Here is a 56513-nt window from a genome sequence, read left to right on the forward strand (position 1 = left end):
CCTCGGCCGCGTGTGGGGTCGGCACTGCTGGACTGCGGCGGCTCGCGGTGGTCGGTTTCTGGTCGGAGCTCATGGCCCGTGGTGCGGAGCTGGTGCCGGTCGGGCAGGTCCTCGGTAGGGTGCGCGGTCGGTGCTGCTGGACCGTGGTGGCTCGGGGGTGGTGGGTTCGGCGCGGGGCTTACGGCCGGCCTGGCGTCGGTCGGCAGGTGTTCGGTGGGGTGCGCGGGTGGCACCGCTCGGCTGGGGGGGGGCTCGGGTTGGGGCTCACCATCTGACTCGCGGGGCTGGGGCGTCCGTGAGGTGTGGGCAGGCGGCCTGGTGCCGGTCGGGCAGGTCCTCGGTCGGTGCTGCTGGACCGCGTGGTGGCTCGGGGGTGGTGGGTTCGGGGCGGAGGCACACGGGCGGCCTCGTGTCGGTCGGGCAGGTCCTCGGTCGGGTGCGCTGGCAGCACCGCTCGGCTGCGGCGGCTCGGGGCGGGGCTCAGCGCCTGACTCGCGGGGCTGGGGGCGTCCGGCAAAGGCGGCAGGCGGTCCGGGGGTGGAGAGCGCAGGGGTATGGTCAGGCCTCTACGTCCTCCGTGCCCGCCAGTCTGCCGAAGTCCCGGTCCGGGAGCGGCGGTGGTGTGGCCAGGTCGAGGCCGTAGTGGTGGTAGAGCTGGAGTTCCTGGTCGGGGGAGAGGTGGCGGCCCACGCCGAAGTCGGGGGCGTCCTTGATGAGGGTGCGGTCGTAGGGGACGTGCAGGGAGCCGTCGACCAGTTCGCTCGGCTCCAGGGGGACGAAGGCGTCCCGGGTGAAGAGGCCGGTGCGTATGGCGGCCCACTCCGGCACGCCCGTCGCGTCGTCGAGGTAGACCTCGTCGACGGTGCCGATCTTGGTGCCGTTGCGGTCGAACGCCTTGCGGCCGATCAGGTTGCGCGGATCGATGTCGGTCTGCACGTGCCCTCCACTTGGTCGCAACTCATCCGAAGCGGTCGTAAGCACTACGAAAGAGCACATCGGGGTGTGCGGCCACTCGAAGACCCGTGCGGTGTCCTCGCTGGTAGGCTTGCGAACGGCTGCTGACCCCGCGCGGGAGAGTCCTCCGGACACCATCGGAGGCGCCGAAGGAGCAAATCCTCCCCGGAATCTCTCAGGCTCACGTACCGCACGGACGAGGTCACTCTGGAAAGCAGGGCGGGTGTCGACGGCTTCCGCTCTCACCGACGGTGAAAGCCGGCGGCCTTCGGGCGGCCGGTGAAGCTCTCAGGTCGAGATGACAGAGGGGGAGGCCGTCGGGGTACCCGCGCCGGGGTACCCCTCGAAGGTCGCGTCAGACCAGGAGGCCTCCGCAATGACCGCCCACCGTATTCCGCTCGCAGAGCTCGAGCAGGGGATCCCGTTCGAGCAGCGTCACATCGGTCCGGATCATGAAGCCCGGGCCAAGATGCTCGCCCAGGTCGGCTACGGCTCGCTCGACGAGCTGACCGCCGCCGCGGTGCCCGACGTGATCAAGAACGCCGATGCGCTGGAACTGCCCGGTGCGCGCACCGAGGCCGAGGTACTGGCCGAGCTGCGGTCGCTGGCCGACCGCAACCAGGTGCTCGACTCCATGATCGGTCTCGGGTACTACGGCACCTTCACTCCGCCCGTCATCCTGCGCAACGTCATGGAGAACCCGGCCTGGTACACGGCCTACACGCCGTATCAGCCGGAGATCTCGCAGGGACGGCTCGAGGCTCTGCTCAACTTCCAGACCATGGTCGCCGAGCTCACCGGGCTGCCGACCTCCGGTGCCTCGCTGCTCGACGAGGGAACCGCGGCGGCCGAGGCCATGGCACTGTCCCGCCGCATGGGGAAGAACAAGAAGGGGCTCTTCCTCGTCGACGCCGACGTGCTGCCGCAGACCATCGCCGTGATCGAGACCCGGGCCGAACCGACGGGCCTCGAGATCGTGGTCGCCGACCTCAGCGACGGGATCCCGGCCGAGATCGCCGGGCGCGAGATCAACGGCGTGCTGGTCCAGTACCCCGGCGCCTCCGGGGTCGTACGGGACATCAAGCCGCTCATCGACCAGGCTCACGAGCTCGGCGCTCTCGTGACCGTCGCCGCCGATCTGCTCGCGCTGACCCTGCTGAAGTCGCCGGGTGCGCTCGGGGCGGACATCGCGGTCGGTACCACGCAGCGGTTCGGTGTGCCGATGGGCTTCGGCGGGCCGCACGCCGGATACATGGCCGTACAGGAGAAGTTCGCCAGGAGCCTGCCCGGGCGGCTCGTGGGCGTGTCCGTGGACGCCGACGGCAACAAGGCCTACCGGCTGGCGCTGCAGACGCGTGAGCAGCACATCCGCCGGGAGAAGGCGACCAGCAACATCTGCACCGCGCAGGTGCTGCTCGCGGTCATGGCCGGGATGTACGCCGTCTACCACGGGCCCGACGGGTTGAGGGGCATCGCGCGGCGGACGCACCGGTACGCCAACGTCCTCGCCGCGGGGCTGACGGCCGGTGGGGTCGAGGTCGTGCACGGGTCCTACTTCGACACGCTGACCGTGCGGGTGCCGGCCAGGGCCGCCGAGATCGTCTCCGCGGCGCGCCGGAACGGCGTCAACCTGCACCTCGTCGACGCCGACCACGTGTCCCTCGCGTGCGACGAGACCACCGCGCGGGCCCAGTTGGCTGCCGTGTGGAGCGCGTTCGGGGTCGAGGCCGACATCGAGGCGCTGGACGCGGCCACCGAGGAGGCACTGCCGGACGCTCTGCTGCGGGACGACGACTTCCTCACCCACCCCGTCTTCCACCAGTACCGCTCCGAGACCGCGATGCTGCGCTACCTGCGCCGGCTCGCCGACCGCGACTACGCGCTCGACCGCGGCATGATCCCGCTGGGCTCCTGCACCATGAAGCTCAACGCGACCACGGAGATGGAGCCGGTCACCTGGCCCGAGTTCGGGCAGCTGCACCCCTTCGCGCCCGCCGAGCAGGCGCAGGGGTATCTGACGCTGATCCGCGAGCTGGAGGAGAGGCTCGCGGAGGTCACCGGGTACGACAAGGTGTCCCTGCAGCCGAACGCGGGCTCGCAGGGCGAGCTGGCCGGGCTGCTCGCCGTACGCGGGTATCACCGGGCCAACGGGGACGACCAGCGGACCGTGTGTCTGATCCCGTCGTCCGCGCACGGGACCAATGCCGCCAGCGCCGTGATGGCGGGCATGAAGGTCGTCGTCGTGAAGACCGCCGGGGACGGCGAGATCGACGTCGAGGACCTGCGGGCCAAGATCGAGCAGCACCGGGACGAGCTGTCCGTGCTGATGATCACCTACCCCTCGACGCACGGTGTGTTCGAGGAGCACGTCGCCGACATCTGCGCCCAGGTGCACGAGGCCGGCGGTCAGGTGTACGTCGACGGGGCCAACCTCAACGCCCTGGTGGGGCTGGCCAAGCCGGGGCACTTCGGCGGTGACGTCTCGCACCTGAACCTGCACAAGACCTTCTGCATCCCGCACGGCGGCGGTGGCCCGGGCGTCGGTCCGGTCGGCGTACGGGCGCACCTGGCGCCGTATCTGCCGAACCACCCGATGCAGCCCGCGGCCGGCCCGGAGACCGGCGTGGGGCCGATCTCGGCCGCTCCCTGGGGCTCCGCGGGGATCCTGCCGATCTCGTGGGCGTACGTCCGGCTCATGGGCGGTGAGGGGCTCAAGCGGGCCACGCAGGTGGCGGTGCTCTCCGCCAACTACATCGCCAAGCGCCTTGAGCCGCACTACCCCGTGCTCTACACCGGCCCCGGCGGACTGGTGGCGCACGAGTGCATCATCGATCTGCGGCCGCTGACCAAGGCGACCGGGGTGAGCGTCGACGACGTGGCCAAGCGGCTCATCGACTACGGCTTCCACGCGCCGACCATGTCGTTCCCGGTGGCCGGGACGCTGATGATCGAGCCGACGGAGTCCGAGGACCTGACCGAGCTCGACCGGTTCTGCGAGGCGATGATCGCCATTCGCGGGGAGATCGAGAAGGTCGGGGCCGGGGAGTGGGACGCGGACGACAACCCGCTGCGGAACGCTCCGCACACCGCCGGTGCGCTGGGCGGCGCCTGGGAGCACGCGTACACGCGCGAGGAGGCCGTGTTCCCGGCCGGGGTGTCGGTGGCGGACAAGTACTGGCCGCCGGTGCGGCGGATCGACCAGGCGTTCGGTGACCGGAACCTGGTGTGTTCGTGCCCGCCGCTGGACGCGTACGACGACTGACCTGACGTGAAGAGGGCCCCGTCTCGGACGGGGCCCTTCTTCTTTGTGCCGGGGACTGTTCGCTCGGGGGAATGTGCCGGCTGCGCGGATCAGGCGGTGTGGACCCGGGGACGGCGGGCGCGGTCGGGTTCCGCCTCGCGGAGGACCTCTCGGGTGACGGGGGCGACTTCGCCCTGACCGAAGAGGAAGAACCGCAGGAAGTTGTGGAAGGGGTTGCCCTCGGTCCATTCGAAGTACATGTGGGGGATGCAGCCGGTGAGGTCGCGGACATGCAGGAGCAGGGCGGCCAGGGCGTTCGGGATGGAGGAGGACTCCAGGGTCAGGACGCGGTAGCGGCCGTGCAGGACCTCGCCGCGTACGGTGAGGCTCGCCTCGAACTCGGAGGGGTCCAGGACGGTGACCTCGACGAAGACGAAGTCCTCGCCGGGGAGGTCGTGGTCGGCACGGATCTGTTCGATCTTCTCGCGGTACTCGGCCTGGTCGCGCTGGTCGGGTTCGTTGGCGATGAAGCGGATCTTGCGGCTGGCGATGTCCCGGATGAAACGTTCCGCCATCGGGTCCAGCGTCACGCTGGTCACGCGGAGCTCGAAGGCGCGGGCCAGCCGGGAGAGCAGGGAGACGAGGATGATGCCGGCGATGAAGCAGGCGCCGATCTTGACGCCGTCGGGGCGTTCGATGACGTTCGCGACGGTGACGTAGAGAAACACCGCCGAGATGACCGCGAAGCCGATCGTCCAGCCCCGCTGGCCGGCCTTGCGGGCCGCGATGGTCACCGCGATCGCCGCTGAGCTGATGAGGACCAGGACGCCGGTGGCGTAGGCGCCGCCCTGGGCGTCGACGTCGGCGTCGAAGATCCAGGTGACCAGGAAGCCGATCAGGGTGAAGACGATGACCATGGGGCGCACGGCGCGGGCCCAGTGCGGGGCCATGCCGTAGCGGGGCAGGTAGCGGGGCATCAGGTTGAGCAGACCGGCCATCGCGGAGGCGCCGGCGAACCACAGGATGGCGATCGTGGAGACGTCGTAGACCGTCCCGAAGGCGCCGCCGAGGTATTCGTGGGCGAGGTAGGCGAGGGCGCGTCCGTTGGCGGGGCCGCCGGACTCGAAGTCCTTCTCCGGGATCAGGAGGGTGGTGATGAAGCTGGTGGCGATCAGGAAGACGCTCATGATCAGGGCGGCGGTGGTGAGCAGCTTCTTGGTGTCGCGGATCCGGCCGGCGGGACGCTCCTCGGTGTCACCGGGGTCGCCCTTGACGTGCGGCATGACGGCGACACCGGTCTCGAAGCCGGACAGGCCGAGTGCGAGTTTGGGGAAGACCAGCAGGGCCACGCCGACCATGGCGAAGACGTTGCCGTGCTCGGCGGTCAGCGCGCTGGACCAGTCGGCGACGACATGACCTGCGGTGATGACGTGCCACAGACCGACGACCACCACGACCACGTTGAGGGCGAGGTAGACGCCGACGAGGGCGACCGCGACGCCCACGGCCTCCAGGAAGCCCTTGAGGAAGACGGCGCCGAGCAGGGCGACCAGGACGAGGGTGATCGGCATCTGCTGGTTGTGCAGGGTGCTGGTGAGGTGGGGGTTCTCGACCAGGTGGGTGGAGGCGTCGGCGGCGGAGAGGGTGATGGTGATCAGGAAGTCGGTGGCGGCGAAGCCGAGCAGGGTCAGGACGAAGAGTTTGCCCTGCCAGAAGGACAGGAGGCGTTCCAGCATGGCGATGGAGCCCTCGCCGTGGGGGCTTTCCTCGGCCACGCGGCGGTAGACGGGCAGGGCGCCGGCCAGGGTGACGAGGACGAGGACGATGGTGGCGACGGGGGAGAGCAGACCGGCCGCCAGTGCGGCGATGCCGGGCTGGTAGCCGAGGGTGGAGAAGTAGTCGACGCCGGTCAGGCACATCACCCGGTACCAGGGCTGACCCCGGTGCGGGGGCTCGGGTTGGGCGTGCGGGCCCACGTGGCCGCCGCCCTTGCCCATGTCCGAGAGACCTTCCAGCATCCAGGAGCGCAGACGACTCGGGGGCGGGTGCTCGGTGGTGGCCATCGGGGGCGCTCCTAGGTACGGCTCAGTTCGGGGGTCCGGCCGCCCGTCCGACGGCGGGACCAGCGTAAGCGGAGAGTGACGCTCGGGCCCGTGGTGCAAGGCTGCGGGGGCATCAAACTTCCGTTAAGACTCGGCGTGGGGCATGCCGGACGCGAGGGACGGTCCAGTTGAGGGGGCTGTCTCGTCCCGGTTCGAACTGCTGGGGTGGGTCGGCCGAGGTGGACACGCAGCGTCATGTCGGGGCCGGGGCCGTGAACTCGCCGTCTCGCCGATGGGCACCCGACGTGGTGCTCTGACTGGGCGTGCCGGGCGACGACACCGATCTGCTTCGTAATGTTCGCCAGTGCTGACGAATGTTTCGGCGATTCAGAGGGTCAGGCGTCACGGGGCGCGACGGCATAGCCGTAGGAGGCTACCGCCGTCCTCGTGCACTGCGGACCGCCCTGTACGGAGTGAGTGTCCGGCGGGCGAGTCGATCGCCCTGTATCGCGCGGGAGCATTGTCCGGGCTTCCGAGTCCCGGGCCCGGACGCCCGGTCCGGCCGCCGTGCCCCCGCCCGGTGTGTGACCGTCACGTGGTCTCGGCGCCTCGGCGCCCTGTCGCCGGAGGGAGCCGGGCGGGGCGTCCCGCATCGCGGTCGCAGGGCGGGTGCTCGCACGGCAAGGGCTCCCCGTTCCCCGACGCGAGGCCCTCCGGGACGAGTTGGCGGGTCAATCCCCGAACATTCCCCGTGCACAGGGGGTTGCCACCGTTTAGTAGCTGTCTCTAGGGTGCGGCAGCAGCGAAGCTTTCTGGATCTACTCCGAAACTTTCGGACCTCAGGACGGACAAGGACGGCTCCGTCCCGTACCCAAGGAGCGCATCATGGGCGACCCGGCACTGTCCCGCCGTGGTTTTCTGGCGGCGTCCGCCGCGGCCGGTCTGGGCATGACGGCACTGACCGGTTGTGGCGGCGACTCGGACGGAGGTTCGTCCGACGGGACGACCACGGTGGAGTGGTGGAACATCTCCACCACCGAGCCGTCGAAGAGTGTCTGGGCGGCCCTCGCCAAGAAGTTCGAGGCCGCGAACCCCAAGATCAAGATAAAGATCGTCCAGCTGGAGAACGACGCCTACAAGTCGAAGATGACGGCGCTGACCGCTTCCGGGAAGCTCCCCGACATCTTCCACACCTGGGGCGGCGGCGTTCTCAAGCAGCAGGTCGACGCGGGCCTCGTCGAGGATCTGACCGACCGGACCAAGCCGTGGGCCGACGGCCTGCTGAAGGTCACCAAGGAGCCGTACATCTACGACGACAAGGTCTACGGCATTCCGTTCGACATGGGCATGATCGGCTTCTGGTACAACAAGAAGCTCTTCCAGCAGGCCGGTGTCAGCGAACCGCCCACCACCTGGGGCGGATTCCTCGAGGCCGTGAGCAAGCTGAAGGCGAAGAACATCACGCCCATCGCGCTCGCCGGCAAGGAGAAGTGGCCCGGCATGTACTACTGGGCCTACCTCGCGATGCGCACCGCGGGCATCGACGCGCTCCAGAAGGCCAGTGAGGACAAGGACTTCACCGGTGCCGGATTCGTCGAGGCCGGCCGGCACCTCAAGCAGCTCGTGGACCTCCAGCCCTTCCAGAAGGGGTTCCTCAACGCGGCCTACTCCACCCCGACCGGCCAGGCGGCCGCCGTGGGCAACGGCAAGGCGGCCATGGAACTCATGGGTCAGTGGGCCCCGTCCGTGGAGGCCGACGCCGGGAAGGGCCTCGGCAACGACCTCGGGTTCTTCCCGTTCCCCGCGGTCGAGGGAGGCAAGGGCGCCATCACCGAGGTGTTCGGCGGCGGCGGCGGACACGCCCTGCGCCGGGGCGCCCCACAGGCGGCCGTCGAGTTCCTGAAGTTCTTCGCCTCCGAGGCCACCGAACTGGAACTGGTCAAGAAGACCAGCATCCTTCCCGTGCTGCCGAACGCCGAGAAGGCCATGACCGACCCCAACCTCAAGCTCGTCCAGGCCCAGTTGAAGGCCGCCACCGGCTTCCAGCTCTATCTCGACCAGGCGTACGCCCCCGCCGTCGGCCAGGAGGTCAACGACAGCGTGGCCGCGCTGATCGCCGGCTCCAAGTCCCCCGAGCAGGTCGCCCAGTCGATCACGCAGACCGCGAAGGAAGAGCAGTAGCCCGCGATGACCTCCACGTTCCTCGCAGACAAGCGGAGCGGTCCGGGCACCGATCTCCCGCCCCCGGAATCGGTCAGGGCCCGGGGGCGGGGCCGCCGGCGCGTACTGCACTGGCTGACCGCGGTGGGCTTCCAACTGCCCGCCCTGGTGCTGTTCATCGGCATGGTCCTGCTGCCGATGCTGTTCGCGCTGTACGCCGCCTTCTTCCGCTGGGGCGGCTTCGGCATGCCCTCCGACTACGTCGGCACCGACAACTTCACCGACCTCTTCGACAACCCGATCTTCCTCGGCGACCTGTGGCGCTGCCTGGTCCTGGTGCTGCTCTCCCTCGCGCTCCAGCTGCCGTTCGCGCTCGCCATGGCGGTCCTGCTCAACCAGAAGCTCCGCGGCCGGGCCGTCTACCGGATGCTGTTCTTCGCGCCCTACGTCCTGTCCGAGGCGATCACGGGCGTGCTGTTCAGCATGGTCTTCGCCCCGGACGACGGACTCGCCGACCATGTCCTGGGCGCGGTCGGACTCGACGGCCTGGGCGGGCTGTGGTTCGCCGACCCGTCGTATGTCATGGCGACGCTCTTCCTCGTCATGACCTGGAAGTACTTCGGCTTCCACATGATGCTCTACCTGGCCGGACTCCAGTCCATCCCACGGGAGTTGACCGAGGCGGCGCTCATCGACGGCGCCGGCGCCTGGCAGCGGTTCCGCAACGTCACCCTGCCGTTGCTCGCGCCCACCCTGCGCATCAGCGTCTTCCTGTCCGTCATCGGGGCGATCCAGCTCTTCGACCTGGTCTGGGTGATCACCCAGGGCGGGCCCGACCACCACTCCGAGACGATGGCCGTGACCATGTTCCAGTACGGCTTCAAGCGCTACCAGGTCGGCTACGCCAGCGCGATCAGCGTGGTCATGTTCGGCATCTGCCTCGTCTTCGCCCTCGCCTACCAGCGGTTCGTGCTCCGCCGCGATCTCGAAGGGGCCACCACGACGATGAGGGGGGACGGCAAGTGACGCGCCGTACAGAGGGTGTGCGCACCCTGCCGCTGCACGTGATCCTCGTCGTCGTCGGCGCGGTGATGATCGTGCCGCTCGTGTATGCCGTCCTGTCCGGGTTCAAGTCCACCGACGAACTTTCCAGCAATCCCTTCGGTCTGCCCGAGCACTGGCTGACCAGCAACTACACCGACATCCTCGGCGGCGGCGACTTCTGGCGGCTGCTCGGCAGCAGCACCCTGATCGCGGTCGGTACGACGGTGCTGGTGGTCGCTCTGTCCGCGCTCGCCGCGTTCTCCTTCGCCCGGTTCGCCTTCCGCGGCCGGGAGGCGCTGTTCACGCTCTTCACGATGGGGCTGATGTTCCCCTTCGCGGTGGCGGTCCTCCCGCTGTTCCTGCTGCTGCGCTATCTGGGGCTGCTGGACAACCCGCTGGGCGTGATCCTGCCGCAGGCCGCCTTCGGACTGCCGATGACGATCATCATCCTGCGGGCCTTCTTCCGGGAGATCCCCGGCGAGCTGGAGGAGGCGGCCACCCTCGACGGGTGCACCTCCTTCGGGTTCTTCTGGCGGGTGCTGCTGCCCATGGCACGGCCCGCGCTCGGCACGGTCTCGGTGCTCGCCGTCGTCACCAGCTGGAACAACTTCATGCTGCCGCTGCTGGTGTTCACCGACAACACGTGGTGGACGCTGCCCATCGGGGTGCAGCAGTTCCAGGGCCAGTACTCCGCGGAGTACGCCCGTGTCTTCGCCTATCTCGTCCTGGCGATGGTGCCCGCCCTGGCCTTCTACTCGGTCGCCGAGCGCCAGCTCGTCGGCGGCCTCACCGCCGGTGCCACGAAGGGCTGACGGCGGCGTCTCGAAAAGTACGGCTCACCCACCCCGCACCCGCACGTGAGGAGTCGCCCCATGCGCAAAAACCGTCTGAGACTCGTCGGAGTCCTGGCCGCGGCCCTGGTCGTCACCGGCATCGGCGCACCCGCCCAGGCCCACGGGAAGCCGGCCACACTGGCCGACCTCGCCCAGCGCCACGGCCGCTACTTCGGCAGCGCCACCGACAACCCCGAGCTCGTCGACGAGCCGTACAAGAAGCTCCTCGGCAGCGAGTTCGACCAGATCACGCCGGGCAACGGCATGAAGTGGTACGCCACCGAACCCGAGCCGGGCGTCTTCGACTGGACCAACGGCGACGAGATCGTGAACCTCGCCCGCGCGAACCACCAGAAGGTGCGCGGTCACACCCTCGTGTGGCACAGCCAGTTGCCCGACTGGATCACCTCGCGCGAGTGGACGGCGGACGAGCTGAGGCCCGTACTGAAGAAGCACATCCAGACGGAGGTACGGCACTACCGGGGCAAGGTCTTCGCCTGGGATGTCGTCAACGAGGCCTTCAACGAGGACGGCACCTACCGCGAGTCCGTCTTCTACAAGACCCTCGGCCCCGGGTACATCGCCGACGCCCTGCGCTGGGCCCGCCAGGCCGACCCCAAGGTCAAGCTCTACCTCAACGACTACAACATCGAGGGGATCGGGGCGAAGAGCGACGCCTACTACGACCTGGCCAAGGAGCTGAAGGCGAAGGGCGTTCCGCTCGACGGGATCGGACTCCAGACCCATCTGGCGCTCCAGTACGGCTATCCGACCACCCTGGAGGACAACCTCCGCCGCTTCTCCAAGCTCGGCCTGGACACCGCGCTCACCGAGGTCGACATCCGCATGATCCTGCCCGCGACCGAGGAGAAGCTGGCCCAACAGGCCCAGTGGTACGCCGACTTGACCGACGCGTGCCTCGCGGTGCGACGGTGTGTCGGCATCACCGTCTGGGACTACACCGACAAGTACTCCTGGATCCCGGCGTTCTTCGAGGGCCAGGGAGCCGCGCTGCCCTGGGACGAGCAACTCCAGCCGAAGCCGGCGTACTACGCGATTCGGGCCGCGCTGAAGTAGGGCGCGAGGGAGAGGGGCGGGCCGGGGCGGCCGCGGCGGATTCACGTTGTCCTGCCGGGGCCGCCGGCTGGCTTGACCGACGGTCGAGGAGCGGCGGGAATCCTGATGGCCGGGTCCGGTCCGGCTGCCGGGCGCGCCATTCGCCCGTGCCGCCCGGGCGGCGGACGAGCGTTCTGGATCCTCAGGTAGTGGTCGGTGGTGCGGTGCTGGAGCGCACCACCAATTCCGTTCCCAGTTCCACGCGCGGGGAGTCCGGGCGTTGGTTGCGGGCCAGTTCGAGGACGGTGCGGACGGCCAGTTTGCCCATGTCGGCGAGGGGCTGGCGCACGGTCGTCAGCGGCGGGGCCGACCAGCGGACTTCCGGAAGATCGTCGAAACCCACCAGGCTCATGTCCTCCGGCACCCGCAGCCCACGCCTCCGCAGCGCCTCGATCGCGCCGAGGGCCATCTGGTCGCTGGCCGCGAACACCGCGGTGGGCGGCTCGGGCAGGTCGAGGAGCTTCTCGCAGCCCGCGAAGCCGGACTCCGGGTGGAAGTCGCCGGGCACGACCAGGGCCTCGTCGAAGGTGAGCCCGGCGCCTTCGAGGGCGGCGCGGTAGCCGTCGAGGCGGGCCCGCGAGCAGAGCAGCCGGGGCGGCCCGGCGATCAGGCCGATCCTGCGATGCCCGAGGGACAGCAGGTGTTCGGTGGCGGCGAGCCCTCCCGACCAGTTGGCCGCGCCGATGGTGGGGGCGTTCAGTGCGGGGGAGCCGGCCGGGTCGACGACCACCAGCGGGACGCCGAGCACGCGCAGTTCGTCGTGGAGGACCATGTCAAGCGCCGAGGTGACCAGGATGACCCCGTCGGAGGCGCGGGCGCGCAGGTTGCGCATCCACTCGCGCGCGTCGCCGGAGCGGCCGTGGATCGCGGAGACCACGGTGCCGACGCCCTCCGTGTGGGCGACCTCCTCGACACCACGGATGATCTCCACGGCCCAGGGGCTGTCGAGGTCGTTGAAGACCAGGTCGAGCAGGGCGGCGCGGGTGCCGGGTGCCGCGGGGCGCTTGCGGTAGCCGTACCGCTGGAGCAGTTCCTCGACCCGCGCGCGGGTGTGCGGGGACACGTCCGAGCGGCCGTTGACCACTCGGGACACCGTCGGCACCGAGACCCCGGCCTGCCGGGCGATCTCCGTGATGGTGACCCTGCTCCGGGGTCCGGCGTCGGCCTCGCCTGCTGTCACTTGCCCACCTCCGCGTCGGAGCCTCGAAAACGCCGGGCTCGAAACTTCCAGGAGTCTTCCGGAAAAGTGGGCCCATACACAAGGCGTCACAGGGAGTGATCGCCGACGGACATGCGTCGGGGCCGGTGCGCAGACAGTCGCTGCGAGCCGGCCCCTCAAGGTCCCCGGGCGGAACGGCGGGCCGCCGCCCGGTCGTGCTCAGGCGGCGGTGGCTGCCGCGAGTGGGCGGTGCGGGGCGATGACTCGACCGTCGGGCAGGAGCTCACCGGTGTCCTCGAAGAGCAGAACGCCGTTGCACAGCAGGCTCCAGCCCTGTTCCGGGTGGTGCGCCACGAGGCGGGCGGATTCCCGGTCGGCGGAGTCGGCGGTGGGACACGGTGGCTGGTGCTGGCACATTGGTGGGATCTTTCGCTGTGTTGTGGTCATGACGTCCCCCGTTGCGATAACTCAGTCGGAACCCAGTGTTGCCCTACGGGCGTCAATCCGCAGGGATTTCGCATCACCACTTCTTCACAGGTTGGAGACGCGTCACCCGGTCGGACGGTTCAGTCCAACTGCACTGTCCCTTCGGGTGGTTCAAGGGGGCCTGAAAGGGCTAGTCCACCTGGAGCGGGTCTCGCAATCGGCTCGTCCGAGCAATTCCCTGCTCGTACGAGCAAATGGTTACCGGGTGATCCCTGGGGATTGCGTACGACCTTAATGCCACCCGAAACGGAGTCGTACCCCGCTACCCGGAATCCGGGGCGGGGTACGAGGACGCCGGGCGGGGTGTCAGGCGGGCGAGCCGAGCAGCGGGGCCGGAGTCACCCGATGGGTCAGCACCGGAAGCAGTTCGGCGGCCCGGTGCGGGCGGTGCGCGGCGATACCGGGCGGGGCCGGTGCCAGTGGGACGAGCAGGTCGGTGGCGGCGAGGCGGCCCGTGGCGGCGTCCGCCGCGCAGTCGCCGTGCAGCCACAGCGCGAGCATGTACAGGCCCGGGATCGACAGCAGGCGCGGCTGGTAGGGCTGCTGCATCACCTCCGCCTGACGCAGCGCGCGCTCGGTGGACGCGATGTAGGGCCCCTCGAAGAAATGCGAGAACGCCCAGCCGTCCGGGGTCAGCATGGTCTCGGCCGCGGCCACCGAGCGTTCGCCGCAGCGGATCAGGAACCGCCATCCGGCCAGCCTGGTGGCGGTTCCGTCCAGGACGTGTACGGGCAGCGGGAGCTCGGGTGTGACGGGTCCCTGGGCGCGCAGCAGGGAAGGGGTCCGGGCCTCGCGGACCGCGGTGGGCGAGGCGAGTGCGGTGAGGACGGAGCGAAGTGCGGGTGCGGGAGCCGGAGGGACATGCAGCGGCATGGTGGGTCGCCTCTCATTCGACAGGCACGGTGGCACGAGGGCGGGGGCGGACGACGCTGTCAGCTCAGGGGGTCAGAGAGGCGTGGGCCGGGGTCCGGTGACGCAGGTGCGGGTGGGACTGCCGTACGTCACCTGACGGCAGGATCCAGGACCGCGGGTGCCAACCCTCTGCCTTGTTCGCGGAGTTTATACGACATGTGTTCAGTCGATGTTTCGTCTAGCCGTTTCCGCTGTATCGGGCAAGGGCGCATTCGGTCGGCGATACGCGAGAATCATCCCGATACCGCGGCTGCTTCGCGCCGGTGACCTCGGGGAATGTTCGGGAAGCGGTCGGCCAATTCTCGTCGGCGTTTTTCACGAGTTCTTCGGGGCACTCGAAACTGCTGACAGCCCCATGCCGAAGGAATGTGCCACCGGTCACATCCGACAGCGTAGCGGGCTCGGGGCCGCGGCGGGACGTTATCGATCGGTCCGACTGGGCATCATCCCACCTGACTCATGACGCAGCGAGGAGGGACCCTTCATGGGGGAGAAGGTCGTGGCAGGCCAGTTCGACCTGTCCGATCGCCAGCGCTACCGCGACAAGCTCCGCAGGTGCCTGACGGGGCTGGAGCGGCTTCTGGCGGAGCAGCGGTTCGATCGCCCCAAGAACCTGATGGGTCTGGAGATCGAATTGAATCTGGTCGGCACCGACGGTATGCCGAAAATGCTGAATGGAGAGGTACTGGAACGCATCGCAAGCCGAGATTTCCAAACAGAACTCGCCATGTTCAACCTGGAAGTCAACATAGCCCCACACCGGCTGGGCGGGCGGGTATTCGACCGGCTCGCGGAGGAACTCCGTACCTCGCTGGCATATGCCGACCGTAAAGCGGGCGAGCTCGACGCGGGAATCGTCATGATCGGCATCCTGCCGACCCTGGACCGGGACGACCTGGTCTCCTCCAACCTGTCCGACGTCGACCGCTACACCCTGCTCAACGACCAGATCGTGGCCGCCCGCGGCGAGGACTTCGTCCTGGACATCGACGGCGTGGAACGCCTCACCTGCACCTCGAAGTCCATCGCCCCGGAGGCCGCCTGCACCTCGGTGCAACTGCACCTCCAGGTCACCCCGGGGCGCTTCGCCGACGTGTGGAACGCCGCGCAAGCGGTGGCCGGCGTACAGATCGCCGTCGGCGCCAACTCGCCCTTCCTCTTCGGCCGCGAGCTGTGGCGCGAGTCCCGGCCGCCGCTCTTCCAGCAGTCCACGGACACCCGCCCGCCGGAACTCCAGACCCAGGGAGTGCGGCCGCGCACCTGGTTCGGGGAGCGGTGGATCTCCTCGGCGTACGACCTCTTCGAGGAGAACCTGCGCTACTTCCCGGCCCTGCTGCCGATCTGCGACGACGAGGACCCGCTGAAGGTGCTCGACGAGGGCGGGGTGCCCTCGCTCGCCGAACTCGTCCTGCACAACGGCACGGTGTACCGCTGGAACCGGCCCGTCTACGACATCGCCGACGGCGTCCCGCACCTGCGCGTCGAGAACCGTGTGCTGCCCGCGGGACCCACCATCACCGACGTCATCGCCAACGCGGCCTTCTACTACGGCCTCGTCCGCGCCCTCGCCGAGGAGTCGCGCCCGGTGTGGACCCGGATGCCCTTCGAGGCGGCAGCGGCCAACTTCGACGCGGCCTGCCGGCACGGCATCGACGCGCGCATGACCTGGCCCCGGCGCGGCCGGTACGGCGGCACGGTCGAGGTCGACGCGGTGAGCCTCGTACGGGACGAACTGCTGCCGCTGGCCGAGGCCGGGCTCGCGGCGTGGGGCGTCGAGCCCGCCGACCGGGACCTGTACCTCGGGGTGATCGAGGAGCGGTGCCGGCGCCGGGCCAACGGTGCCTCCTGGCAGGCGGCGACGTTCCACCGGGCACTGGAGGCGGGACTGTCGCGGGACGCGGCGCTGGCGGCCACGACACGGCGATACGGCGAGCTGATGCGCACGGGAGAGCCGGTGCACACCTGGCCGGTGGGGCTGCCGGAGCCGGCGCCGCTGGGATGAGGGGCGTCGGCGGGCGCCGGGTCAGCCGCCGCTGCCGCCCTGGGCGCCCGCGGCCACGATCGCCTTCAGGATCACCGTGTGGATCTGGGCCGGGTCGTTGACCTGCTGGCCGGAGCCGCCGGTGGCCTCGGCGAGCTGTTCGGCCTCCGCGCGGTCGGCATCGGGGCCCACCGCGATCACGATCAGGGGGACCGGGCGGGTGGGGCTGGAGAGCTTCTCCAGTTGGGAGAGCAACGCCCCGCGCGAAATGCTGCCGGGGTCCTGGTTGACCCCGTCGGTCAGCACCACCAGCGCGTTGAACTTCCCCTCGGCGTAGGAGGAGGTCGCCGCCTTGTACGCGGCGAGCGTGGTGTCGTACAGCCCCGTCGCGCCGCCAGGCACCGGCTCCAGGCCGCCGAACGCCGCCGACAGCCGCTCCCGCTGGGTGGTGCCCGCGGCCGTGCTGTCGCCCAGCCGGTCCGTCGGCACGAGGATCTTGTAGTCCTTGTCGCCGTCCAGCTCGGTGGAGAACTCCCACAGGCCGATCTCGTCCTCCTGGGTGAAGGTGGCGAGGGCCTGGAGGAGGGACGCCTTGGTGACGTCCATGCGGGAGCGGCCGGTGCCCGGCACGGGCTCCGACATGGAGGCGGAGGCGTCCACGACCGTGGTGATCCGCGCGCTCTGGACGGTGATCGTCCAGGTGCCGAGGGCCTCCTGGAGCGCGGTCGCGGAGGCGGGCTCACCGGCCGCCGCCGCGTACGGCTGGGGCGCCCGGCCGCCGGCCTTCGCGACCAGTGCGGAGGACACCCGGTCGTCGGAGGTCCTGAACCCCCGGTCCGTCAGCAGCTGTTCCTGCTCGGGCTTGCGCAGATACGTCATGAAGCGGATCGCCGCCCGGCTCTCGTCCGTGCTCAGCCGTGTCTCGTCGACCAGCGCGTACGGGTAGTCCAGCCGCGGCGAGCCGTCCTTGGGGTAGAAGAAGTCCAGATCGTCCCCGGACTCCGCCGAGGAGTTGTGCGCGAAGGCCGCCTGCTCGGACACGACCAGCGCCTGGTTGCGCTTCGGATTGCCCTGCTCGGTGCCCGAGGAGTCCCGCGGCAGCGTCTCGACGAGCTGGTCGTCGCTGTCGGAGATGCGCTGCGAGAGCGACTTCATCATCGCCGCGGCCTGCGTCGCCCCGCCCTTGACCTGGCCCGCCGCACTGCTGAGCTGGGTCAGGGCGAGCAGCCCGGACGCGCTGCGCGCGGGGTCGGCGGCGCCCAACTTCAGGGAGTCGTCCCGCAGGGTGGCGCCCGCCAGTTCGAGCCAGCCGTACGTCTTCTGCGGCCAGCCCAGCGACTTCGCGGCGGTCGGCACCATCGCCATCCCGACCGGACTGGAGGCCACGTTGCCCACGCGGGCCACCTTCGTCGCGCCCGCGTCCGCGGAGAGCTGCTCCAGCCACACGTCCGAGTCCGGCACCCACACCTGCGCCCCGGGGTCCTTGCCGGCCCCGAGTGTGTCCCTGACCTTGTACGACTCACGCGCGGTCACCGAGATGTCGAGGCAGCGCCCGTCGGAGGTGAGGTTCTCGTCGTGGGCCCGCCCGGCCGCGGCGCGCAGGGCGGGGGCCACGTCGGGGGAGGCGGCGACCTCGAGCCGTACCGCCTCGTCCCGGCAGGAGGAGCCGAAGGAGAGCAGACCGCCCTGGACGGCGGCGGCCGTACCGCCGGCGACGGCCAGGACGAGCACGGTCGCGAGGGCCACGGTGCGGCGGCGGGTGCGTGGACGGGGGTCGCTGCCGCCCGCCCCATACTGATCGGGCAAGCTGTGACGTCCCATGACGGTGGTGCCCTCCCCTGATCCTCGTGCCCGCACAGCCTTGGCGGCAGGAGGGAGGGAGGCACGCCCCCGTACGGCGTCCGTCCCCCCGACGGCCTTGCGCACGATCTTCGTAACTTCTTTCGAAGGACCCTAGCGGGGCGGGGATACGGATGAGGCTGGATTACTCAACTGGAGGCAGGTGTGCAGGCGGAGGAAGGGGCAGTGGCCGATTCTTTTCCGCAGATGGCGCTCTCACGGAAGTTCTTCCGTGACGAGACGCTGCTCGTTCTGGGGCTTTCGCTCGGTGCGAGCGGTGTGTCCGCGCTGATCAGTTTTGTCGGATCGGTCACCAAGCCAGGGGGTCTCAAGGACCAGGCGGCGACCCTCAACGCCTCGGCCGCGCCCGGCCGTCCCTGGCTGGATCTCGCCTGGCAGCTCTTCGGGATCGCGTCGGCCCTGGTGCCCGTGGCCCTGGTCGCGCACTTCCTCCTGCGGGAGGGGCAGAGCCTGCGGACGCTCGGCTTCGACCGCACCCGGCCCGGCCCCGACCTCGCCCGCGGGGCCGGGATCGCGGCGGTGATCGGCAGCACCGGAATCGCCTTCTACCTCGCCGCACGCGGCCTGGGCTTCAACCTCACCGTGGTGCCCGAGGCACTGCCCGACGTGTGGTGGAAGTACCCCGTGCTGATCCTGTCGGCGATGCAGAACGCGATCCTCGAAGAGGTGATCGTCGTCGGCTATCTGCTGCGCCGGCTGAACCAGTTGGGCTGGACCCCGGGCACCGCCCTGGTGGCCAGTTCCGTACTGCGCGGTAGCTACCACCTCTACCAGGGCATCGGCGGCTTCCTCGGCAACATGGTCATGGGCGCGGTGTTCGTCTACCTGTACCGGCGGTGGGGCAGGGTGGGCCCCCTGGTGGTGGCGCATTCCCTGCTCGACATCGGGGCGTTCGTGGGCTACGCGCTGCTCGCGGGGAAGGTGGGCTGGCTGCCGACCGCGTGATCAGGCGAGCAGCTCGCCCTCGATCACCGTGACCGCACGTCCGGTCAACAGGGTCCGCTCGCCGCGCAGCCCGGTGCGGACCCGGCCGGAGCGGGGCGAGGCCTGCAGTCCGGTGAGATCCGTACGGCCGAGCCGCTCCGCCCAGTAGGGCGCCAGGGCGGTGTGGGCGCTGCCGGTGACCGGGTCCTCGTCGATGCCGACGTTCGGGAAGAAGCAGCGGGAGACGAAGTCGTAGCCCAGGTCCGGGTTCTCGGCGCGGGCGGTGGCGATGATCCCGCGCTCGGAGTAGGCGGCCAGGGCCTTGAGGTCGGGGCGCAGGGCGTGGACGGTCTTCTCGTCGACCAGTTCGAGCAGCAGGTCACCGATGTTCGGACCGGTGTCGAAGGCCGTCAGCGGCTCGGCGCCCAGCGCCTCGGCGACCCCCTCGGGAAGCGCGACCGGCGTCAGCGGGGCGGTCGGGAAGTCCAGGGTGATCGAACCGTCCCCGCCGGGCGTGGCGACGAGGACACCGCTGCGGGTCGCGAACCGCACCGGGCCCCGGTGGGCGCCGGTGCCGTGCAGGACGTGGGCCGTGGCGAGCGTGGCGTGCCCGCACATGTTCACCTCGGTGGCGGGCGTGAACCACCGCAGCGCCCAGTCGGCCTCGCCGCCCGCGGGAAGCCGGTGGGCGAAGGCCGTCTCGGCGTGGTTGACCTCCAGGGCGATGCTCTGGAGCCGGTCGTCGTCCGGGAAAGCGTCGTCCAGGAGCAGGACCCCGGCCGGGTTGCCGGCGAAGGGGCGGTCGGTGAAGGCGTCGACGATTCGGATGCGCATGCGCCGACGGTACGGCGTGATCTCGCGGCCGGGACAAGGCCAATCGGAGGTCGCTGGACCGATTTCCCACCACCTGAAAGTGATCTGCGTCACAGACTGTCACAGCGTCCGCCCACCCGGTGTCTTGAGGCCGAACCCCTTGAGACGGGCGAACCCCTTGCGACGGAGGAGACACCATGAGCACCGAAGTCCTCGTGATCGGCGGCGGATACGCGGGCGTCATGGCGGCCAACCGCCTGACACAGCGCGACGACGTGACGGTGACCCTGATCAACCCGCGCCCGGACTTCGTCGAGCGGATCCGGCTGCACCAGCTGGTCGGCGGCTCCCACGACGCGGTGGTCCCGTACCGCAAGGTCCTCGCCGAGCGGGTGCGCCTGGTCGTCGGCACCGTGACCGAGATCGACGCGGCCGGGCGCGGCGTGACGCTGGCGACCGGCGACACGCTCGGCTACGACTACCTGGTCTACGCGGTGGGCAGCGGCAGCGCCGACCCCGACGTGCCGGGAGCGGCCGAGTTCGCCCACCCGATCGCCACCCTGGAGGACGCGAGGCGACTGCGGCCCGTCGTCGACGCCGCGCCCTCGACGGCACCGGTGACGGTGGTGGGAGCCGGCCCGGCCGGTATCGAGACCGCAGCCGAACTGGCGGAGGAGGGGCGCGCGGTGACCCTGGTCTGCGGTGGCGTGCTCGGCCCGTACCTGCACCCGCGGGGCCGGCTCTCGGTCACGCGGCGCCTGGCCCGGCTCGGGGTGACCGTCCTCGAAGGCCCCGGCACCCGGGTGACGGCCGTGGCTCGCGACGCCGTACGGCTCGACGACGATCGCGAGCTGCGGAGCGAGGTGACCATCTGGACCGCGGGATTCGGCGTGCCTGACCTTGCCGCGCGCAGCGGGCTGAGCACCGATGCCCTGGGGCGCCTGCGCACCGACGAGACCCTGACCAGCGTGGACGACGAGCGCATCGTCGCGGCCGGCGACTCGGCCGCGCCGTCGGACCTGCCGTACCGGATGGGCTGCCAGTCCGCGGTACAGCTGGGCCCGCAGGCCGCGCAGACCGTGCTCAGCCGGATCGCGGGCGAGCGGCCCGCCACCGTCGACGTGGGGTTCGCCGGCCAGTGCATCAGCCTGGGCCGACGCGTCGGCATCTTCCAGCTCGCGCGCAAGGACGACACCGCGATCAGCCTCTACCTCGGCGGTTTCCTGGGTGCCAGGATCAAGGAGATCATCTGCCGGAGCACCGTCTGGCAGCTCGGCTACGAGGCGCGCAGGCCCGGTGTCCGCACCTGGTGGGCCAAGGACGCCAGGCGCCGGCAGAAGCTGACCGAGGTGCCGGTCACCGCCGGACAGGCGGCCTGAGCCGCGCGCTGCGACGGGGGAGGGACCCACACATGAGCGAGCACCCCACCGACCCGGCGACCGAGACGTTCGTCGCCCACCGCAACCTGCTCTTCACGGTCGCCTACGAGATGCTCGGGTCGGCGGCCGACGCGGAGGACGTCCTCCAGGAGACCTGGCTGCGGTGGATCAAGGTCGACCTCGGGCAGGTCCAGGACCGGCGCGCCTATCTGGTCCGCATCACGACCCGGCAGGCCCTCAACCGGCTGCGCACCCTGACCCGCCGCAAGGAGGCGTACGTAGGGCCCTGGCTGCCCGAGCCGCTGCTCACCGCACCGGACGTGGCCGAGGACGTCGAGCTGTCCGAGAGTCTGTCGATGGCGCTGATGTGCGTCCTGGAGACCCTGTCGCCGACCGAGCGTGCCGTGTTCGTGCTGCGGGAGGTCTTCGACGTCGACTACGACGAGATCGCGGCCGCCGTGGAGAAAAGCCCCGACGCGGTGCGCCAGATCGCCCACCGGGCCCGCCGCCACGTCGACGCCCGGCGGCCCCGCAGGACGGCGTCGGCCGGTGAGGCACGGGCGGCGGTGGAGTCGTTCCGGCGCGCGCTGGAGACCGGGGACCTCCAGGGGCTGCTCGACGTGCTCGCCCCCGACGTCGTCCTGGTCAGCGACGGCGGCGGCGTCAAGCAGGCCGCGCTGCGTCCGATCGTCAGCGCCGACAAGGTGGCCCGCTTCATCGCGGGCGGTATCGCCAAGTTCACCGTCACCCTCACCGGCGAGGCCACCGAGGTCAACGGCAGCCCGGCGCTCGTCCTGCGGGTGAACGGCGAGATCGACGGCGTTCTCGCGGTCCGCGTCGAGGACGGCCGTATCACCGGCCTGTACTACGTCCGCAATCCGCAGAAGCTGACCCGGGTCGCGTCGAGGACTCCGCTGACGCTCCGGTCGGTGCCGACGGCGGAGTGAGAGTCCGCCCATTGCGCTCCCGACGGCGAGCATCCATTATCAGGATTCCTGTTATTTTAATCTTGTAGCGATGGGTGCTCAGCCATGTCGTTCAGCTCCGGAACCAAGGCCAGGGGGATCCAGCTCCTGTTTGGCCCCATGATGTCCCGTGTACACAAGGACCTGCGCTTCACCGACATCCCGGCGCGCACCGAGACCCTTCGGGTGGAGACCGGTGCCGGGCCGGTGACGTGCACCGTCTACCGTCCGCCGGCCACCACCGCCACCCCCGCCCCCGTGTACGTCAACTTCCACGGCGGCGGGTTCGTGGTCGCCCGCCCCGAGCAGGACGACCACATCTGCCGCTACATCGCCGCCACGGCCGGCTGCGTCGTCATCAACGTCGACTACGCAGTTGCGCCGCAGCGGCCGTACCCCGCGCCCGTCACCCAGGCCTACGACGTCACGGCCTGGGTCGCCGAGAACGGCGCCGCCGGCGGCTGGGACGGTTCGCGGCTCGCCGTGGGCGGACACAGCGCCGGGGCCAATCTGACCGCCGCGGTGTGCCGCCTGGCCAGGGAGCGCGGCACCTTCTCGCCCCTGCTCCAGATCCTCGACTCGGCACCGCTGGACCAGCTCGCCGACCCGGCCACCAAGCGGTCCCTCGTGGCCAAGCCGCTGCTCACCCCGCAGCTCATGCGGATCTTCACCGCCGCCTACGTCCCCGACCCCGCCGACCTCACGCACCCCCTCGTCTCGCCCGCCCTCGCCGACGATCTCGCCGGACTTCCGCCCGCCCTGGTCGTCACCGCGGAGAACGACCGCCTGCGCGAGGAGGGGGATGCCTACGCCAAGGCCCTGGAGGCCGCCGGTGTCCCGGTCACCCACCGCGTCTTCCAGGGGGTCGACCACTACTTCACCCACACCGGCCCGGTGGCGGCCGGAAAGGAAGCCATCGACCTGATGGCCGGCGCGCTGCGCGAGGCCCTTAAGTGACCGTCCCGTCCCGACGACGTCAGCCCTGATCGTGCCGCTGACCTGTGGAGAGGTGCGCGTCTCGGGAAGGCCCCGCAGAGAGCGCGCGAGCTCGCAGACGGGCCGTGCCTGGGCGCGGGCGTCGATCCCCAGCAGGGCGGCGAGGTCCGTCACCGGGCGCGGGGCCAGCTCCTTGCGACCGGAGCCGATCACCCCCTTCCTGGGGCAGCGAGCGGACCGGCCGCAGGAGGTCACGGCGTTCCGCCGCCGGGAGACGCGGGCGGCACGGGCGAGAGGCGCGCCCGGCAGCCGGACCGGACCCGGCCACCGAGGCTGTCACCGTGCTCTTCACCCGGGGTTGCAGCCGTGGCGTCCAGCGGCGCCATGTCGTCCGGGACCGCCCGTCGAGCGTGGACGAACAGGTCGAGCATGGCGGCCCCCCTTCCTTGCGTAGGTCTCCGGCGCGACGTCGGTGTCGACGGTGGGGAAGCCCGGCGCGGGCGCCGGCCACCGGAGCAGCTCCGCACCGGGGTCGTCTCCCGCGAGCACCGCACGGACCTCGCCTCCGCCCAGCCCGGCTCGGTCGGCCAGGTCATGCCGTCCGAGGCCTCTGTGGTCCAGCAGCCGCGCCGGCATCGCGCCGAAGCCGGGGTGCTCCGTCCTGCCCGCAGGCCGGAAACCAGGGCCTGTCCGGCGGATCATGCCGGGCGCCCGCCGGCGCCGAATCGCTGTAGCGGCCAGCCGGGCAAGGAGCCGGAGTGGAGCAAGTCGGGGCTGTCGTTAAATACCTCGACGCAGGTCGTGGTGATCGGGGACGCTTCGCTCGATGACCAGAATCGACGACACGCCGCCCGCGTGGGACGAGCGCACCCAGCTCACCACGTTTCTCGACTACACACGTGACACCGCCCGCGCCAAGTGCGATGGCGTCTCTGCGGAGAACGCCCGCAAGTCGCTCCTGCCGGGCTCACCGCTGATGACCATGAGCGGAGTGATCAACCACCTCCGCTGGGTCGAGTACTACTGGTTCCAAGTGGTCTTCATCGGCGAGGAGGACCGGGGCCCCTGGACCGAGGAGGACCCCGACCGCGAGATGCGTATCGCCGTCGACTTCCCGCTCCCGCAGTTGCTCGACGAATACGCCGAACAGAGCGCCCGCTATCGCGAACTGGTCGCCGGGACCGACCTGGACAAGCAGGCCCAGCGAGCGGGCCGCAACGGCCTCCACGTCGATCTGCGCTGGATCCTCCTCCACCTCACCGAGGAGACAGCCCGCCACAACGGCCACCTGGACATCCTGCGCGAGATGCTCGACGGCACGACCGGCGACTAGATCCGGCGGAGAGCATGGGCGGAGCCGGAGCCGGAGCCGGAGCCGGAGTCGGATCGCGGCGACGGTGCCGTGGAAGGGATCGTCTTCTCGAAGCCTGCGGGTCGGCCGGCCTTGCTGCTCCTTCGTTGGCGGTTGGCCCGCTGGTTCTCCGGCTCGGGGAGGGTGTGCTTGGTCTGGCGTCGTCGCAGGCAGTGGCGGTTGCGGCGGGAGGATTACGCCTAATAGGCATGTGCGTTGGCCGGTTGGACCGGTCGGCAGGGGCCAGGACGGCCGCGAAGATCCCATCCCGGGTTCCGTCCGCCGACCAACGTCCGGGCCGTTCGCACACCGTCTTCCGTGGACCGAAACGCGCAGGTGCATCCCGCCATGGCCCCCCAGTGCGGAGTCGGTACAGGGTCTCGTCGATGATCGTGCCGCGGCCGGCCCATCGGCCGCCGCGCTGCTCGGACTTCGGCAGCCGCGACGGTCACATGATCCGCCGGACAGGCCCAAGTCACCGGACCTGGTCATGCCCGACCTCTCGACCTGTTGCGACAACGTGGTCGACGCGGTCACCCCTGGCTCGTAGCCTCTCGCTGTGATCGACACGACCGAGGCCGACGGCGCTTTCCAGAACCGGTGTGCGCACGCTGCGCGCAGTCTCGCGCCGGGCGTCGGCCATGTCATCCACCGCATCGCGTTCGACGCCTTCCCCGAGGCCGACTCACTGGAGATCACTCTCCGTGCGGGGCCGCACAAGCCCGACGTCGTGATCTCGCTCGCCGGCGTGCGTTACGTCTCGGTCGCCAAGGACTCCGGCCTCGAGGGGTTCGTCGACGAGATCTCCCTGGTCCACCTGCCGCGGACGCCGTACCCCTGGCCCGCCGAAACCGCCGACATGGTCGGCCGGTTCGGCGGATTGCCCGAGCTCGCGTGGCTGAGGATCGTCGGTCCCGTCGAGGTGGATGTCGTCGCGTCGATCGTCACCGTCTACTCGGCCATGAGCGACGACGAGGCCGCCGCGGACCGGATCGCCTGAGGAACGGGGGGCGAGGGCATGCTGGGCGGTGGGATTTGGGCCGCGACCCCGGGAGGGGGCCGTTGGTGAGCGTCGGGTGCGCGCAGCGGTCTGAACGCGTTGCTGTCATCGGAGCGGGCGTTCTCGGAGCCAGTGTGGGCTGGAACCTGTCTCGCCACGGGGCCAAGGTGGTCCTCATCGACGCCGGCCAACCAGGCGAAGGTGTCACCAACTGGTCTTTCTCGTGGGTCAACGCCAGCAACAAGACCGGGCGCAGGTCCTACTTCGACCTGAACGTCGCGGGCAAGGCGGCGTATCGGGAGCTTGCGGAGACCATCGGGCCGGACTCATGGCGGCATCCCAGCGGCCGGCCGCGGTGGGTCCCGACGAGGCATGGCTGCACGGACGGCAACTCGTCGGCCGCCTGGTCGACCGAGCCGTTGCGTCCGGCGCCGAACGCAGGGCCTATGGAAGTTAGTCGTCGGCACGGTGCTGACCTATGTGGTCCGGATTGGGTGAGACGCGCGGACTCGGTTCGTTGAGACAGACCGCATCTGTCCGACGGACTCGCCGAGATCCGCACCAGGGAGTCACCCAACGTGCGTCAGTTGTGCAAACGGTGAGCGGGCTGCCGGCTGGTGGGCGCACAGTGGGTTCATGACAACGGGGGGCACACCACGGCCGGGGGCGCGGCGTGCGCAGATCCAGCGCATCGCCGGGCGGAGGAGGCAACCGCGGAGGACGCCGGTCGGCTCCCCACTCGGTGCCCGGCAGCGCGGTCAGCGCGCAGGGGCGACGGGGCGGCCCCGTACGCTCACCGGGTCGGTCGCCGCCGGTGATCCGCGTCCAGGCGCGGCGCACAGCGGTGCCGGACCCGAGCGCATCAACTGGTGGGTCCGTCTGGAACGCTCCCTCGGCCTGCTCGCCACGATGGCGTCCCTCGCCGTTGCCGCCTTCGCATGGGTGTCGATCAAACAGGTCGGTCATGAGCAGGCCATCGCCCGGGAGGGGCAGATAACCGACCGCTACAACGCGGCCGTCGGCAACCTCGGCGATGACTCCGAGGACGTGCGCCTGGGTGGCATCTACGCCCTGCAGCGCATCATGCAGGACTCCCCACGCGATCAGCACACCGTGGTCGAGGTCCTCTCCGCCTACATTCGCGCGCACGCGCCGAAACCGAAGAAGGGCGCTGCCGTCCTGGACCGTATGACCAGGGACGCGGCGGCAGCCCTCTCGGTGCTGTGTGTCAGGGACGGCCGGCAGGACGGTACGGCCGTCGTAGACCTTGAGGGAACGTATCTCCCTCACGTCAACCTCAACGGTGCCGACCTGCGCGGTGCGAATCTGAGCCACACCGACGTGCGCGACGCGTCCGTCAACGGTGCGGACCTGAGCGGCGCCGATCTGAGTCAAGCCCGGCTGAGCGATATGGAGGCCCAGCATTTGGTCATGCGCCGAGCGAATCTGTTCCATGCGGTCCTGCGGAATGTCAGTGTGAGCCAGGTGGACTTGAGCGACGCGTCGCTCATGGCCGCGGACCTGCGGGACGCCTACCTGGATGCTGCGGACCTGCGTCGCGCCAACCTGCTGGGAACGGATCTGCGTGGTGCGTTCCTGCCCGTGGCGGACCTGCGGCAAGCCGAGGTCTTCGCGGATCTGCGGGGCGCCTACCTGGGAGGTGCGGACCTGCGCAAAGCGTTCATGAACAAAGTGGACCTGCGCGATGCGACGCTGGGCTCCGCCGACCTCAGCGGAGCCGATATCACCGAGGCCGATCTGCGAGGTGCTGATCTGACCCGGTCCTCGATGGGAGGGCGCACCAGTGATATTCCGGACAGGACGACCAAAGTCACCGTGCAGCAGCTACTGTCCGCGAAAATCGACGCGGCCACCCGGCTGCCGGCCCGGCTCGCAGCAGACCCACGCGTGAAGAAGGCGATGGCAGGTCCGACACGGGCCCACGCCTCTGTCCATGGGTGACGGCTCTTCATTTGAGACAGGACACTCGGGTTCGCCTGAGACCGCGTCGATGGGTGTCGGCGTGCCGTATCCGCCGACGCCGCTGGTTGATTCCCAGGTCGGCAGCTTGCTTCGGCTGGCAGGATCGGCGCCATGTCGATGGATGGGTTAGTGGTCCGAGCCCGTGAGCTCTGGGAAGGCCTGGCCCTAGTGCCCGTGTCGTTCGCCCCGTCGGGCGGTGTGAACGTCGTGGTCTCCCCCCGGTCCGGGCTGTGCCCAGTGGGCTGGGTCGGAGTGGTAGCTCTGGGCGGATCTGCGATCGTGACCGCGCCGAGTGAACGTGCCGCCGTGATCGTTCGTGGCGCACTCGGAAGACTGCCGGTTGAGGCCGTCGTGGACAGCGCTTTGGTCCGGGAGGCCCTTCCGGTGGCTCGGGTGCTTGGGCCGGCGGCGCTGTCCTATGTGTCCCCAGCCGGTTTCCGGCCGGTGGAAGCCGTCGCGTTGACGGTGGAGCAACTGTCAGCTGCTCACCCGGATTTGCGGATCCTGGAGCAAGTGGCTGGTCATGAGGACGCTGGTGAGGCTGCTCTGGACGAGATCACGTCGCCCGCGTTCGTGGTTCGCGAGCACAGCCAGGTGGTTGCTGCCGCGGGATATCAGGTCTGGCCGGGGCGGACGGCCCATATCAGCGTGCTGACGGCGCCAGAAGTGCGAGGGCGAGGACTGGCGCGAGTGACGGGCTCAGCTGCGGTCGCTCATGCCCTTGCCGCCGGCCTGCTGCCGCAGTGGCGCGCGCGCCCTCCCGCCTCCCGGCGTGTTGCGGCCGCACTGGGTTTCGAGGAACTGGGCTCCCAGCTCAGCATCGAGATCGCTCAAGGGAGAACAGGCTCCATCCACGCGCGCACGAAGTGATCCGGGGAGTGCCGACGCTCCCGCTCACCGTCATGTCAGTGCAGCCGGAACGGCTGCGAGCCGATCCCCGCCAGATTCGGATCGAAGTCCATCGGCAGCGGTCGGTCCTGCTTCGGCCGCGACTCGAAGCCGAGGTCCCGCCCGGTCGTCGCCGCCCAGTGCCACCCCGGGAAGTGACGCTCACCGCGCGACCACCGGAACGTACGTAGAGGATCGACATCCTCGAACCGGAGCGCCCTCAGTCGCGCGACTGAGGGCGCTGAGACAGAAGCCCGGGCCTTGCCATGCGATCGGTTCCGATATATCGTTGAAGCATCGCGACAGATCAACGATGGAATGGAGTGATTGCGATGCGTTCCCACGGATTCGAGCGTGGACATGGTGGAGCCGGTCGTCGGGGCCGTGGTGGTCCCGAGAGCCTGCGGGGTGCCTTCGGGCCCTTCGGTCCGGGCGGCCCCGGTGGCCCCGGCTTCGGAGGGCCGGGCTTCGGCCCCGGGCCCTGGGGGCCGAGGGGGCGGGGCGGCCCCAGGGGGAGGGCGCGGCGCGGTGACGTGCGCGCCTCGATCCTGGCCCTGCTCAAGGACCGGCCCATGCACGGTTACGAGATGATCCAGGAGATCGCCGAGCGCAGCGGCGGGGCGTGGAAGCCCAGCCCCGGTTCGGTGTACCCCACCCTCCAGTTGCTGGAGGACGAGGGGCTGATCGCCAGTGCGACCGAGGGCGGCAAGAAGCTGTTCTCGCTCACCGAGGCCGGCCGTACCGCGGCCGACGAGGGCCCCGACGCGCCCTGGGAGGAAGCCTCCCGCGGCATCGACTTCGAGGCGCTCGGCGAGATCCGGCAGGCCGGCTTCGGTCTGATGGAGGCCTTCGGCCAGGTCTGGAAGACCGGCAGCAAGGAACAGCGCGAGAAGGCGGTGGCCGTCATCAACGAGGCCCGCAAGAAGCTGTACCTGATCCTCGCCGACGAGGACTGATCACAGGCGTACGGCGGCGAAAGGCGCCCCGGGAGGAGACTCCCGGGGCGCCTTCCTGTGTGATGCCGTCAGATGTGCGCCTCAGGACACCAGTCCGGCCAGCTTCCGCAGCGACTCGTTCAGTGCGGCGGTCCCCGAGTCCTTCAGCTTGCCCGCCATCAGGGAGACGGCCGCGCCCGTGAACTCGCCGTCGATGCGGACCGTCGTGGCGTCCCCGTCGGGAGTCAGGGTGTAGCGCGTGGCCACACTCACCGCCATCGGGCCCTTGCCCCGGATGGCGAACAGCCGGGCCGGCTCCACCTGGTCGATGGTCCACTCGACCTCGGCCGGGAAACCCATCAGCTTCATGTTCTCCTGGAAGGTCCCGCCCGGTTCCAGGACCGTAGGGCCGCCGTTGGGGAAGCTGGTGTGGGTCGCGTTCCACTCCCCGTACGCGGACCAGTCGGTGAGCTGGGCCCAGACCTTCTCCGCGGGTGCCGGGATGCGTGCCTCCGCGCTGATTTCCGCCATGCGGCCACCTCTTCGTGTCGGGCTGTGGTGTCGCGGAAAGTAGCCGCAGGGGGCGCAACATTCAATACTGATGAAACGTCAGAAAGTAGGGAAACGGGAAGGGGTGTTCACCCCACCTGCCGTATCACCGCCGCGTCGAACAGGTCCCATGCGCGCGGGTACGCGCTCTCGTCGTGACAGTGCCACGCCTCCCAGAACAGGTCGGCGAGCAGTGCGCCCTCCGGGGCGTACACCCGGTACACGTACTGCCTGCCGTCCACGGCCGGCAATGCCACCAGCCAGCTCCTGCTCTCCACTCCTGTGGGGGACGAACGACGTCGTGCGACGGTTGCGCGAGGGGCGCACGCCAAGGCGGCGCGCGCCCACCAGGGCGGAACGGCGTGATCTCATCCGTAAGGAGGAGATCCTGGCGCCGACGTCCGCTCTCCGTGGGACGCGAAGATGCTTCCCCTCGAGGATGCCCGGATTCTGAGGGACTGATGGGGTAGGGGATGTGCACCCCCGTATCCCCCGGCAGTCGGCCCGCGAGCAGAGCGGCCCGCCGCCGATCCGCCCGGACGGCGATGTCAGGCTCAGCGCGGAACTGGCAGCGGTGGTGTCCGGTGCCCGCAGGCGGGCGCTGAGGGACGGGGACCGGCAGATCGACACCGCCCATCTGCTGCACTCCCTGCTGGACGCCGACGCCGAGGCGTACGCCGTCCTCGACGCGGATCCCCAGCTGCCGCGGCTCCTCGGATATCTCGTGCAGCGCAGCATCGGCTACGGCCTGCGGTGGCAGGGCAGCGTCGAGGACTCCGGCGCGGTCCCCGTGGCGCCGGTGGCCGACGGTTTCTCACCGCTCGCCGCGAGCGCGATGGAGTACGCCTGCGCCCGGGCCGAGCACCGCGCCGACGGGCCCGCCCGCGGGATCGACCTGTTCGCGGCGATCCTGATGGACCCCGAGTCGCGGGCCGTCGAGGTACTGACCCGTGCCGGAATCGACGCCCGGGCCGTGTCGGCGCGGATCGACGACCGTCTGCCCGGGGGGCTGTGGGGCGGGCCGCCGCGGTCCAGTCGATGAGACAGGAGTCAACGGGGGTGACGCTCATGTCGTGCCCTGTCATCATGGGCCGGTGCACACGTCTGAGAGCAGCAGGGCCGCCGGTGACGGCAAGGGAGTCGGTCTCGGTGACGGCAAGGGTGTCGGACTCGGTCTCGCGCTGGTGTCCGCGCTCGCCTTCGGCGGATCCGGGGTCGCGGCCAAGCCGTTGATCGAGGCGGGCCTCGATCCGCTGCACGTGGTGTGGCTGCGGGTGGCGGGCGCCGCCCTGGTGATGCTGCCGCTCGCCGTCCGCCACCGCGCGCTGCTGCGCAGCCGTCCCGCCCTGCTCGCCGGTTTCGGGCTGCTCGGTGTGGCGGGCGTCCAGGCCTTCTACTTCGCCTCGATCTCCCGCATCCCGGTCGGCGTCGCCCTGCTCGTCGAGTACCTCGCCCCGGCCCTGGTGCTCGGCTGGGTGCGGTTCGTGCAGCGGCGGCCGGTCACCCGCGCCGCCGCGCTGGGCGTGGTCCTCGCGGTCGGCGGGCTCGCCTGTGTCGTGGAGGTCTGGTCGGGCCTGAGCTTCGACGCCCTCGGACTGCTCCTCGCCCTCGGCGCCGCCTGCTGCCAGGTCGGCTACTTCGTCCTGTCCGACCAGGGCAGCGACTCCGGGGACCAGGCTCCCGACCCGCTCGGTGTGATCGCCTACGGACTGCTCGTCGGCACCGCCGTCCTGACGGCCGTGGCCCACCCGTGGACCATGGACTTCTCCGTCCTCGCACAGCGCGCCGACATGAACGGCACCCCGGTCGCGGCCGGACTGCTGCTCGGCTGGATCGTGCTGATCGCGACCGTCCTCGCCTATGTCACCGGGGTGGTGTCGGTGCGCAGGCTCTCACCGGCGATAGCCGGGGTCGTGGCCTGCCTCGAAGCGGTCGTCGCGACCGTCCTCGCCTGGGTGCTGCTCGGCGAGCACCTTTCGGCACCGCAGATCGTGGGCGGCGCGGTCGTCCTGCTGGGCGCCTTCATCGCGCAGTCCTCGACCCCGGCCAAGGGGTCCGCGGAGCCGGTAGCGGCCGGTGGCGCCGAAAGTCGGTTGTCCGCCCGGGAGAACGCCGCCTAGGCTCCCGGATCATGCATACGCGCACCCTGATCGTCTCTCCGCCGGCCGCCTGAGGCGGGCCCTCCGGAGACCACGCCCGGTCTGTCGCCGGGCCGAACGGTGCTGCCCGCAGACGAAGTCCGCGGACCCCGCCCACGAGCGGGCGTCCTCTTCCGAACTTCCGCGCCTCGGCGCGACTGCGGAGAGAACACGTGTCGCACGCTTCCTCAGGCCTGCCCGTCGGGCGGGGCCTCCTCTATCTGATCGTCGCCGGCATCACCTGGGGCACCGCGGGAGCGGTCGCCTCCCTGGTCTACCGGACCAGTGACCTGGGCCCGGTATCCCTGTCCTTCTGGCGCTGCGCGGCCGGACTGGTCGTGCTGCTCGCGGTCCGTCTCGTCCGGCCACGCGCGCGTACGGCCGCCCCGGAACCGCTCGGGCGCAGGGCCCTGCGGGTCGGCGCGTCGGGCGTCGGGCTCGCGGTGTTCCAGACCGCCTACTTCGCCGCCGTACGGTCCACCGGGCTGGCCGTGGCCACCGTCGTCACCCTGGGCGCAGGCCCCGTGCTCATCGCGCTCGGGGCCCGCCTCGCCCTCGGGGAGCGGCTCGGGCGCGGCGGAGCCGTCGCCGTCACCGGAGCGCTCGCCGGACTCGGTGTGCTGACGCTCGGCGGTGCGGACGCGTCGGTGCGCCCCCTGGGCGTGCTGCTCGGGCTGCTCTCGGCGGCGGGCTGCTGTGTGATGACCCTGATCACGCGTGCCGCCCGGGCGGAGTCCTCCGGAACCTCGGTGGCGGTGTTCGCGGTCACCAGCCTGTGTCTGCTGCCCCTCGCACTGGCCGAGGGCCTGCTCCCGCACACGGACCGACCCGCCCTGCTCCTGGGCCTGTTGGCCTACCTGGCGACCGTCCCGACGGCTCTCGCCTACGGCCTCTACTTCGCGGCCGCCGCGGTCGTCCGCTCCACCACCGTCTCCGTGATCATGCTGCTCGAACCGGTGAGCGCTGCGGCGCTCGCCGTTCTGCTGTTCGGCGAGCGCCTCACCCCGGCCGTCCTCCTCGGCACCCTGCTGATGCTGGGCGCGGTCGCGGGGCTCGCGGTGACGGAGACGCGCGTGCCCGCCTGACGGGCGGAGGGGCCCTTCTCCGTGAAGGGCCCCTTCCTCAGTCTCAGGTGCGTTGCCGCCGCAGCAGGTGCTCGCGCGCCGCCGCGTCCCCGGGACCGTCCCGCTCCGCCAGTGCGTCGGCGATGCGGTCCCGCACCTCGGCGGTTCTCTTGCCGGCGTACTTGAACTTCGCCCGCACACCGGTCACTTCGAGCCGCAGTCCGCGGATCCCCGACAGCATCCGCCCGTACGGCACCTCGCCCACCGCCACCCGCGCGGAGCCGCCCTCCGGCTGGAAGTGGCCGACCTGGTGGTTCAGGAGCACCGCCTTCTCGGCCGGGTCGTCCACCACGTGGGCCCGGCAACGCAGTTGCACCGCCGCGTAGAAACTCGTGGGCGTGCCGTGCTCGGACGGGCCGTCCGGGTCGGCCTGCCACGGGCCCGGGACGTACGCGTAGTCGTCGACCACGCTCAGCAGGCAGTCCGGACTCGCCTCCAGCGCAGACCACAGCGGGTTGGGCCGCGCGAGGTGGGTGAGCGCCTCGCCCCGGGCGGGGTCGTAGACGAAGTGCAGCGGCTGCACGAACGGCGGCTCGCCCGCGGAGCCGTTGACGGCGAGCTGCCCGAAGTCGTGGACGGCGAGCCACCGCTGCCACTCGGTGTCGTCACGGGCCGCGTCCCAGGGGTGGATCAGCATCACAGCACCGCGAGGTAGTCCGGGACCTCGGTGCCGGGGTCCAGGTGCCCGTCGGCGACCGGGGTGCCGTAGCCCTTGCGCAGCGGCACCACGCCGGCCCAGTGGGGGAGGGCGAGGTCCTCGGGCTCGTCGTTGGCACCGCCGGTGCGGAGCTTGGCGGAGACCTCGTCGAGGTCGAGGCGGATGACGGCGGTGGCGGCCAGTTCCTTCTTGTTGGCGGGGCGGGAGTCGAGTGCCCGCCCCGGGACCACGTGGTCGACCAGCGCGTCGAGGGCGAGGCGCTTCTCCTCGGGGTCCGTGACGTCGTACGCGAGTCCGTGCACCACCACGGAGCGGTAGTTGATCGAGTGGTGGAAGGCCGAGCGGGCCAGGATCAACGCGTCGACATGCGTGACCGTCAGGCACACCGGCAGCCCGGGGTCCGCCTGGCCGGTCATCCGCAGCGGGCGCGAGCCGGTCGAGCCGTGGACGTAGAGCCGCTCGCCCACCCGGCCGTACAGCGTGGGCAGCACCACCGGGGCGCCGTCCCGGACGAAACCGAGATGGCAGACGTAGCCCTCGTCGAGTATCGAGTGCACCAGTTCCCGGTCGTACGAGGCCCGGTCGGGGGAGCGCGTCGGGACGGTGCGGTCGGTCGGCGCGTAGGCGGTCGGCTCCGGCGTGGTCGCGGTGGCCCCCTGCATTGCGGTCTCCATTGCACTAGTGCATAATCTGCTTTGTGCTAGGAGAATATCGGATCGAAGGGCGACGCGCAGCGGAGATTGCGGCGAGCGTCGAGCGCGCGGTGGGCACCGGGGAGTTGGAGCCCGGCCAACTGTTGCCACCCATGCGGGAGTTGGCCAACGAGCTGGGCGTGAATCCCAATACGGTCGCGGCGGCGTACCGCACCCTGCGCGAGCGCGGGGTCATCGAGACCGCCGGCCGCAGAGGCAGCCGCGTCCGGCCGAAGCCGGCGACCACGGGCCGCGAGGACATCCGGGTGGAGGTGCCGGAGGGCGTGCGGAACGTGGCGAACGGCAACCCGGACCCCGCCTTGCTGCCCCCGCTGGCGCCCGCCTTCGCGGCGGCCGCCGCACAGGGCGACCGGGAGCCGGTCCTGTACGGAGAGGCGACCGTGGACCCCGAGCTCGCACGCCTTGCGCGCAGGGCGCTCGACGCGGACGGCGTCCCGGACGGGCCTCTCGCCGTCGCCTCCGGATCCCTCGATGTGATCGAGCGGGTGCTGGCCGCCCACCTCAAGCCGGGCGACACGGTCGCCGTGGAGGACCCCGGCTGGGGCAGCCTCCTCGACCTGGTCCCGGCGCTGGGCCTGCGGATCGCCCCGGTGGGCGTGGACGACGAGGGGCCGCGCCCCGAGGACGTCCGCCGGGCCCTGGAGGCGGGCGCCCGAGCCCTGATCGTCACCGACCGGGCCCAGAATCCGACCGGCGCCTCGGTGAGCGCCCCGCGCGCGCGTGCCCTCCGCGCGGTCCTCGGGGACCACCCGGACATCCTTCTCGTCGAGGACGACCACGGTCACGGCATCGTCGACCTCCCCCTGCACCCCCTGGCCGGAGTCACCCGCCACTGGGCCTTCGTCCGCTCGGTGGCCAAGGCGTACGGTCCCGATCTGCGGCTGGCCGTCCTCACCGGTGACGAGGTCACCGTCGACCGCGTCCACGGCCGCCACCGCCTGGGTCCCGGCTGGGTCAGCCGCATCACCCAACGGGCGGTGGTGCACCTGTGGACGGACGGCGTACTGGACACCGCGGAGGTGGCGGCCGCCTACCGTGAGCGCCGCGACCGGCTGATCGACGCACTGGCGGAACGCGGGGTCCAGGCCCACGGCCGCAGCGGCCTCAATGTGTGGATCCCGGTCCCGGACGAGACGGGCGCGGTGTCCCGCCTTCTGCACGCCGGGTGGGCGGTGGCCCCGGGCGCCCGCTTCAGGATGGGCGCACCGCAGGGGATCAGGGTGACGGTGGCGGCATTGCGGAGTGGCGAAGTCCCCTCGCTGGCGAACGCGATCGCGAAGGCGGTGAGCCCTGTGCCGACCCGGAACCATGTGTAGCGGGGGACGGTCGACCTACCCAGGGGCGCGGGGCTGTGTCGATATGCGGCTCCGCCGCGTGAGCGCGACCAGCCACGATGAACCCTCAGCCGCAGACGATCGTTGGGCCCCGCCGCATCAGGCGCCTCGCCGAGCCTGAGTCAGCGCGGCCCCCGCAAGAACGACCACCGCCCCCACCGGCGTCGACCAGCTCAACGACTCCCCGAGCACCGCGACCCCGGCGCCCGTGGCGATGACCGGAATGAAGTACGTGACCATCTGCGCGGTGGTCGGCCCCACTTCGGCGACCAGCCCGTACTGCAGGAGCACGGCCAGTCCCGTACCGAGCGCCCCCAGGGCAGCGACCGCGAGCAGGGGCAGCAGCTCGATGTGGGTCGGGACACCGGTGAACAGCGGAGTGACGACCGCCAGTTGCAGTGTCGCCAGCAGCAACTGCGCCCCCGTCAGGGATATGTGGGAGTACCCCACTCCGGCCAGGGTCCGCCGTACGTAGATCCACCCGACCGGATAGCTGAGCGAGGCCAGCAGAGCCATCGCCGTCCCCCTGCCGTCGAGTCCGCTGAACCCCTGCCATGCGCCGAGAACCGTCAGCACTCCCAGAAACCCGAGCCCGAGCCCCGCGACACGCACGCGCGTGGGCCGGTCCTCGGACAGGGCGACGAGGGAAAGCGCCATCCCCCACAACGGCGAGGTCGCGTTGCAGATCCCCGCCAGCGTGGAGGGGATCGTCAGCTCCGCGTAGGCGAAGAGCGAGAACGGCAGCGCGTTCAGCAGGAACCCGGCGACCGCCAGATGCCCCCACGTCCGCACCCCGCGTGGAAGCCGCTCCCGCTTCACCGCCATCACCGCGGCCAGCACCAGCGTCCCGAACACCAGCCGCCCGAGCGTCACCTGGAAGGGGGCGTACCCCTCGGTGCCCACCTTGATGAGCAGGAAGCTGAACCCCCAGATCAGCGAGAGCACGCCGAAGCGCAGACGCCAGTCGAGGGCGGGGCGGCGGGCGGCCCGGACAGGGGCTTCGGCGACGGTCGTGGTGGTCATGCCGACCACGATCCGGCAAGCGATCTCGTAGCACAAGCGAGTATTTCCGCGAGATATCTCGTAGGATCGCTTACATGTTGAACCTGGAGCGCCTGCGCACCCTCGACGCCCTCGCCCGGCACGGTTCGGTCAGCGGCGCCGCCGAGGGCCTGCACATCACGACCTCGGCCGTCTCGCAGCAGATGTCCAAGCTGGAGCGCGAGGTCGGCCAGCAGCTCCTCGCCAAGAACGGCAGGGGAGTGCGGCTCACCGACGCAGGGCGGCTCCTCGCCGACCACGCGGCGCGCATCCTGTCCCAGGTGGAACTCGCCCAGTCCGATCTGGAGGCCCAACGCGGCCAGGTGGTGGGGGAGTTGCGGCTCGCCGCGTTCCCGACGGCCGTGCGCGGACTGTTCCCGGCGGCGCTCGCCCAACTGCGCTCGGCGCATCCCGCGCTGCGGATCAGCTCGCGCGAGATGGAGCCGGAAGCCGCGGTCCACGCCGTGATCCGCGGCGACTACGACCTCGCGGTCGTCCTGGACTGGTACAACAAGCCGCTGCCGATGCCTGACGGGCTGGTGAAGTTCTCGATCGTCGACGACACGGCCGACGTGGCGATGCCCGCGACCCACCGGCACGCGCACCGCGACGAGGTCGACCTGGAGGACTTCGCCGACGACGACTGGGTCACCTGGGGCGAGGGCGAGTTCTGCCACGAGTGGCTGGTGCACACCCTGCGCTCCAAGGGGATCGAACCGCGCGTCGCGCACCGCGCGGAGGAGCATCCGACCCAACTCGCCCTGGTCGGCGCCGGATTCGGCGTGTGCGTGGCGCCCCGGCTCGGACGCGGGCCGGTCCCGCAGGGCGTGCGGACCGTGCCCGTACGGCAGTCGGTCAGCCGGCACATCTACGCCGTGTGGCGCGCGGACGCCGACCGCCGCCCGTCGATCCGGGCGGCGGTCGAGGCGCTGAAGTCGGCGGCGGAGCAGGCCGTGTGAGTCAGGCGGAGCCCAGCTTGCGGAAGTCCCAGGAGACGATCTTCTCCGGCGTCAGCCGTATCCACGCGTGCCGTCCGTCGTGCGGCATCTCCTCCAGCCGGAAGTTCTTGCGGGCGAACAGCGTCTCGGGCACGTCGAGTTCGGCGCGGAGCTCGCCGGTGCGCGGGGCCTCGCCCACGAAGTCCACGGTCCCGGACAGCTCCACGCCCTGCAGTTCGTCGTACTCCTCGCCCGTGTCGACGACGATCGCGACCCGTGGATCGCGGCGCAGATCCGTCCAGCGCTTGCTGCGCACCACGGAGTACAGCCACATCGAGGTGCCGTCCCAGGCGAACCAGAGCGTGCTCACATGCGGAGCGCCGTCGGCGGAGACCGTGGCGACCCGGCAGGTGCGCTGGCTGGTGAGGAAGTCGTCCAGTTCGCCCGGCGTCATCATGATCTTCCGGCCCCGGCGCTGAGTGACGGTCATGCGTCCCCCTCTTTCTCTCACGTCGTGTCAGAGGAGAGATCCTCTGACATCACGTCAGAAAAGGATGGGTCGTCTTCCGCCCACACGCAATGGTCGCTACTGTCACCGGCTCCGGGCCGTCGGCGACAAGGGGGAACCGTGCCGTCGCACGAACAACTCAGCGAGCTGATCGATCCCGAGAGCACCGTCCTGCTCACCGTCGAGTGCCAGCAGGGCGTGGTCGGACCCGAGAGCGCCCTGCCCGAACTCGCCCGTGCCGCACGGACCTCGGGCGCACTCGCCAACGTCGCCCGCCTGGTCGCCGCCGCACACGAGAGCGGGGTCCAGGTGATCCACGCGATCGCCGAACGCCGTCCGGACGGGCGTGGCGCCAACCGCAACGCCCGCCTCTTCCGGGCCGCCGAACGCCTGCCCGTCCAGCAGCTGTCCGGGACCACCGCGGTACGGGTGGCGCCCCCGATCGAGGTGAGCGAGGAGGACTTCGTCGTACGACGGCTGCACGGCCTGTCGCCGATCCAGGGCACCGAGGTCGACGCGCTGCTGCGCAACCTCGGCTGCCGCACGCTGGTCGTGACCGGCGTCTCCGCCAACGTGGCGGTGCCCAACGCCGTGTTCGACGCGGTCAACCGCGGCTACCGCGCCCTGGTGGTGACGGACGCCATCGCGGGGGTGCCCTCCGACTACACCCCGGCGATGATCCGTCACACGCTGGCCCTCGTCGCCACCCTCGCGACCACGGACGAGGTACTGGCCTGTCTCCAACGGCCGCGCCGCGCCTGACACCTCATGCCAGCGTGATCGAGTCGCCGCTGACGGTGATCTTCTCCTCGGGCAGGGGCTGGGTCGCAGGACCCTTCTTCACGCTGCCGTCGGCCACCGAGAACTCGCTCTTGTGGCACGGGCAGGTAATGACCCCGTCGGCGATCCCCGTCACCGCACAACCCTGGTGGGTGCACTTCGACGAGAACGCCTTGAACTGGCCCGCCGTCGGCTGGGTGACCACCACGCCCGAGTCCTTGAAGATCTTGCCGCCGCCCTCGGGGATGTCCGAGGTCTTCCCGAGGGCGCTGCCGGCGGCGGGCGCGTCCGACGACGAGGAGGAGTCGTCCCCCGACCCGCACGCGTTCAGGGTGAGGGCGAGTCCCGCAGCGCCGACCGCCGCCACGACGACCCGGCGACTGGGTGCCGATGCGGGATGAATCGATTCGCTGGCCATGTTGACGTCCCCTTCCACGGATTCTCCGAACTGCCCTGAGGTACGGCCCCGGAGTGCCTGTTGTTCAGACACCCCCCAGTAACCTGGGGCGATGCTCAAGGAAGCCATCGCGACCCGCTACATCACGCCCCTGCGTGAGGGCGGCTCGCTGCCGGGGCTCGTCGAGGCCGACGACCGCGGGACGTACGTCATCAAGTTCACCGGCGCCGGACAGGGCCGCAAGACGCTGGTCGCCGAGGTGGTGGCCGGGGAACTCGCCCGCCGGCTCGGTTTCCGGGTGCCGCGGCTCCTGACCCTCGACCTCGACCCGGACCTGGGGCTCGGCGAGCCCGACGAGCGGGTGCAGGGGCTTCTCAGGTCCAGCGGCGGCACCAATCTCGGCATGGACTTCCTCTCCGGAGCGCTCGGCTTCGACCCGCTCGCCTTCCCGGTGAGCCCCGAGGAGGCCGGCCGGATCGTCTGGTTCGACGCGCTGGTCAACAACGTCGACCGCTCCTGGCGCAACCCCAACCTGCTGTGGTGGCAGCGCGAGGTGTGGCTCATCGACCACGGCGCGACCATGATCTGGCAGCACAACTGGCCCGGCGCCGAGAAGTCCGCCGCCCGTCCCTACGACGCCTCGGACCACGTCCTGAAGCCCTTCGCACCGGATCTCGCCACTGCCGCCGCCGAACTGGCCCCCCGCGTCACCGAGGACCTGCTCGCCGAGGTCACCGCCGAGATCCCGGACGCCTGGCTGGCGGACGAGCCCGGCTTCGACACCCCGGACGAGCTCAGAAGGGCGTACGCCCGGCCCCTGCTCCTGCGGGCCGCCGCAGTCCACGAACGCATCACCGGCATCGAGGGGGACAAGTGAGCGAGCGCCACATCCACATGGCCGGCAGCGTGGTGGAGCGCCACGTCATCAAGGGCGGGCGGGCCAGCGAACGGGACGTCTTCGAGTACGCCCTGCTGAGGGTGGTTCCCCGAGTCGAGCGCGGCGAGTCCATCAACGCCGGCGTAATCGTCTACTGCCGGGCGAAGGCGTACGTCGGTGTGCGTACCCACCTCGACGAGGACCGGCTGCGCGCGCTCGATCCCGCCGCGGACGTGGCGGGTGTCCGGGCCGCCCTCGGTGGCGTCGAAGCGGTCTGCGCGGGCGGCGAGGCGGCCGGGCAGGCCGCGCGCGACGACGCCGGGCGCCGCTTCCGGTGGCTCGTCGCACCCCGCTCCACGGTCGTGCAGCCGGGCCCCGTGCACACCGGACTCACCCTGGATCCGGCGGCCGAACCTGAGCGTCTGCTCGACCTGCTGGTGAGGTAATGGATCACACCGGTCCCGCGGGACGTTGACACCGCGTGCCAGGGCTTCTAGCGTCACGTGCCGAAGGTACTAAGCGGTCGCTCACCGACCTGGTCGGGCCGAACGTTCTCAAGGGCGAGGAGAATCAGCAATGTCCACCACTGAGCAGCGGGTAGCCGTCGTCACCGGTGCCGCGCGCGGCATCGGCGCCGCCACCGCCGTACGACTGGCGGCCGAGGGCCGCGCGGTCGCCGTGATCGATCTCGACGAGGCCGCCTGCAAGGACACCGTGGAGCAGATCACCGCGGCCGGCGGCCGGGCGATCGCGGTCGGCGCGGACGTCTCGGACGAGACCCAGGCGCAGGCCGCCATCGCGCGCGTGGTCGAGGAGCTCGGCGCGCCGACGATCCTCGTGAACAACGCGGGCGTGCTCCGCGACAACCTGCTGTTCAAGATGAGCGTCTCCGACTGGGACACCGTCCTGAACGTGCACCTCAAGGGCTCCTTCCTGGTGACCAAGGCCATCCAGAAGCACATGGTGGACGCGGGCTTCGGCCGGATCGTCAACCTGTCGTCGTCCTCGGCGCTCGGCAACCGCGGCCAGGCCAACTACTCCGCCGCCAAGGCCGGTCTCCAGGGCTTCACCAAGACCCTCGCCATCGAGCTCGGCAAGTTCGGCATCACCGCCAACGCCGTCGCCCCCGGCTTCATCGCCACCGACATGACCGCCGCGACCGCCGAGCGCGTCGGCATGGGCTTCGAGGAGTTCAAGGCCGCGGCCGCCACCCAGATCCCGGTCGCGCGCGTGGGCGAGCCCGACGACATCGCCAACGCCATCGCCTTCTTCACGGGTGAGGCGGCCGGATTCGTCTCCGGCCAGGTGCTGTACGTCGCCGGCGGACCGCTCGACTAGGGAAACGGGACCATGACTTCGCAACTCCCCGAGCTTTCGGGCAAGGTCGCGCTCATCACGGGCGCCAGCCGCGGTATCGGTTACGGCGTCGCCGAGGCGCTCGTCGCGCGCGGTGACCGGGTGGTCATCACCGGCCGCACCGAGGACTCGCTCAAGGAGGCCGTCGAGCAGCTCGGCGCCGAGCGTGCCGTCTACATCGCGGGCAAGGCGCACGACGAGGAGCACCAGACCGCCGCCGTCGAGCGGGCCATGGACGCCTTCGGCCGTATCGACTACCTGGTCAACAACGCCGGTACCAACCCGGTGTTCGGGCCCATCGCCGACCTCGACCTGAACGTGGCCCGCAAGGTCTTCGAGACCAACGTGATCTCCGCGCTCGGCTTCGCGCAGAAGACCTGGCACGCCTGGCAGAAGGACAACGGCGGCGCGATCGTCAACATCGCCTCCGTCGCGGGCATCGCGCCCTCGCCCTTCATCGCCGCCTACGGCGTCAGCAAGGCCGCGCTGATCAACCTCACCCAGCAGCTCGCGCACGAGTTCGCCCCGGGAGTGCGGGTCAACGCGATCGCCCCGGCCGTCGTGAAGACCAAGTTCGCCCAGGCCCTGTACGAGGGCCGGGAGGCGGAGGCCGCCGCGTCCTACCCGCTGGCCCGGCTCGGGGTGCCCTCCGACATCGGCGGCGCCGCGGCCTTCCTGACCTCCGCGCAGTCCGACTGGGTCACCGGCCAGACGCTCGTCGTGGACGGCGGCATCTTCCTCAACGCCGGCGTGGGCTGACCCTCGTCGCCTCGGCACGGGCGTCCGTTGACAGTGACGGCGCCCGTGTCGACGCACAAAAGCCTCACAGGTGCACTACCGGGTCATCACCGACGAGATGATCAAGTCGCCTATGAGCGAACCGGTTGAGTGTGCGCACCGCTGCGGTATGTTTTGCCGACTCTCGGCACGGCATTCGAGGAGCAAGCGCGTGTTCAAGCGGAACCGATACCTGCCGCCTCTCGCGGCACTCGTGTCCATATCCACGGTGGCCGGATGCGGTGTGTTCTCCTCGGACTCCTCCGACAGCGGGAAGGCGATCGTCGTGGGGACCACCAGTGCCCCCGCCACGCTGGACCCGGCGGCCTCCTGGGACAACTCCTGGGAGCTGTTCCGCAACGTCTACCAGACGCTCCTGAACTACTCCCCGGGCGGGTCCGACCCCGAGCCCGACGCCGCCGAGCGCTGTGAGTTCACGGACGCGTCGAGCACCGTGTACAGCTGCACGCTGCGCGAGGGCCTGAAGTTCTCCAACGGGCACACCCTGGACGCCAAGGCCGTCAAGTACTCGATCGACCGCATCAAGAAGATCAACGTCAACGGCGGCCCCGCGGGCCTGCTGGGCACGCTGTCCCGGGTGCAGGTGAAGGGGGACCGCGAGGTGGTCTTCCACCTCAGCCAGCCCGACGCCACCTTCCCCCTGGTGCTGACCACGCCGGCCATGTCGATCGTGGACCCCGAGGAGTACTCCGCGACCTCGATCCGCAAGGACGGGAAGATCAGCGGCTCGGGGCCCTACGGCCTCGACTCCTTCCAGGAGGGCGAGAAGGCCGAGCTCGTCCGCAACGACAACTACAAGGGCATCGCGGACCTCAAGAACAAGGCCGTCACCATCCGCTACTTCAAGCAGTCGGACGAGATGGTCAAAGCCCTCAAGGACAAGCAGATCTCGGTCGTCTACCGCGGACTCGGCGCCTCCGACACCGTGGACATCGAGGTCAACCAGCAGAAGGAGGGGCTCCAGCTCATCGAGAACCCCACCACCGAGATCAGTTACCTCGTGTTCAACCCCCGCGACCCGTGGTCCGCGAAGCCCGCGGTCCGCAAGGCCGTCGCCCAGATCGTCGACCGCCCGGCCCTCGTGCACTACGTCTACAAGGACACTGTCGAGCCGCTGTACTCCATGGTCCCGGCCGGGCTCACCGGCCACACCACGAGCTTCTTCGACGACTTCGGCGACCCCAGCGTGGCCAAGGCCAGGAAGCTCCTCAAGGAGGCGGGGATCACCGAGCGCGTCCCGCTGACCCTCTGGTACACCAGTGACCGCTACGGCTCGACGACGAAGCCCGCCTTCCAGGAGCTGAAGAAGCAGCTGGAGGCCTCCGGCCTGTTCACGATCACCCTCAAGAGCCGCCCGTGGAAGACCTACGTCGAGGGCTACCAGAAGGGCGAGTACCCGGTGTTCGGGCGCGGCTGGTTCCCCGACTTCCACGACGCCGACAACTTCATCGCACCCTTCGTGGGCAAGCAGAACGCGCTCGGCACCCCGTACGACGCCCCCGAGATCACCGGCAAACTGCTCCCCGAGTCGCGCGCGGAGAGCGACCGCGGGGCCGTGGCACCGCAGATCGAGGAAGCCCAGCAGATCTTCGTGAAGGACGCCCGGCTGGTCCCGCTGTGGCAGGGCAAGCAGTACGTGGCCGCGAACGAGGAGATCGCCGGTCTCGAGAAGGTCATCGACCCGGCGACCATGATGACGATGTGGGAGCTGTACTGGAAGACCAGCTGGTAGGCCCCTCACGGCGGCGATTGTCAGTGGGCGCCTGTAGGTTCTGAAGCCTGCAAGTGACCGCACATCGTGAGGAATTGACGTGACCGACACCGCCATGCTGCCCGAGTCCTGGCGCGGGGTTCTGGGCGACGAGCTGCAGCAGCCGTACTTCAAGGAGCTGACGGAGTTCGTCGAGGACGAACGGGCGAGGGGTCCCGTCTACCCGCCGCGCGAGGAGGTCTTCGCCGCCCTCGACGCGACGCCCTACGACCGGGTGAAGGTCCTGATCCTCGGCCAGGACCCGTACCACGGCGAAGGCCAGGGCCACGGCCTGTGCTTCTCGGTCCGCCCCGGTGTCAAGACCCCGCCCTCCCTCCGCAACATCTACAAGGAGATGAAGGAGGAGCTGGGCCTGGAGATCCCGGACAACGGCTACCTGATGCCCTGGGCCCAGCAGGGCGTCCTGCTGCTCAACGCGGTGCTCACGGTCCGCTCCGGCGAGGCCAACTCGCACAAGGGCAAGGGCTGGGAGAAGTTCACCGACGCGGTGATCCGCGCGGTGGCCGAGCGGCCCGACCCGGCGGTCTTCGTCCTGTGGGGCAACTACGCGCAGAAGAAGCTCCCGCTGATCGACGAGAGCCGCCACGTGGTGGTCAAGGGCGCGCACCCCTCCCCGCTGTCGGCGAAGAAGTTCTTCGGCTCCCGCCCGTTCACGCAGATCAACGAGGCGGTCGCCCGGCAGGGCCACGAGCCCATCGACTGGACGATCCCGAACCTCGGCTGACCCCGCCACCGGCCCGGTGCCGCACCGACCGGGCCCGGTGCCGCCTGACCGGGATTGTCGGTGCGGACGGCTAGCGTCGGGAGGGACAGCGACGACACCCGACCAGGGCCTGGAGGACGCGTGACGGAGCGACAGGAGCAGACGGCGCCGGATGCCGTGATGACACGGATCGGGCAGGTCGTCATGCTGTGCCACGCGGGGGACCGCGAGGAGGCCCGGCACCGCTTCCTGGAGCTGTGGGCGGAGATCGGCGAGGACGGCGACCCGCTGCACCGCTGCACCCTGGCCCACTTCATGGCCGACGCCCAGGACGACCCCTGCGACGAACTCGCCTGGGACCTCAGGGCGTTGACGGCCGCCGAGGAGCTCACCGACGACCGGCCGGCCAGGCACGAGAGCGCGATCGCCGTGCGTGCTCTGTATCCCTCACTGCACCTCAACCTAGCCGCCGACTATGTGCGGCTCGCCCGCGCGGACGCCGCCCGCACCCATCTGCGCCGGGCCCGCAGTGCGGCGGACGCCCTGGGGGAGGACAACTACAGCGACGGGGTGCGGGCGGCGATCAGCAGACTGGAGCTGCGGCTCGGTGACGGCGGAACCGCCGGCGACGGAAGGTGGGGGCCGCCGCGGCAGCGGCCCTGAGCCCCGGGTCCCTCAACGTCCGTAGGTCTGGTCGCAGATGACCGACTCGGGACTGCCCTCCTGCCAGCGGCCGTACTTCCTGCCCAGCGCACAGACGTCCTTCGGGCCCCTGGGAACCGACTTGGGGGCCGACCTGGCCACGTCCGGGATCTCGACGCGCGGCTTGCGGTGGTGCGGGGCGTCCGGGTGCCACGGCTCGGGACGGGCCGGGCGCGCGGGGCGCTCCGGGTGTCCCGGATGCGCGTGGGCCGGCTGTGGGGGCTGCGGCCGCGCGGGGGCCCCGGCGGTCCCCGGGGCCCGGTCGCGGGACGTGGTTCCCCCCGGCTGCGAGGACGGGGACGGGTCGATCATGGACAGCGCCTCCTGGGCCGGGGCCTGCACGATCTGCGGCTCCGCCTGACCGTCCGGACGGGCGTGCCCCGGCCCCGGCAGCGGCAGCTGCGACGGTGCCGTCGCCGGCGGCCCGGACACGGGTGGACGCTGGACCGTCACACAGCCGGTGAGAGCCGAGACAGCCACGGTGACCAGGAGCGTTGCGGTAGTCGTGGTTCGATGCACCCGCGTCACTCTGCTGGTTCGGGCGCCTCGGCGACAGCGGACGAGCGGAGGTTGCCCCGCACGGGTGATCTCCGCCCCCGTACGGTGTGCCCGGGCCGCCCGGTGCTGACGTCAGTCGCCGGTGCTGCCGTCGATACGCTCGCGGATCAGGTCGGCGTGGCCGTTGTGGCGGGCGTACTCCTCGATCATGTGGGTGTAGAGCCAGCGCAGGTTGAACCGCTCGCCGGTCCTGCGGTGCTTGCCCACGGTGATGTCGTCCAGACCGAAGCGGGCCGCGTTCTCCCGGCTCTTGTCGATCTCGGCCTGCCAGGTGCCGTACGCCTCCTGCCAGGTGTCGGCCTCGGTGAGATGGAACTCGCCGTCCGGGGCGGCCTCGCTGTAGTAGATCGGTCCCGCGTCCTCGTCGGCCAGGACCCGGCGGAACCAGCTGCGCTCCACCTCCGCCATGTGCCGCACCAGGCCCATCAGGGAGAGCGTGGACGGCTCCACCGAGGCGGTCCTGAGCTGGGCGTCGGTCAGACCCTCGCACTTCCAGGCCAGCGTCTGCCGGTGGTAGTCCAGCCAGCCCTCCAGCATGGTGCGTTCGTCGGCGGTGGTCGGGGGTTCGGCGCGCTGAGTCGTCATGTCCGCATCCTTACCCAGCTCATCCCCGACAACCAGCGAATTCCCGGTCGCCGGCCGGGGCCCATCGGCGCCGCCGTATGCTTCCGGCAAGGCCCTGGCCAGACAACTGGAGGAGTCCACGTGAAGGTCGGCTGCATCGGACTCGGCGACATCGCGCAGAAGGCGTATCTGCCGGTGCTCGGCGGTCGGCCCGGCGTCGAACTGCATGTGCAGACGCGGACCCCGGCGACGCTGACGAGGGTCGCCGACGGGCTCCACCTGCCCGAGGGGCAACGGCACCAGGACCTGGACTCGCTGCTCGCCCAGGACCTCGACGCCGCGTTCGTGCACGCGCCGACGAGCGTGCACCCCGAGATCGTCACGCGGTTGCTGGAGGCGGGCGTACCGACGTACGTCGACAAGCCGCTCGCCTACGAACTCGCCGACTCCGAACGGCTGGTGGCGCTCGCCGAGCGGCGGAACGTGAGCCTGGCCGTCGGCTTCAACCGGCGGTTCGCCCCCGGGTACGCGCAGTGCGCCGAGCACCCGCGCGAGCTGATCCTCATGCAGAAGAACCGCATCGGGCTCCCGGAGGAGCCGCGCGCGATGATCCTCGACGACTTCATCCACGTCGTCGACACCCTGCGGTTCCTGGTGCCGGGGCCGGTCGACGACGTGACGGTACGCGCGCGCGTGGAGGACGGCCTGCTGCACCACGTCGTGCTCCAGCTGGCGGGGGACGGCTTCACCGCGCTCGGGGTCATGAACCGGCTCAGCGGCTCGGCCGAGGAGATCCTGGAGGTGTCCGGGCAGGACACCAAGCGGCAGGTCCTCAATCTCGCCGAGGTCGTCGACCACAAGGGCCAGCCCACCGTGCGGCGGCGCGGCGACTGGGTGCCGGTGGCCCGGCAGCGCGGCATCGAGCAGGCGGTGCTCGCCTTCCTCGACGCCGTGCGCGCGGGAAAGGTGCTCAGCGCCCGGGACGCGCTGGCGACCCATGAGCTGTGCGAGCGGGTGGTACGCGCGGTGCGGGAGCAGGCCGCCTGAACCGCCGCACCAGCTGCACGGCGCACCACACCGCGAGGACCAGCAGCGCCGCGTACACCGGCCAGTCGCCGAGGCGGACGTACGGTGTCGTCCCGGTGGCCAGCGGTACGTCGTACACACGCGCGGTGCTGGCATCGGTGGCGACCCACTGTCCGACGCGCCGGCCGCTCGCGTCGTAGACCGCGGAGACCCCGGTCAGGGTCGAGTGCACCATCGGCCGGCCCGTCTCGGCTGCGCGCAGGGCGGCCAGCGAGGCGTGCTGCTCGGGGGCCCAGCTGTCCTGGAAGGAGGAGGTCGACGACTGGGCGATCAGCAACTGGGCGCCGTCCTCGGCGAGATGACGGCTCATGTCGGGGAAGGCCGACTCGAAGCACACCATCGGACCGACCTTCAGGCCGTGGCCGACGTTCATCACGACCTGCTCGGAGCCGTGCCTGCGGTTCTCGGCCGCCGCCTTGCCGACCGAGGTGACCCAGCCGAGCAGCGAGCGGGCCGGGATGTACTCGCCGAAGGGGACCAGGCGCATCTTGTCGTAGCGGTCGCCGGTGAGCCCGCCGGGGCCGACCAGGACCGAGCTCTTGTAGATGCCGGGCTTGTCGGAGCGGCGGGCGTCCACGTTGACGAGGATGTCGGCGCCGGTCTCCTCGGAGAGCGCCGCGATCCGCTTCGACAGGTCGGGCCGGTCCCCCAGGTCGAAACCGACGCTGCTCTCGCCCCAGACGATCAGGTCGAGGTCCTGCCCCGCGAGCTCGCGGGTCAGCTGCTCCTCGCGGGCGAGGCGCCGGTCGGGGCCGTCGACGACACCGGGCTGGACGACGGCGATCCGTGTGCTGCCGCCCGTGTCGGGACGCGGCGACCACATCCAGGCCGCCGAGGTCACGGCGGCGGTGGCGACCAGGCCCGCCACCGCGGGGACCCGGGACTCGCGGACCGTCACCAGCACGGCGAGCGCCACATTGACGGCCACGATCAGGAAGCTGATCAGCCACACCCCGCCCACCGAGGCCAGCCGCAGGGCCGGCGCGACCTCCCACTGGCTGGCGCCGAGCACGCCCCAGGGGCCGCCGAGCCCCTGCCAGGAGCGGACGAGTTCGATGCCGAGCCAGCCCGACGGCAGTACGGCCAGGGCGGCGGCGATCCGGCCGCGCGAAGGAGTTCCGGCCAGGAAGTGCCGGACGAGCGCGCCCCACGGGGCCCACAGCGCGCCGAGCAGGGCGCCGATGACGAAGATGAACACGCTCAGGCTCGGCAGCAGCCAGTGGTGCATCCCCACCATGAACCCGAAACCGCCGGCCCAGCCGTCGTAGGCCGCCCGTTTCGCCGTCGGAGCCGAGCGGATCAGCGCGATCCAGGGGACGAGGGCGACGTAGGCGAGCCACCACAGGGACGGTGCCGGGAACGCGAGGACGGGGAGGGCGCCTGCCAGCACCGCGACGGTCGAGCGCCGCCACGGGGAGGCAAGCCAGTGGCCGAACAGGTTCATACGGCGCCTCCTACCCCGTGCGGGTGACCAGTGTGCGTGTGATTGACCACCCGAGGGTGTCGGCTCAGTTGATCACAGGTGCGGGCCGGGGGTCCGGCAGACGACGCCACTTCTCCCGCACGACGACCTCGCGCAGCCGCCAGCCGTCGTCCGTGCGCAGCAGCGCGAAGACGTAGCGGCCGCCGCAGACGAAGTCGGGTGCGGTGGAGGGAGCATCGTCGGCGAGGCGCATGGGGTTGATGTAGTCGGCCTGGACGACGGCCGTGTCGCCGGTGTCCTGGTCCAGGGTGTCGAACCGGACGCGGCGGTTGACGATCAGATGCTGGCGCATCGAGAACAGCCGCAGGCTCTCCGCGAGCCAGGCGGCGACGTGGTGCGCGTCCCCCTCGATCCCGCCGGCCGAGCGGTAGTCGGCCCGCCCGTCCGAGGTGAACAGCCCTCGGTAAGCCTCCCAGTCGCCGTCGTCCACGGCCACGGCGTACTCGGTGACGAGTGCGTCCACGGTCAGCCGGTCCATCACGGTCGCGAGCTCCACACGCTGCGTCATCGGCTCAGTGTTGGGCATGGGGCGAGCCGAGCCAAGGGGCGTGCGGGGACATTCGGAGGGCGGGGCGGGGGACGATCGGGACGGCCGGTGAGTGTGGGGCGGGCAATAAGTTGCGGGCGTCTGTCGCGGGGCCGTCGGGTCTGGGGTCGTCGTCGGTGGCGGGGGCGGAGTTCGCCTGCATGGTGGGGGGATCGGGGTGGCTGGTGGGTGGGGGCGGGCGGTCAGCTGTCGGTCAGGATGTCGAGGGGCCGGGCGGCGGAGTGCGGGCCGAATCTGTTCTCGGCCGTAAGGGCGATCATGCGGGTGCTGCGGGCGAATGTCGCGGGGCCGTCGCCTGGGGTCGTCGGCGTCGGCGGCGGCGGAGTTCGCCTGCATGGTGGGGGGGATCGGGGTGGCTGGTGGGTGGGGGCGGGCGGTCAGCTGTCGGTCAGGATGTCGAGGGGCCAGGCGGCGGAGTGCGGGCCGAATCTGTTCTCGGCCGTGAGGGCGATCATGCGGGTGTTGCGGGCCTCGGCCTCGGGGCCGTCCGGCAGGTGGTAGTCGTCGCCCGCGCGGGCGGAGCTCGCCTGCACGATCGTGGCCGCCGGGGCCCGTCTGCGGACGTACCGGTCCAGCGCCTCGGGCACCTCGGCCGGTGCCGTGTCGGTGAGGCAGTCGCCGAGGACGGCCGCGTCCATGACGGCCTGGGCGGCGCCCTGGGCCTGGAAGGGCACCATGGCGTGGGCGCTGTCCCCGAGGAGCGTGACCCGGCCGAGGTTCCAGCGCGGGAGCGGGGCGCGCGTGTGGATGCCGTAGCGGAACACCTGGCCGGCGCGGTCGAGCACGGTCAGCAGCCGGGGGTCCCAGCCGGCGAAGGTGCGCAGCTGCTCACCCGGTTCGGCCCGCGCGGTCCACGACTCCTGGGCGGGCCGGTCCGTCACGAACACGGCCACCATGTTGAGGAGTTCGCCGCCGCGCAGCCAGTAGTGGACGACGTGGCGGTCCGGGCCGAGCCAGCCCGCGTACTCGGGGAGATCCAGGTCGGCGACCTCCGCGGCGGGGAGGAGGGCCCGGTAGGCGGCGGTGTGCGAGAACACCGCCTCGTCCGCGCCGAAGAGCCACTGGCGGGCGGCGGAGCGGATGCCGTCGGCGGCCACGACGAGGTCGGCGTCCAGGCGTTCGCCGCTCGCCGTGGTCACATGGGCCGCCCTGTCGTCCTGGCCGATCCCCACGACGGCGGTGGCCAGACGCAGGGCACCGGGCGGTAAGGCGCCCACCAGGGCGCGTTGGAGATCGGCCCGGTGGATCTGGAGGTACGGCGCCCCGAACTCCTCCTCCGCCTCGCGGCCGATGACGTAACGGCAGATCTCGGAGCCGTCGGACCAGGTGCGGAAGCTGATGTGGGCCGGGCGCGTGGAGTGTTCGGCGACGGTGTCGAGCAGCCCCAGCCGGCGCAGTACGCGGGTGGCGTTGGGGGCGAGCTGGATGCCGGCGCCGATCTCGGTGAGCTGCCGCGACTGCTCGACCAGGGTCACGTCATGGCCTGCCCTGAGCAGGCTCAGTGTCGCGGTCAGGCCGCCGATGCCTGCGCCCACGACGATCGCTCTCAAGGCATGACCTCACTTCGAGGGGTGCGCCGTTTTCCTGGGAGCTCAGGCCGCCTTGATGACGTCACCGCGGATCGCGGCCGCCCATTCGACCACCAACAGCTCGTACTCCGCGCGCTCCTGTGACGACAGCGTGCCGCCGGCACGCATCCAGAGCGCCCGGATCTGCTCGTTCACCTCGGCAGCAGACCGCACGGAACCACGGGTCACGGAATCGGGGGACATGCGCACAAGCCTAGGCGCAAGCACTGACAGTCCGCTACCGGACGGCTACGCACAACGTATGCGATGGGTCACGGACTTCGGGGCGGGCGCCCGGTTGCGGGGCGGTCTGGTGCGGGCCGCCGGTGACTCAGCCCGCCGACTCCGCCGCGTGGGGGCTCAGGACGCCCATCGTGACCAGGGCGATGATGACGATGCCGAGGGCGATGCGGTACCAGACGAAGGGCATGAAGCTCTTGGTCGAGATGAACTTCATGAACCATGCGATGACGACTTTGACGGAGTGGACTTGACCTGCGGTTTTCCACCATTTTTCAAGATCGAATGGTAGGGCAGTGGGAGATGGCACCTCTTTCCAGCACTTTCCAGTGGGCCTCGCTGGCTACGAAGCGCAGCCGCCTGGTTTGCACTTGAGTACGGTGTGAGCGCGTGTGGGGTCGTTGGCCAGCTTGCGCGCGAGGCCAGTCGCTTCCAGACCCAGGTCGTCGTTAGGGACGACGCGGTTGACGGCGCCGGACAGTCCGCGCCCCGAGCTGGACTTCCGCGGTCGGTGACCGGATCCGAATCACCTGTGCCGTGAAGTCCCAGGTCAGGGGTCTGGTGTGCGTGGGGTTCTGGATGTTCGGGCTGGCGCGGGCGACATGCAGGTCCCTTCCGCCTCATCCATCGCTTACGAGGCAGCCGAAGCGCCACGGAGAACACGGAATCCGGTCGAGGGCATGATCATGCTCTGACCAGTACAAACAGTCACGACCAGCCTGCTGCAACCCTGCGCGTTAGGCCTACAGCTCCCGCGGCCTCCGCGCCTAACTGCGCCGACGCGGCATCGCGCAGACCATCCCGGAGAAGACCGACCAGCAGTGACACAGGCACAACCGCGGCCGCCGTGGCGGGCGACCACCAGTGTTCGACCGGCAGATCTACCGCCAACGCAACATCGTTGAGCGCTGCTTCAACCGGCTCAAGGGCTTCTGCGGCATCGCAACCCGATACGAAAAGACCGCCACCTCCTACGAAGCGGCGGTCACACTCGCGTCAGTCCTGCTCTGAGCAAGATCCGTTTGAAGACGAGCTCTAGTACAACGGCATTGCCCCTAGTTGGCGATGTCGACTCCGTATCCCCGGGCGAGAGAGGCGAGTGCGTGATCGTAGCCCTGGCCGATGGCTCGTAGGCGCCAGATGGGGCCTCTGCGGTAGATCTCTGCCAGGAGCAGGGTGCGTTCGGTTGTCGCGGCATCGAGGGTGGCGCGGGTGAGGGGAGAGCCGCTGGTGCCGGGAGCCGCACCGATCTGGATCGGGCCAACTGCCCCGAAGGTGGCCAGGCCGTCGATGGCCGCGGCGACGACGACCTTCCGCGTCGCGGGCGGCAGGGATGCTAGATGAAGTGCGATGGTTTGTTCGGCGGGTCCGCCGGTCAGCAGCCGCACAGTCCCGGCGGGGTTTTCCGGGGCGCCGTAGAAGATGAAGTCCTCGTCGAAGAGGACCTGTTCGTCCTCGTCGAGCATGAAGGCGACAACGTCGATCTCGCAGTCGCTCTGCGGAGCCCAGGTGGCTGTGATGTACCACTCGGGCGCCGGTTGGCCGGCAGGCATGGGCAAATCGATGACTCCGCCCCGCGGCAGCACGTGCGGTTCCTTCAGTCTGCTGACCGCAGTGTCCAGGTCGGTGGAAATCGGGAACATGAGCCATTCCGCGTCGTGCACGGCAAGTCCGAGAGCGGTGATGCGGCTCATGCGACGGTCCTTGTCGCCGTCGGCGAGGACGACGACGTCGGTGACACTCGTGGACAGGTTGACCGCTGCGGACCCGCCCAACTCGACCACGCGGCTACGGGCTGCGGCGGCATCGGCGTGGGCACCGCCAAGCACCAGCACGCGGCGGCTCATCAACGGCCCGACCAAGCTGCTGTCCGCTTCGCCGGGTTGGTGCGGAACGGGGACAGTTATGCCTGGGGCGGATGGCGTCAGGACGGACACTTCCGGGACGGACGCAGCATCGGATTCTGGCACGGTGGCCTGAACTTCTGTCGTTGACGGAGCGGTCAGAGATGCAGCAACCGTTGCCTCATGCACTGTCCCGTTCTGCACGTCGGCCAACAGCCGCAGGAACGTGTGCTCGTCGATGACCGGCACGCCCTCGGCGGCTGCACGTCGGGCCTTCGCGGACTGCGTCGCCGGCTCGTTGGTGACGAGCACGCTGGTGTGCCGGCTCACGGAGGTCATCATGTTGAGCCCGGCCGCGACAGCCCGCCCGACGAGCTCCGCCCGCGCATGTGCGGTCTCACCGGTTATCGCGATCTTCATCCCCTGTAGCAGCGGCCCGCCGGGGGTCATCCGCCCTGGATTGCGGTAGGCGCACGGTGTCTTGGGTGGCTTCGGCGTGAACCGCGATTCCGCCCGTGGCGGGCAACTCACCAGTGGCAACGGCAGATCGAGCCGCGCTGCCTCGCGCAGCGAAGCCCGCAAGATCCCGGCAAGCACCCGGGTGTCGTCCAGCGCATCGTGCGCGCGCTGCTGCGGGACGCCGTAGTGGGCGGCCAGTGTGCCCAGCTTCATGTCGTCCGTCGGCGGGTCCACCTGCCGGTTCAGAGCCAATGTGCACAGCCGCTGGGACACCGGCAGCCACATCCGCGCGCGGGCGAACTCGTAGGCCAGGAAGTCGTAGTCGAACTGGGCGTTGTGGGCGACCAGGACCCGGTCCTGGAGCATCGCCCCGATCCGACCGGCAACCTGGTCGAAGGTCGGCGCACCCCGCAGCTGCTCGACGGTCAGCCCGTGCACCTCCACTGGCCCCGGGTCGCATCCAGGGTCGAGGAGTGTGGAGAACTCGCCGGTCTGCTCACCGTCAGGTCCGATCGTGATCACTGCGACGGCCAGCACCCGGTCCCGCCGCGCGATGAGCCCGGAGGTCTCCACGTCCACCAGGGCCCAATCACCGGCGTAGTCGCCCGTGACGGGCAGGTCGAAGGAGGCGGAGACAAGACTCATAGTGGCAAGGATGATCCGATATGCGGCCCTGCTTCAACCCGCATGCCGTTTTGCCCTGCTCCCGGAGCCAGTGACGCTGGCCTGAATGCGACCAGTCACCGGACATCAAGGCGGCGCGTCGTTCCGGGGCTGGCACCATCACGTCACGCTGGTCTCGGCGGCGCACGCGTACGGCCTGCTCGGGCGGGCGTCCGGCACCGACGGCTGGCAGTCGCCGTCAGGCGGCGGGAGGCTGCCGACTAGGTCGAGAATCTGTCGCAGCCCGCCCGCGGTCCGAAGGAGGGCGGGGCGGGTCGAGAGCGGGGCCCCAGCAGAATGGCTTGGTGCAACTGGCGAGGCGCCGGGACGGTTCTTATGCCGAGTTCCTCGGCGAATACAGCGGACAACTGCTGGCAGACCGTGAGCGCCTGGCACCCGCCTGGCCCGCTGACAGACCAAACAGGTGACAGGGTGCCATCAGAGCGTGACATCGCCATACCGCCTGGTGCATGGTGAGCTCGGCCTTTCGGAAGGCCCCTCCCGACACTGACCGACCGCGGTGTCTCGGGACGAAGGAGCCGTTCTTTGCTCCATCCGAGATGCATCAACAGATCCCGATCACGCACTCTCGTCCTGTACTTGGCCGCGCTGGGTCGGCGGCTGGCAGCCATGCGCCAGGGAGAGAGCTATGCCCCGAGGACACGCCGACCGCAACGCCAGGCGTTACCAGCAGTACACAGGAATTGGCCACCAAGCGGCTCTCCGGCAGCTCAAGGACCGTGCACCCGGAAACCGGCCGATCCCAACGGCCGAAGGCGCCCAGCAACTCCTTGAAGGCCTCGTCTTCCAGCACCTCAAGGGAGACGTCGACTACTTCGCGCACCCCGTGGGAATCACATCGGTTCTGCCCGCCACAGGCAGCCTCACCCTCACGCTCGACGCCTCCTCGACGCGGCATGGCCATACGCTCGCCGCCCATGCGCTGGAGGGCCTGCTTCCCGTCGAACTCCCAGCGTCGGAGCGATCCGAAGACGACCCGGAGATCATCGGCGTGCAGGGCATCCGGGTAGTTCGGGCAACCCGGACTGCTCTCCATCTCACTCTTGTGGGCACCTCCGCCAGCGTGATCCTCACCAGCGCTGGCGATACCGACTGGAAGGCGCTCCTCGACACACGGCACAGAGAGCTGACGGATTCCGGCTACCGGCCCTGCTGGGGCGATCCCATGTTCGCCGAGCAGGAACGAGACTTCCGCGCCGCGCATGCCGAGTGGTGCCTGGCGACGGAAAGCTCTTCCTGGCTTTCCAGCGGCCTGCTCCGTCGGGTAGGACTCCTCCACGAAGCGGGCGCCGCCTATTGCACTCGGTACTGGGTCACCTGGGACGACTGGAAGTTCGAGCTGCGCCACGACCCGGGTGTGCAGCCACCCCACGATCTCCTCGTTGATCTTCTCGTCCACTCGTGGTGGGGCATGCCGCTGAGCGTGGACATGCGGCACTGCCAATGCGACGCCACCTGGGCCGATCCGCGATACGACCGTGAATGCCGTCTCGAACTCAGTAGCCCTGCAGGAAGCTCGGGCACACTCCAGCTTCGCTTCAGGGCCATGGGAACGTGGTGCGAGTCGCGCGATACCTATGAAGACCTCCTGCGCGCCGGTGCTGCCTCTCGGTGGCTGCGCCGTGTCATGCCGCGGCACCATCGTGCCGGCACGGAGACGAACCAAGAGGAATGACCGAGAACCGTGAGCGGCACAGTGCTGCCATTGCCGCACGAACCTGTTGTTGCTCGGCGGTCGATCCGTCCGCCTCCGCGCACCACCAGCCCTGGCTACCCCGACCTGAAGTCAATCTGCGCCACTGCCGGCATGACCACCATGAGGAGTTCGTAGAGTTGGCTGGCGCCGGTGCTTGACGTTTTACAGGGGGACGGTATGGCAGCAGTTCAGCACTCGCGCCTGGGTGCAAATCTGAGCTCGTGGAAGGACCTTCTCAAGTCCTGGCTGCGAGGGCATTCAGAGACGTGGCAGTTCGCCGTGGGGCATGCGCTCGCATTCCCTTTCGTGGCACTTCAGTTGATCATGGTGATGATCGGCTCAGGACGAGGCGCTGTGATCTGCTTGGCGCTGGCGAGCGTCGCTTGTGTCGCTGCCGGATGGTTGATGCGCCCTTGGTTTGAGGCGCTGCCGCGG

Annotated in this window: 55 protein-coding genes, 1 pseudogene and 1 riboswitch (1 of these 57 running past the window's edge); of the genes and pseudogenes, 33 read left to right on the forward strand and 23 right to left on the reverse strand. The window is 70.3% G+C overall.

Annotated features, from left to right (window positions below; genetic code table 11):
* Window positions 1–558: 558 nt before the first annotated feature.
* Window positions 559–936: a PRC-barrel domain-containing protein gene (locus tag H293_RS0140350; protein WP_020123456.1), complete on the reverse strand. Its 378-nt coding sequence runs from the start codon at window positions 934–936 to the stop codon at window positions 559–561.
* A gap of 123 nt (window positions 937–1059) precedes the next feature.
* A riboswitch (glycine riboswitch) is annotated at window positions 1060–1155 on the forward strand.
* Between the two features lie 175 nt (window positions 1156–1330).
* Between H293_RS0140350 and gcvP the strand changes: the two genes are divergently transcribed.
* Window positions 1331–4216: an aminomethyl-transferring glycine dehydrogenase gene (gcvP, locus tag H293_RS0140355; RefSeq protein WP_020123457.1), complete on the forward strand. Its 2886-nt coding sequence runs from the start codon at window positions 1331–1333 to the stop codon at window positions 4214–4216.
* 89 nt (window positions 4217–4305) lie between these two features.
* On the opposite strand, the gene H293_RS0140360 is transcribed toward gcvP, so the two are convergent.
* Entirely contained in the window at window positions 4306–6258 is a 1953-nt protein-coding gene (locus tag H293_RS0140360; RefSeq protein WP_020123458.1) for an APC family permease, read from the reverse strand.
* 864 nt (window positions 6259–7122) lie between these two features.
* On the opposite strand from H293_RS0140360, the gene H293_RS0140365 reads away from it, so the two are divergent.
* From H293_RS0140365 to H293_RS0140380, 4 genes are read left to right on the forward strand one after another with little or no spacing between them, the layout of a single operon-like run.
* Window positions 7123–8418, forward strand: a complete 1296-nt coding sequence (locus H293_RS0140365; RefSeq protein WP_020123459.1) for an extracellular solute-binding protein — start codon at window positions 7123–7125, stop codon at window positions 8416–8418.
* A 6-nt stretch (window positions 8419–8424) separates the two neighbouring features.
* Window positions 8425–9423, forward strand: coding sequence for a carbohydrate ABC transporter permease (locus H293_RS0140370; protein WP_020123460.1), 999 nt, complete (start codon window positions 8425–8427; stop codon window positions 9421–9423).
* Window positions 9420–10253: a carbohydrate ABC transporter permease gene (locus H293_RS0140375; protein WP_028808613.1), complete on the forward strand. Its 834-nt coding sequence runs from the start codon at window positions 9420–9422 to the stop codon at window positions 10251–10253. Before H293_RS0140370 ends, H293_RS0140375 begins: the two co-directional genes overlap by 4 nt.
* 60 nt (window positions 10254–10313) lie before the next feature.
* Window positions 10314–11351: an endo-1,4-beta-xylanase gene (locus H293_RS0140380; RefSeq protein ID WP_020123462.1), complete on the forward strand. Its 1038-nt coding sequence runs from the start codon at window positions 10314–10316 to the stop codon at window positions 11349–11351.
* 181 nt (window positions 11352–11532) lie between these two features.
* On the opposite strand, the gene H293_RS0140385 is transcribed toward H293_RS0140380, so the two are convergent.
* The 3 genes from H293_RS0140385 to H293_RS0140395 all read right to left on the reverse strand — a co-directional run bounded on the left by H293_RS0140385 (window position 11533) and on the right by H293_RS0140395 (window position 13908).
* Complete coding sequence (locus tag H293_RS0140385; protein ID WP_020123463.1) at window positions 11533–12570, reverse strand: LacI family DNA-binding transcriptional regulator; 1038 nt, start codon at window positions 12568–12570, stop codon at window positions 11533–11535.
* A gap of 198 nt (window positions 12571–12768) precedes the next feature.
* The gene (locus H293_RS0140390; RefSeq protein ID WP_020123464.1) at window positions 12769–12966 is read right to left on the reverse strand and encodes a DUF5999 family protein; all 198 of its coding nucleotides are present in this window, start codon (window positions 12964–12966) and stop codon (window positions 12769–12771) included.
* A gap of 375 nt (window positions 12967–13341) precedes the next feature.
* On the reverse strand, window positions 13342–13908 hold the full coding sequence (locus H293_RS0140395; RefSeq protein WP_020123465.1) for a hypothetical protein: 567 nt from the start codon (window positions 13906–13908) through the stop codon (window positions 13342–13344).
* A gap of 523 nt (window positions 13909–14431) precedes the next feature.
* Between H293_RS0140395 and H293_RS0140400 the strand changes: the two genes are divergently transcribed.
* Complete coding sequence (locus H293_RS0140400; protein WP_020123466.1) at window positions 14432–15949, forward strand: glutamate-cysteine ligase family protein; 1518 nt, start codon at window positions 14432–14434, stop codon at window positions 15947–15949.
* A gap of 21 nt (window positions 15950–15970) precedes the next feature.
* Here H293_RS0140400 and H293_RS0140405 read toward each other — a convergent pair whose 3' ends face one another.
* Window positions 15971–17749, reverse strand: coding sequence for a substrate-binding and VWA domain-containing protein (locus tag H293_RS0140405; protein WP_028808614.1), 1779 nt, complete (start codon window positions 17747–17749; stop codon window positions 15971–15973).
* Between the two features lie 183 nt (window positions 17750–17932).
* On the opposite strand from H293_RS0140405, the gene H293_RS0140410 reads away from it, so the two are divergent.
* A complete protein-coding gene (locus H293_RS0140410; protein ID WP_028808615.1) occupies window positions 17933–18733 on the forward strand; it encodes a CPBP family intramembrane glutamic endopeptidase in 801 nt (266 codons plus the stop codon).
* On the opposite strand, the gene H293_RS0140415 is transcribed toward H293_RS0140410, so the two are convergent.
* Window positions 18734–19546 (reverse strand): PhzF family phenazine biosynthesis protein, encoded by an 813-nt coding sequence (locus H293_RS0140415; RefSeq protein ID WP_020123469.1) that lies wholly within the window; start codon window positions 19544–19546, stop codon window positions 18734–18736.
* Between the two features lie 176 nt (window positions 19547–19722).
* On the opposite strand from H293_RS0140415, the gene H293_RS0140420 reads away from it, so the two are divergent.
* The 4 genes from H293_RS0140420 to H293_RS0140435 all read left to right on the forward strand — a co-directional run bounded on the left by H293_RS0140420 (window position 19723) and on the right by H293_RS0140435 (window position 24138).
* Window positions 19723–20904, forward strand: a complete 1182-nt coding sequence (locus H293_RS0140420) for an NAD(P)/FAD-dependent oxidoreductase (protein ID WP_020123470.1) — start codon at window positions 19723–19725, stop codon at window positions 20902–20904.
* 32 nt (window positions 20905–20936) lie between these two features.
* Window positions 20937–21851 (forward strand): RNA polymerase sigma-70 factor, encoded by a 915-nt coding sequence (locus tag H293_RS0140425; RefSeq protein WP_020123471.1) that lies wholly within the window; start codon window positions 20937–20939, stop codon window positions 21849–21851.
* Window positions 21852–21935: 84 nt separating this feature from the next.
* The gene (locus tag H293_RS0140430; protein ID WP_020123472.1) at window positions 21936–22826 is read left to right on the forward strand and encodes an alpha/beta hydrolase; all 891 of its coding nucleotides are present in this window, start codon (window positions 21936–21938) and stop codon (window positions 22824–22826) included.
* An 805-nt stretch (window positions 22827–23631) separates the two neighbouring features.
* Window positions 23632–24138, forward strand: coding sequence for a DinB family protein (locus H293_RS0140435; RefSeq protein WP_020123473.1), 507 nt, complete (start codon window positions 23632–23634; stop codon window positions 24136–24138).
* On the opposite strand, the gene H293_RS55820 is transcribed toward H293_RS0140435, so the two are convergent.
* Window positions 24062–24595, reverse strand: coding sequence for a transposase (locus H293_RS55820; RefSeq protein WP_397896132.1), 534 nt, complete (start codon window positions 24593–24595; stop codon window positions 24062–24064). The genes H293_RS0140435 and H293_RS55820 overlap by 77 nt on opposite strands.
* 120 nt (window positions 24596–24715) lie before the next feature.
* On the opposite strand from H293_RS55820, the gene H293_RS0140440 reads away from it, so the two are divergent.
* The 5 genes from H293_RS0140440 to H293_RS51020 all read left to right on the forward strand — a co-directional run bounded on the left by H293_RS0140440 (window position 24716) and on the right by H293_RS51020 (window position 28983).
* Window positions 24716–25156 (forward strand): hypothetical protein, encoded by a 441-nt coding sequence (locus tag H293_RS0140440; protein WP_020123474.1) that lies wholly within the window; start codon window positions 24716–24718, stop codon window positions 25154–25156.
* Between the two features lie 134 nt (window positions 25157–25290).
* Window positions 25291–25677 carry an FAD-dependent oxidoreductase gene (locus H293_RS55825; protein WP_259294641.1) on the forward strand — a complete coding sequence of 129 codons (387 nt, stop codon included), beginning with the start codon at window positions 25291–25293 and terminating at the stop codon, window positions 25675–25677.
* 388 nt (window positions 25678–26065) lie between these two features.
* A complete protein-coding gene (locus tag H293_RS51015) occupies window positions 26066–27118 on the forward strand; it encodes a pentapeptide repeat-containing protein (protein ID WP_020123475.1) in 1053 nt (350 codons plus the stop codon).
* 300 nt (window positions 27119–27418) lie between these two features.
* Complete coding sequence (locus H293_RS0140450; RefSeq protein ID WP_310591953.1) at window positions 27419–28009, forward strand: GNAT family N-acetyltransferase; 591 nt, start codon at window positions 27419–27421, stop codon at window positions 28007–28009.
* A 350-nt stretch (window positions 28010–28359) separates the two neighbouring features.
* On the forward strand, window positions 28360–28983 hold the full coding sequence (locus tag H293_RS51020) for a PadR family transcriptional regulator (protein WP_028808617.1): 624 nt from the start codon (window positions 28360–28362) through the stop codon (window positions 28981–28983).
* Window positions 28984–29064: 81 nt separating this feature from the next.
* Here H293_RS51020 and H293_RS0140460 read toward each other — a convergent pair whose 3' ends face one another.
* Window positions 29065–29493 carry a type II toxin-antitoxin system Rv0910 family toxin gene (locus H293_RS0140460; RefSeq protein ID WP_007380551.1) on the reverse strand — a complete coding sequence of 143 codons (429 nt, stop codon included), beginning with the start codon at window positions 29491–29493 and terminating at the stop codon, window positions 29065–29067.
* 107 nt (window positions 29494–29600) lie between these two features.
* Window positions 29601–29768 (reverse strand): hypothetical protein, encoded by a 168-nt coding sequence (locus tag H293_RS59390; protein WP_199790249.1) that lies wholly within the window; start codon window positions 29766–29768, stop codon window positions 29601–29603.
* A 218-nt stretch (window positions 29769–29986) separates the two neighbouring features.
* Between H293_RS59390 and H293_RS0140470 the strand changes: the two genes are divergently transcribed.
* From H293_RS0140470 to H293_RS0140480, 3 genes are all read left to right on the forward strand, one after another.
* The gene (locus H293_RS0140470) at window positions 29987–30553 is read left to right on the forward strand and encodes a Clp protease N-terminal domain-containing protein (protein ID WP_020123479.1); all 567 of its coding nucleotides are present in this window, start codon (window positions 29987–29989) and stop codon (window positions 30551–30553) included.
* A 52-nt stretch (window positions 30554–30605) separates the two neighbouring features.
* A complete protein-coding gene (locus tag H293_RS0140475) occupies window positions 30606–31631 on the forward strand; it encodes an EamA family transporter (RefSeq protein WP_020123480.1) in 1026 nt (341 codons plus the stop codon).
* Between the two features lie 191 nt (window positions 31632–31822).
* Entirely contained in the window at window positions 31823–32734 is a 912-nt protein-coding gene (locus H293_RS0140480; RefSeq protein ID WP_020123481.1) for a DMT family transporter, read from the forward strand.
* 43 nt (window positions 32735–32777) lie between these two features.
* On the opposite strand, the gene H293_RS0140485 is transcribed toward H293_RS0140480, so the two are convergent.
* Window positions 32778–33410 (reverse strand): FMN-binding negative transcriptional regulator, encoded by a 633-nt coding sequence (locus H293_RS0140485; protein ID WP_020123482.1) that lies wholly within the window; start codon window positions 33408–33410, stop codon window positions 32778–32780.
* Entirely contained in the window at window positions 33410–34093 is a 684-nt protein-coding gene (locus H293_RS0140490; protein ID WP_020123483.1) for a pyridoxamine 5'-phosphate oxidase family protein, read from the reverse strand. The genes H293_RS0140485 and H293_RS0140490 overlap by 1 nt, the downstream gene beginning before the upstream one ends.
* A 35-nt stretch (window positions 34094–34128) precedes the next feature.
* Between H293_RS0140490 and H293_RS0140495 the strand changes: the two genes are divergently transcribed.
* Window positions 34129–35460, forward strand: coding sequence for an aminotransferase class I/II-fold pyridoxal phosphate-dependent enzyme (locus H293_RS0140495; RefSeq protein WP_028808618.1), 1332 nt, complete (start codon window positions 34129–34131; stop codon window positions 35458–35460).
* A 117-nt stretch (window positions 35461–35577) separates the two neighbouring features.
* Here the strand turns inward: H293_RS0140495 and H293_RS0140500 are convergent, their stop codons facing one another.
* Window positions 35578–36537 (reverse strand): DMT family transporter, encoded by a 960-nt coding sequence (locus H293_RS0140500; protein WP_020123485.1) that lies wholly within the window; start codon window positions 36535–36537, stop codon window positions 35578–35580.
* A 38-nt stretch (window positions 36538–36575) separates the two neighbouring features.
* Between H293_RS0140500 and H293_RS0140505 the strand changes: the two genes are divergently transcribed.
* Complete coding sequence (locus H293_RS0140505; RefSeq protein WP_020123486.1) at window positions 36576–37478, forward strand: LysR family transcriptional regulator; 903 nt, start codon at window positions 36576–36578, stop codon at window positions 37476–37478.
* Window position 37479: 1 nt separating this feature from the next.
* Here H293_RS0140505 and H293_RS0140510 read toward each other — a convergent pair whose 3' ends face one another.
* Entirely contained in the window at window positions 37480–37947 is a 468-nt protein-coding gene (locus H293_RS0140510) for a pyridoxamine 5'-phosphate oxidase family protein (protein WP_020123487.1), read from the reverse strand.
* Window positions 37948–38085: 138 nt separating this feature from the next.
* On the opposite strand from H293_RS0140510, the gene H293_RS0140515 reads away from it, so the two are divergent.
* The gene (locus H293_RS0140515) at window positions 38086–38727 is read left to right on the forward strand and encodes a cysteine hydrolase family protein (RefSeq protein ID WP_020123488.1); all 642 of its coding nucleotides are present in this window, start codon (window positions 38086–38088) and stop codon (window positions 38725–38727) included.
* Window positions 38728–38731: 4 nt separating this feature from the next.
* Here H293_RS0140515 and H293_RS0140520 read toward each other — a convergent pair whose 3' ends face one another.
* The gene (locus H293_RS0140520; protein WP_028808619.1) at window positions 38732–39163 is read right to left on the reverse strand and encodes a Rieske (2Fe-2S) protein; all 432 of its coding nucleotides are present in this window, start codon (window positions 39161–39163) and stop codon (window positions 38732–38734) included.
* Window positions 39164–39254: 91 nt separating this feature from the next.
* Between H293_RS0140520 and H293_RS0140525 the strand changes: the two genes are divergently transcribed.
* From H293_RS0140525 to H293_RS0140555, 7 genes are all read left to right on the forward strand, one after another.
* Window positions 39255–40019 carry a HipA family kinase gene (locus H293_RS0140525; RefSeq protein ID WP_020123490.1) on the forward strand — a complete coding sequence of 255 codons (765 nt, stop codon included), beginning with the start codon at window positions 39255–39257 and terminating at the stop codon, window positions 40017–40019.
* Window positions 40016–40465, forward strand: a complete 450-nt coding sequence (locus H293_RS0140530) for a DUF3037 domain-containing protein (RefSeq protein ID WP_020123491.1) — start codon at window positions 40016–40018, stop codon at window positions 40463–40465. The genes H293_RS0140525 and H293_RS0140530 overlap by 4 nt, the downstream gene beginning before the upstream one ends.
* A gap of 130 nt (window positions 40466–40595) precedes the next feature.
* Window positions 40596–41357, forward strand: a complete 762-nt coding sequence (gene fabG, locus H293_RS0140535; RefSeq protein ID WP_020123492.1) for a 3-oxoacyl-ACP reductase FabG — start codon at window positions 40596–40598, stop codon at window positions 41355–41357.
* A 12-nt stretch (window positions 41358–41369) separates the two neighbouring features.
* On the forward strand, window positions 41370–42134 hold the full coding sequence (locus H293_RS0140540) for an SDR family oxidoreductase (RefSeq protein WP_020123493.1): 765 nt from the start codon (window positions 41370–41372) through the stop codon (window positions 42132–42134).
* Between the two features lie 190 nt (window positions 42135–42324).
* A complete protein-coding gene (locus H293_RS0140545) occupies window positions 42325–43905 on the forward strand; it encodes an ABC transporter substrate-binding protein (RefSeq protein WP_020123494.1) in 1581 nt (526 codons plus the stop codon).
* A 79-nt stretch (window positions 43906–43984) separates the two neighbouring features.
* Complete coding sequence (locus H293_RS0140550) at window positions 43985–44668, forward strand: uracil-DNA glycosylase (RefSeq protein ID WP_020123495.1); 684 nt, start codon at window positions 43985–43987, stop codon at window positions 44666–44668.
* Between the two features lie 120 nt (window positions 44669–44788).
* A complete protein-coding gene (locus H293_RS0140555; RefSeq protein WP_020123496.1) occupies window positions 44789–45310 on the forward strand; it encodes a hypothetical protein in 522 nt (173 codons plus the stop codon).
* A 12-nt stretch (window positions 45311–45322) separates the two neighbouring features.
* Here the strand turns inward: H293_RS0140555 and H293_RS0140560 are convergent, their stop codons facing one another.
* Window positions 45323–45781: a hypothetical protein gene (locus H293_RS0140560; RefSeq protein WP_020123497.1), complete on the reverse strand. Its 459-nt coding sequence runs from the start codon at window positions 45779–45781 to the stop codon at window positions 45323–45325.
* A gap of 198 nt (window positions 45782–45979) precedes the next feature.
* The gene (locus H293_RS0140565; RefSeq protein WP_020123498.1) at window positions 45980–46492 is read right to left on the reverse strand and encodes a DinB family protein; all 513 of its coding nucleotides are present in this window, start codon (window positions 46490–46492) and stop codon (window positions 45980–45982) included.
* 120 nt (window positions 46493–46612) lie between these two features.
* Between H293_RS0140565 and H293_RS0140570 the strand changes: the two genes are divergently transcribed.
* Window positions 46613–47518: a Gfo/Idh/MocA family protein gene (locus H293_RS0140570; protein ID WP_020123499.1), complete on the forward strand. Its 906-nt coding sequence runs from the start codon at window positions 46613–46615 to the stop codon at window positions 47516–47518.
* Here the strand turns inward: H293_RS0140570 and lnt are convergent.
* The 5 genes and pseudogenes from lnt to H293_RS55835 all read right to left on the reverse strand — a co-directional run.
* Window positions 47442–49001: an apolipoprotein N-acyltransferase gene (gene lnt / locus H293_RS0140575; protein WP_020123500.1), complete on the reverse strand. Its 1560-nt coding sequence runs from the start codon at window positions 48999–49001 to the stop codon at window positions 47442–47444. The genes H293_RS0140570 and lnt overlap by 77 nt on opposite strands.
* Window positions 49002–49065: 64 nt before the next feature.
* Entirely contained in the window at window positions 49066–49548 is a 483-nt protein-coding gene (locus tag H293_RS0140580) for a nuclear transport factor 2 family protein (RefSeq protein ID WP_020123501.1), read from the reverse strand.
* Between the two features lie 416 nt (window positions 49549–49964).
* Window positions 49965–51137, reverse strand: a complete 1173-nt coding sequence (locus tag H293_RS0140585) for an FAD-dependent monooxygenase (RefSeq protein WP_020123502.1) — start codon at window positions 51135–51137, stop codon at window positions 49965–49967.
* A gap of 42 nt (window positions 51138–51179) precedes the next feature.
* Window positions 51180–51359 carry a hypothetical protein gene (locus tag H293_RS51025; RefSeq protein ID WP_020123503.1) on the reverse strand — a complete coding sequence of 60 codons (180 nt, stop codon included), beginning with the start codon at window positions 51357–51359 and terminating at the stop codon, window positions 51180–51182.
* Window positions 51360–51486: 127 nt separating this feature from the next.
* A pseudogene (locus H293_RS55835) lies at window positions 51487–51627 on the reverse strand (undecaprenyl-diphosphatase); the annotation flags it as partial.
* A gap of 632 nt (window positions 51628–52259) precedes the next feature.
* Between H293_RS55835 and H293_RS55840 the strand changes: the two are divergent.
* A complete protein-coding gene (locus H293_RS55840; protein WP_020123505.1) occupies window positions 52260–52406 on the forward strand; it encodes a transposase in 147 nt (48 codons plus the stop codon).
* Between the two features lie 44 nt (window positions 52407–52450).
* Here the strand turns inward: H293_RS55840 and H293_RS0140605 are convergent, their stop codons facing one another.
* Window positions 52451–54343: a TerD family protein gene (locus H293_RS0140605; RefSeq protein ID WP_020123506.1), complete on the reverse strand. Its 1893-nt coding sequence runs from the start codon at window positions 54341–54343 to the stop codon at window positions 52451–52453.
* Between the two features lie 667 nt (window positions 54344–55010).
* Between H293_RS0140605 and H293_RS0140610 the strand changes: the two genes are divergently transcribed.
* Both H293_RS0140610 and H293_RS0140615 read left to right on the forward strand, forming a co-directional pair.
* Window positions 55011–56057 (forward strand): hypothetical protein, encoded by a 1047-nt coding sequence (locus H293_RS0140610; protein WP_020123507.1) that lies wholly within the window; start codon window positions 55011–55013, stop codon window positions 56055–56057.
* Window positions 56058–56255: 198 nt separating this feature from the next.
* A protein-coding gene (locus tag H293_RS0140615) for a hypothetical protein (protein WP_158694504.1) crosses the window boundary here: on the forward strand, window positions 56256–56513 show its 5' portion. It continues 711 nt past the right edge of the window; the window shows 258 of its 969 coding nt (coding positions 1–258); the start codon lies at window positions 56256–56258; the stop codon falls past the right edge of the window.

It is taken from the genome of Streptomyces canus 299MFChir4.1, from assembly GCF_000383615.1.
In the GTDB taxonomy this organism is placed as follows: domain Bacteria; phylum Actinomycetota; class Actinomycetes; order Streptomycetales; family Streptomycetaceae; genus Streptomyces; species Streptomyces canus_C.

Excerpts from the sequence above, each read along its gene's own strand:
- H293_RS0140370 (WP_020123460.1), top strand. The coding sequence starts at position 8,425 with ATGACCTCCACGTTCCTCGCAGACAAGCGGAGCGGTCCGGGCACCGAT.
- H293_RS0140490 (WP_020123483.1), bottom strand. The coding sequence starts at position 34,093 with ATGCAGGGGGCCACCGCGACCACGCCGGAGCCGACCGCCTACGCGCCG.
- H293_RS0140365 (WP_020123459.1), top strand. The coding sequence starts at position 7,123 with ATGGGCGACCCGGCACTGTCCCGCCGTGGTTTTCTGGCGGCGTCCGCC.
- H293_RS0140505 (WP_020123486.1), top strand. The coding sequence starts at position 36,576 with ATGTTGAACCTGGAGCGCCTGCGCACCCTCGACGCCCTCGCCCGGCAC.
- H293_RS0140485 (WP_020123482.1), bottom strand. The coding sequence starts at position 33,410 with ATGCTGATCCACCCCTGGGACGCGGCCCGTGACGACACCGAGTGGCAG.
- H293_RS51020 (WP_028808617.1), top strand. The coding sequence starts at position 28,360 with ATGCGTTCCCACGGATTCGAGCGTGGACATGGTGGAGCCGGTCGTCGG.
- H293_RS0140460 (WP_007380551.1), bottom strand. The coding sequence starts at position 29,493 with ATGGCGGAAATCAGCGCGGAGGCACGCATCCCGGCACCCGCGGAGAAG.
- H293_RS0140520 (WP_028808619.1), bottom strand. The coding sequence starts at position 39,163 with ATGGCCAGCGAATCGATTCATCCCGCATCGGCACCCAGTCGCCGGGTC.
- H293_RS0140525 (WP_020123490.1), top strand. The coding sequence starts at position 39,255 with ATGCTCAAGGAAGCCATCGCGACCCGCTACATCACGCCCCTGCGTGAG.
- gcvP (WP_020123457.1), top strand. The coding sequence starts at position 1,331 with ATGACCGCCCACCGTATTCCGCTCGCAGAGCTCGAGCAGGGGATCCCG.
- H293_RS0140415 (WP_020123469.1), bottom strand. The coding sequence starts at position 19,546 with ATGCGCATCCGAATCGTCGACGCCTTCACCGACCGCCCCTTCGCCGGC.
- H293_RS0140510 (WP_020123487.1), bottom strand. The coding sequence starts at position 37,947 with ATGACCGTCACTCAGCGCCGGGGCCGGAAGATCATGATGACGCCGGGC.
- H293_RS0140420 (WP_020123470.1), top strand. The coding sequence starts at position 19,723 with ATGAGCACCGAAGTCCTCGTGATCGGCGGCGGATACGCGGGCGTCATG.
- H293_RS0140425 (WP_020123471.1), top strand. The coding sequence starts at position 20,937 with ATGAGCGAGCACCCCACCGACCCGGCGACCGAGACGTTCGTCGCCCAC.
- lnt (WP_020123500.1), bottom strand. The coding sequence starts at position 49,001 with ATGAACCTGTTCGGCCACTGGCTTGCCTCCCCGTGGCGGCGCTCGACC.
- H293_RS0140565 (WP_020123498.1), bottom strand. The coding sequence starts at position 46,492 with ATGACGACTCAGCGCGCCGAACCCCCGACCACCGCCGACGAACGCACC.
- H293_RS51015 (WP_020123475.1), top strand. The coding sequence starts at position 26,066 with ATGGCGTCCCTCGCCGTTGCCGCCTTCGCATGGGTGTCGATCAAACAG.
- H293_RS0140435 (WP_020123473.1), top strand. The coding sequence starts at position 23,632 with ATGACCAGAATCGACGACACGCCGCCCGCGTGGGACGAGCGCACCCAG.
- H293_RS0140395 (WP_020123465.1), bottom strand. The coding sequence starts at position 13,908 with ATGCCGCTGCATGTCCCTCCGGCTCCCGCACCCGCACTTCGCTCCGTC.
- H293_RS0140580 (WP_020123501.1), bottom strand. The coding sequence starts at position 49,548 with ATGACGCAGCGTGTGGAGCTCGCGACCGTGATGGACCGGCTGACCGTG.
- H293_RS0140405 (WP_028808614.1), bottom strand. The coding sequence starts at position 17,749 with ATGGGACGTCACAGCTTGCCCGATCAGTATGGGGCGGGCGGCAGCGAC.
- H293_RS0140360 (WP_020123458.1), bottom strand. The coding sequence starts at position 6,258 with ATGGCCACCACCGAGCACCCGCCCCCGAGTCGTCTGCGCTCCTGGATG.
- H293_RS0140400 (WP_020123466.1), top strand. The coding sequence starts at position 14,432 with ATGGGGGAGAAGGTCGTGGCAGGCCAGTTCGACCTGTCCGATCGCCAG.
- H293_RS0140610 (WP_020123507.1), top strand. The coding sequence starts at position 55,011 with ATGCCCCGAGGACACGCCGACCGCAACGCCAGGCGTTACCAGCAGTAC.
- H293_RS0140430 (WP_020123472.1), top strand. The coding sequence starts at position 21,936 with ATGTCGTTCAGCTCCGGAACCAAGGCCAGGGGGATCCAGCTCCTGTTT.
- H293_RS0140540 (WP_020123493.1), top strand. The coding sequence starts at position 41,370 with ATGACTTCGCAACTCCCCGAGCTTTCGGGCAAGGTCGCGCTCATCACG.
- H293_RS51025 (WP_020123503.1), bottom strand. The coding sequence starts at position 51,359 with ATGTCCCCCGATTCCGTGACCCGTGGTTCCGTGCGGTCTGCTGCCGAG.
- H293_RS0140390 (WP_020123464.1), bottom strand. The coding sequence starts at position 12,966 with ATGTGCCAGCACCAGCCACCGTGTCCCACCGCCGACTCCGCCGACCGG.
- fabG (WP_020123492.1), top strand. The coding sequence starts at position 40,596 with ATGTCCACCACTGAGCAGCGGGTAGCCGTCGTCACCGGTGCCGCGCGC.
- H293_RS0140380 (WP_020123462.1), top strand. The coding sequence starts at position 10,314 with ATGCGCAAAAACCGTCTGAGACTCGTCGGAGTCCTGGCCGCGGCCCTG.
- H293_RS0140605 (WP_020123506.1), bottom strand. The coding sequence starts at position 54,343 with ATGAGTCTTGTCTCCGCCTCCTTCGACCTGCCCGTCACGGGCGACTAC.